48 protein-coding genes and 1 pseudogene (2 of these 49 cut by a window edge) are annotated in these 57,671 nt (G+C 71.1%); 26 read left to right on the top strand and 23 right to left on the bottom strand.

The window, feature by feature from the left end; all coding sequences use genetic code 11:
* Both NMN56_RS05485 and NMN56_RS05490 read right to left on the bottom strand, forming a co-directional pair.
* On the bottom strand, positions 1-557 hold the 5' end (the start) of the coding sequence (locus NMN56_RS05485) for an alpha/beta hydrolase (protein WP_430542479.1). 994 nt of this gene lie to the left of the window's left edge; the window shows 557 of its 1,551 coding nt (coding positions 1-557); the start codon lies at positions 555-557; its stop codon lies off the left edge, out of view.
* A gap of 205 nt (positions 558-762) precedes the next feature.
* Complete coding sequence (locus NMN56_RS05490; protein WP_274039237.1) at positions 763-1,836, bottom strand: NHL repeat-containing protein; 1,074 nt, start codon at positions 1,834-1,836, stop codon at positions 763-765.
* Between the two features lie 376 nt (positions 1,837-2,212).
* Here NMN56_RS05490 and NMN56_RS05495 point away from each other — a divergent pair, with 376 nt between their 5' ends.
* Positions 2,213-3,544 (top strand): MFS transporter, encoded by a 1,332-nt coding sequence (locus tag NMN56_RS05495; RefSeq protein ID WP_274039238.1) that lies wholly within the window; start codon positions 2,213-2,215, stop codon positions 3,542-3,544.
* Between the two features lie 28 nt (positions 3,545-3,572).
* Here the strand turns inward: NMN56_RS05495 and NMN56_RS05500 are convergent, their stop codons facing one another.
* Genes NMN56_RS05500 through NMN56_RS05510 form a run of 3 tightly spaced genes read right to left on the bottom strand, consistent with a single transcriptional unit; the run spans position 3,573 to position 6,115 of the window.
* On the bottom strand, positions 3,573-4,499 hold the full coding sequence (locus tag NMN56_RS05500) for an amino acid ABC transporter permease (protein ID WP_274039239.1): 927 nt from the start codon (positions 4,497-4,499) through the stop codon (positions 3,573-3,575).
* Entirely contained in the window at positions 4,475-5,122 is a 648-nt protein-coding gene (locus NMN56_RS05505; protein WP_274039240.1) for an amino acid ABC transporter permease, read from the bottom strand. Before NMN56_RS05505 ends, NMN56_RS05500 begins: the two co-directional genes overlap by 25 nt.
* A 60-nt stretch (positions 5,123-5,182) precedes the next feature.
* A complete protein-coding gene (locus NMN56_RS05510; protein ID WP_274039241.1) occupies positions 5,183-6,115 on the bottom strand; it encodes a glutamate ABC transporter substrate-binding protein in 933 nt (310 codons plus the stop codon).
* 623 nt (positions 6,116-6,738) lie between these two features.
* Here NMN56_RS05510 and thpD point away from each other — a divergent pair.
* On the top strand, positions 6,739-7,653 hold the full coding sequence (gene thpD / locus NMN56_RS05515; RefSeq protein ID WP_274039242.1) for an ectoine hydroxylase: 915 nt from the start codon (positions 6,739-6,741) through the stop codon (positions 7,651-7,653).
* On the opposite strand, the gene NMN56_RS05520 is transcribed toward thpD, so the two are convergent.
* The 10 genes from NMN56_RS05520 to NMN56_RS05565 form a co-directional block, all read right to left on the bottom strand.
* Entirely contained in the window at positions 7,631-8,728 is a 1,098-nt protein-coding gene (locus NMN56_RS05520) for a hypothetical protein (protein ID WP_280842601.1), read from the bottom strand. The genes thpD and NMN56_RS05520 overlap by 23 nt on opposite strands.
* 138 nt (positions 8,729-8,866) lie before the next feature.
* Positions 8,867-9,805: a methyltransferase domain-containing protein gene (locus tag NMN56_RS05525; RefSeq protein ID WP_274039244.1), complete on the bottom strand. Its 939-nt coding sequence runs from the start codon at positions 9,803-9,805 to the stop codon at positions 8,867-8,869.
* A gap of 158 nt (positions 9,806-9,963) precedes the next feature.
* On the bottom strand, positions 9,964-10,947 hold the full coding sequence (locus NMN56_RS05530; RefSeq protein WP_274039245.1) for an ornithine carbamoyltransferase: 984 nt from the start codon (positions 10,945-10,947) through the stop codon (positions 9,964-9,966).
* Between the two features lie 68 nt (positions 10,948-11,015).
* The gene (locus NMN56_RS05535) at positions 11,016-12,020 is read right to left on the bottom strand and encodes an ornithine cyclodeaminase (RefSeq protein ID WP_274039246.1); all 1,005 of its coding nucleotides are present in this window, start codon (positions 12,018-12,020) and stop codon (positions 11,016-11,018) included.
* Positions 12,017-13,042 (bottom strand): diiron oxygenase, encoded by a 1,026-nt coding sequence (locus tag NMN56_RS05540; RefSeq protein WP_274039247.1) that lies wholly within the window; start codon positions 13,040-13,042, stop codon positions 12,017-12,019. Before NMN56_RS05540 ends, NMN56_RS05535 begins: the two co-directional genes overlap by 4 nt.
* Complete coding sequence (locus NMN56_RS05545) at positions 13,039-14,076, bottom strand: pyridoxal-phosphate dependent enzyme (RefSeq protein ID WP_280842602.1); 1,038 nt, start codon at positions 14,074-14,076, stop codon at positions 13,039-13,041. Before NMN56_RS05545 ends, NMN56_RS05540 begins: the two co-directional genes overlap by 4 nt.
* Before the next feature lie 313 nt (positions 14,077-14,389).
* Positions 14,390-14,917 carry a GNAT family N-acetyltransferase gene (locus NMN56_RS05550; RefSeq protein WP_274039249.1) on the bottom strand — a complete coding sequence of 176 codons (528 nt, stop codon included), beginning with the start codon at positions 14,915-14,917 and terminating at the stop codon, positions 14,390-14,392.
* Entirely contained in the window at positions 14,914-16,293 is a 1,380-nt protein-coding gene (locus tag NMN56_RS05555; protein WP_274039250.1) for a M20 metallopeptidase family protein, read from the bottom strand. The genes NMN56_RS05550 and NMN56_RS05555 overlap by 4 nt, the downstream gene beginning before the upstream one ends.
* Positions 16,294-16,336: 43 nt before the next feature.
* On the bottom strand, positions 16,337-17,356 hold the full coding sequence (locus NMN56_RS05560; protein ID WP_274039251.1) for an HAD-IIA family hydrolase: 1,020 nt from the start codon (positions 17,354-17,356) through the stop codon (positions 16,337-16,339).
* A gap of 31 nt (positions 17,357-17,387) precedes the next feature.
* A complete protein-coding gene (locus NMN56_RS05565; RefSeq protein ID WP_274039252.1) occupies positions 17,388-18,323 on the bottom strand; it encodes a polysaccharide deacetylase family protein in 936 nt (311 codons plus the stop codon).
* A gap of 591 nt (positions 18,324-18,914) precedes the next feature.
* On the opposite strand from NMN56_RS05565, the gene NMN56_RS05570 reads away from it, so the two are divergent.
* The 6 genes from NMN56_RS05570 (at position 18,915) to NMN56_RS05595 (ending at position 24,052) form a co-directional block, all read left to right on the top strand.
* Complete coding sequence (locus NMN56_RS05570; protein WP_274039253.1) at positions 18,915-19,052, top strand: lasso RiPP family leader peptide-containing protein; 138 nt, start codon at positions 18,915-18,917, stop codon at positions 19,050-19,052.
* A 21-nt stretch (positions 19,053-19,073) separates the two neighbouring features.
* Entirely contained in the window at positions 19,074-21,008 is a 1,935-nt protein-coding gene (locus tag NMN56_RS05575) for an asparagine synthase-related protein (RefSeq protein WP_274039254.1), read from the top strand.
* A complete protein-coding gene (locus NMN56_RS05580) occupies positions 20,998-21,459 on the top strand; it encodes a lasso peptide biosynthesis B2 protein (RefSeq protein ID WP_274039255.1) in 462 nt (153 codons plus the stop codon). The genes NMN56_RS05575 and NMN56_RS05580 overlap by 11 nt, the downstream gene beginning before the upstream one ends.
* Positions 21,456-22,568 (top strand): ABC transporter ATP-binding protein, encoded by a 1,113-nt coding sequence (locus NMN56_RS05585; protein ID WP_274039256.1) that lies wholly within the window; start codon positions 21,456-21,458, stop codon positions 22,566-22,568. The genes NMN56_RS05580 and NMN56_RS05585 overlap by 4 nt, the downstream gene beginning before the upstream one ends.
* A gap of 220 nt (positions 22,569-22,788) precedes the next feature.
* Positions 22,789-23,028 carry a DUF397 domain-containing protein gene (locus tag NMN56_RS05590; protein WP_274039257.1) on the top strand — a complete coding sequence of 80 codons (240 nt, stop codon included), beginning with the start codon at positions 22,789-22,791 and terminating at the stop codon, positions 23,026-23,028.
* Between the two features lie 88 nt (positions 23,029-23,116).
* The gene (locus tag NMN56_RS05595; RefSeq protein WP_274039258.1) at positions 23,117-24,052 is read left to right on the top strand and encodes a helix-turn-helix domain-containing protein; all 936 of its coding nucleotides are present in this window, start codon (positions 23,117-23,119) and stop codon (positions 24,050-24,052) included.
* Positions 24,053-24,160: 108 nt separating this feature from the next.
* On the opposite strand, the gene NMN56_RS05600 is transcribed toward NMN56_RS05595, so the two are convergent.
* From NMN56_RS05600 to NMN56_RS05615, 4 genes are all read right to left on the bottom strand, one after another.
* Positions 24,161-24,982, bottom strand: coding sequence for an SAM-dependent methyltransferase (locus NMN56_RS05600; protein ID WP_274039259.1), 822 nt, complete (start codon positions 24,980-24,982; stop codon positions 24,161-24,163).
* A 138-nt stretch (positions 24,983-25,120) separates the two neighbouring features.
* Positions 25,121-25,594: an RNA polymerase sigma factor gene (locus tag NMN56_RS05605; protein WP_274039260.1), complete on the bottom strand. Its 474-nt coding sequence runs from the start codon at positions 25,592-25,594 to the stop codon at positions 25,121-25,123.
* Positions 25,595-26,255: 661 nt separating this feature from the next.
* The gene (locus NMN56_RS05610; RefSeq protein ID WP_274039261.1) at positions 26,256-26,786 is read right to left on the bottom strand and encodes a GNAT family N-acetyltransferase; all 531 of its coding nucleotides are present in this window, start codon (positions 26,784-26,786) and stop codon (positions 26,256-26,258) included.
* Between the two features lie 65 nt (positions 26,787-26,851).
* Positions 26,852-27,967 carry an oxidoreductase gene (locus NMN56_RS05615; RefSeq protein WP_274039262.1) on the bottom strand — a complete coding sequence of 372 codons (1,116 nt, stop codon included), beginning with the start codon at positions 27,965-27,967 and terminating at the stop codon, positions 26,852-26,854.
* 70 nt (positions 27,968-28,037) lie between these two features.
* Between NMN56_RS05615 and NMN56_RS05620 the strand changes: the two genes are divergently transcribed.
* From NMN56_RS05620 to NMN56_RS05630, 3 genes are all read left to right on the top strand, one after another.
* The gene (locus tag NMN56_RS05620; protein ID WP_274039263.1) at positions 28,038-29,000 is read left to right on the top strand and encodes a sigma-70 family RNA polymerase sigma factor; all 963 of its coding nucleotides are present in this window, start codon (positions 28,038-28,040) and stop codon (positions 28,998-29,000) included.
* A 97-nt stretch (positions 29,001-29,097) separates the two neighbouring features.
* A complete protein-coding gene (locus tag NMN56_RS05625; RefSeq protein ID WP_430542474.1) occupies positions 29,098-29,745 on the top strand; it encodes a CatB-related O-acetyltransferase in 648 nt (215 codons plus the stop codon).
* 197 nt (positions 29,746-29,942) lie between these two features.
* Positions 29,943-30,293, top strand: a complete 351-nt coding sequence (locus NMN56_RS05630) for a DoxX family protein (RefSeq protein ID WP_274039265.1) — start codon at positions 29,943-29,945, stop codon at positions 30,291-30,293.
* Between the two features lie 51 nt (positions 30,294-30,344).
* Here NMN56_RS05630 and NMN56_RS05635 read toward each other — a convergent pair whose 3' ends face one another.
* From NMN56_RS05635 to NMN56_RS05645, 3 genes and pseudogenes are all read right to left on the bottom strand, one after another.
* A complete protein-coding gene (locus NMN56_RS05635) occupies positions 30,345-31,073 on the bottom strand; it encodes a spermidine synthase family protein (RefSeq protein ID WP_274039266.1) in 729 nt (242 codons plus the stop codon).
* 178 nt (positions 31,074-31,251) lie between these two features.
* Complete coding sequence (locus NMN56_RS05640) at positions 31,252-32,655, bottom strand: GntP family permease (protein ID WP_274039267.1); 1,404 nt, start codon at positions 32,653-32,655, stop codon at positions 31,252-31,254.
* Between the two features lie 317 nt (positions 32,656-32,972).
* Positions 32,973-33,491: pseudogene (locus NMN56_RS05645) on the bottom strand (gluconokinase); the annotation flags it as partial.
* A gap of 198 nt (positions 33,492-33,689) precedes the next feature.
* Between NMN56_RS05645 and NMN56_RS05650 the strand changes: the two are divergent.
* The 3 genes from NMN56_RS05650 (at position 33,690) to NMN56_RS05660 (ending at position 37,751) form a co-directional block, all read left to right on the top strand.
* Complete coding sequence (locus tag NMN56_RS05650; RefSeq protein ID WP_274039268.1) at positions 33,690-34,421, top strand: FadR/GntR family transcriptional regulator; 732 nt, start codon at positions 33,690-33,692, stop codon at positions 34,419-34,421.
* A 114-nt stretch (positions 34,422-34,535) separates the two neighbouring features.
* The gene (locus NMN56_RS05655; RefSeq protein WP_274039269.1) at positions 34,536-36,755 is read left to right on the top strand and encodes an NADP-dependent isocitrate dehydrogenase; all 2,220 of its coding nucleotides are present in this window, start codon (positions 34,536-34,538) and stop codon (positions 36,753-36,755) included.
* Positions 36,756-37,028: 273 nt separating this feature from the next.
* Entirely contained in the window at positions 37,029-37,751 is a 723-nt protein-coding gene (locus tag NMN56_RS05660; protein WP_274039270.1) for a YqeB family protein, read from the top strand.
* Between the two features lie 10 nt (positions 37,752-37,761).
* Here NMN56_RS05660 and NMN56_RS05665 read toward each other — a convergent pair whose 3' ends face one another.
* On the bottom strand, positions 37,762-38,829 hold the full coding sequence (locus tag NMN56_RS05665; protein WP_274039271.1) for an enoyl-CoA hydratase/isomerase family protein: 1,068 nt from the start codon (positions 38,827-38,829) through the stop codon (positions 37,762-37,764).
* 283 nt (positions 38,830-39,112) lie between these two features.
* Between NMN56_RS05665 and NMN56_RS05670 the strand changes: the two genes are divergently transcribed.
* The 12 genes from NMN56_RS05670 to NMN56_RS05725 all read left to right on the top strand — a co-directional run.
* Complete coding sequence (locus tag NMN56_RS05670; RefSeq protein WP_274039272.1) at positions 39,113-39,790, top strand: peptidoglycan-binding domain-containing protein; 678 nt, start codon at positions 39,113-39,115, stop codon at positions 39,788-39,790.
* Between the two features lie 354 nt (positions 39,791-40,144).
* Positions 40,145-41,335 carry an acyl-CoA dehydrogenase family protein gene (locus NMN56_RS05675; RefSeq protein ID WP_274039273.1) on the top strand — a complete coding sequence of 397 codons (1,191 nt, stop codon included), beginning with the start codon at positions 40,145-40,147 and terminating at the stop codon, positions 41,333-41,335.
* 852 nt (positions 41,336-42,187) lie between these two features.
* Positions 42,188-43,666, top strand: a complete 1,479-nt coding sequence (locus NMN56_RS05680; protein WP_274039274.1) for a sugar transferase — start codon at positions 42,188-42,190, stop codon at positions 43,664-43,666.
* Between the two features lie 82 nt (positions 43,667-43,748).
* Entirely contained in the window at positions 43,749-45,089 is a 1,341-nt protein-coding gene (locus NMN56_RS05685) for a nucleotide sugar dehydrogenase (protein WP_274039275.1), read from the top strand.
* On the top strand, positions 45,079-46,359 hold the full coding sequence (locus NMN56_RS05690) for a glycosyltransferase family 4 protein (protein WP_274039276.1): 1,281 nt from the start codon (positions 45,079-45,081) through the stop codon (positions 46,357-46,359). The genes NMN56_RS05685 and NMN56_RS05690 overlap by 11 nt, the downstream gene beginning before the upstream one ends.
* Entirely contained in the window at positions 46,356-47,753 is a 1,398-nt protein-coding gene (locus NMN56_RS05695) for a Wzz/FepE/Etk N-terminal domain-containing protein (protein ID WP_274039277.1), read from the top strand. Before NMN56_RS05690 ends, NMN56_RS05695 begins: the two co-directional genes overlap by 4 nt.
* Positions 47,750-49,297, top strand: coding sequence for a Wzz/FepE/Etk N-terminal domain-containing protein (locus NMN56_RS05700; protein ID WP_274039278.1), 1,548 nt, complete (start codon positions 47,750-47,752; stop codon positions 49,295-49,297). The genes NMN56_RS05695 and NMN56_RS05700 overlap by 4 nt, the downstream gene beginning before the upstream one ends.
* A 2-nt stretch (positions 49,298-49,299) precedes the next feature.
* Positions 49,300-51,225, top strand: coding sequence for an asparagine synthase (glutamine-hydrolyzing) (asnB, locus tag NMN56_RS05705; RefSeq protein WP_274039279.1), 1,926 nt, complete (start codon positions 49,300-49,302; stop codon positions 51,223-51,225).
* A 25-nt stretch (positions 51,226-51,250) separates the two neighbouring features.
* Positions 51,251-53,446 carry a bi-domain-containing oxidoreductase gene (locus NMN56_RS05710; RefSeq protein WP_274039280.1) on the top strand — a complete coding sequence of 732 codons (2,196 nt, stop codon included), beginning with the start codon at positions 51,251-51,253 and terminating at the stop codon, positions 53,444-53,446.
* Complete coding sequence (locus tag NMN56_RS05715; protein WP_274039281.1) at positions 53,443-55,611, top strand: alginate lyase family protein; 2,169 nt, start codon at positions 53,443-53,445, stop codon at positions 55,609-55,611. Before NMN56_RS05710 ends, NMN56_RS05715 begins: the two co-directional genes overlap by 4 nt.
* Before the next feature lie 9 nt (positions 55,612-55,620).
* Positions 55,621-57,153, top strand: a complete 1,533-nt coding sequence (locus NMN56_RS05720; RefSeq protein ID WP_274039282.1) for a right-handed parallel beta-helix repeat-containing protein — start codon at positions 55,621-55,623, stop codon at positions 57,151-57,153.
* 1 nt (position 57,154) lies between these two features.
* Positions 57,155-57,671: the 5' portion of an O-antigen ligase domain-containing protein gene (locus tag NMN56_RS05725; RefSeq protein WP_274039283.1), read on the top strand. Its footprint extends 866 nt past the window's final position; only the first 517 of its 1,383 coding nucleotides appear in the window; it begins with the start codon at positions 57,155-57,157; its stop codon lies beyond the right edge, outside the window.

Here is a 57,671-nt window from a genome sequence, read left to right on the forward strand (position 1 = left end):
TAGGCACGGGCGCTTTCGTGTGCCCGCTGCCTGTCGGCCTCGGTGCGCGGTACGGGGTCGGGCTTCGGGGCCCGTGCGTGCTGCTGGGGGTCGACGCAGGAGACCGGCGCGGAGTGGCCGACTCCGCGCGGGTCGAAGCCCACCAGGTCGTAGGCCGCGATGACGTTCTTCCACACGGCCCAGTTGCGGCCCACGGTCATGACCGCCGCCATACCGGAACCGCCGGGACCGCCCGGGTTGAGGAACAGGGACCCCTGGCGCTGTTCCTCCGTCCCCTGGCTGGGGAACCTGTTGACCGCGAGGTCGATGGTGTCCCCGCCGGGCTCGGCGTAGTCGACCGGCACGGTGACGGTCCCGCACCGCACGTCCCGGGGCTGGCTCCACTCCTGGGGGCACGCCTTCCAGTCGATCCCCTTCTCGCCCGCCCGCTGGGCCGCCAGCGCGACGCCGCGTTCTTCCGCCGTCGGTCCCGTCGGGGCAGCCAGGGCCGCGGGCGCCGAGGGAGCGTGCCGGTCGGCGCTGGAGTGCGGCGCTGCCCACCCCGCTGTGGCCGTCATGGCGAGTACGACCGCCGCCGTCAGCGGTGCTCTCAGCACAGTTCGTCCCGGCGCAGTTGGTCCCGGCACAGTTCGTCGCACGGCGGAACTCCCCTCCTGGTGGATCGCTCAAGGGGGAAGCTCTAGCCGTTCACCGGGGTCACAACCCTTCGCCCGCACAGGTTCACCTGGTGAGGGGGCGCTGCCGCTCCCGGCGGGTGCCCGGTCAGCGGCGGGTGGCGATCCGGCGTACGCGGTTGCTGTCCGACTCGGCGACGAACAACTCGCCCTCCAGGCCCGCCAGTACGGCTCTGGGCAGCACGAGCGCCGCGCCCAGGGCCGGACCGCCCTCCTCCTCGTGGCCCGGAGGACCACCGGCCACCAGCCGCATCATGCCGTCCGGGTCCAGCACGCAGACACGCCTGTTGAGGGAGTCGGCGATGTACAGCCGCCCTTCGCCGTCCAGGTCGACGCCGCGCGGCTGGTCGACCCGGGTCGAGGTGCCGGGGCCCGGCTCGTCGCAGCCGGCGCTGCCCGTGCCGACGGCGGTGGTGAGGGTGCCGTCCGGCGCGAGCACGCGTACGCGGTGGTTGTGGCAGTCGGCGATGTAGATCCGTCCGTCGGCTCCGGCGGCCAGGTCGATGGGGTGGTGCAGCGCGCAGTGGTGCCCGGGCACCCCGTCCGGGCCGTCGGCGGGCTCGCCGGTGCCCGCGACCGTGCTGATCGTGCCGTCCCCGACGGAGACCCGGCGCACCACGTGGCCGCCCCACTCGGCCACGTACAGGTTCCCGATGGCATCGAAGGCCAGGCCGCGGGGCTCGGTGAACCGTGCCAGAAGTGCGGGGCCGCCGTCCCCCGAGTGTCCCGGCTCGCCGGTCCCCGCGACGGTCGTGATCACGCCGTACCGGTCGACCCGGCGTACGCGGTGATTCCAGTAGTCGGCGATGAACAGGGCGCCCGCAGCGTCGAAGGCGAGGCCACCCGGCTCGTACAGCGGCGCGTCCCGTGCGGGGCCCGCGTCGCCGCCGAAGCCCGGTTCTCCGATGCCCGCCAGGGTGTCGATCGTGCCGTCCTGAGCGTCGACGCGCCGGACGCGGTGGCCTTTCCACTCGGCGACGTACACGTTGCCCGCCGAGTCCTGGGCCAGGGCGCGCGGCTGGTTCAGGGCCGCCGTACGGGCCGGGCCTCCGTCGCCTGTGGAGGCCGGCTCCCCCGAGCCCGCGTAGGTGGTGGCGATACCGGCCGAGCGGGGAGGCGCTGAACTCGCCTTGTCTGTACCGGAGTTGTCAGGCGTCTGCATGAGGACCTCCTGTCCGGGAAGGGCGCGTTCACCGTACGAGCGCCCTGGGGCCGCGGACAGAGGGCGCTCATATGACCACCCGCTTTCAGACACTATGTGCTTACAGCAAGGCCACTTGAGGGGGATTACGGCGACTAGTCCGCATTGGTTAATCTGCGAAGGTGATCCCGCCTTGAAGGGTTGACCATGGTGCGTACCGTCTTACCGCCAACCGCCTTCCCCTTCCTGCGAGACGGCGGGTCCGGGGCAGTCCGGCCGGCCGGGAAGCGGTGACGGCGGGGACGCCTCCGCGTTCGTTCCACCCCGTGCCTGCGCCGCCCGCGCTGTTCACCACCGGGGCGCCCCGGGCGCCTGCTGGTACGACGCGACGGATCCCATGCACACACTCCGCGCTGTCCGCGGCTTTCCCGTTGCCGTGCGCGTGCTGCTCGTCAACCAACTCGGCGTAGACGTCGGCTTCTACCTCCTCGTCCCGTTCCTCGCCACCTACCTCTCCCAGGACCTCGGACTGTCGGCGACGGCCGTCGGCGTGGTGCTGGGGCTGCGCAACCTCAGCCAGCAGGGCCTGTTCGTGCTCGGCGGTTCCGCCGCCGACCGCTTCGGCCCCCGGGGGGTCATCATCACCGGCTGCGGACTGCGCGTCGTCGGCTTCGGACTGTTCGCGCTCGGTACCTCGTTGCCCGTCCTGGCCGCGGCCTCGGTGCTCAGTGGGCTCGCGGGAGCGCTCTTCTACCCGGCCGTACGCTCCTACCTGGCGCACGAGTCGGGGGAGCGCAGGGCGGAGGCGTTCGCCCTGCTCAACGTGTTCGCCATGACCGGCTCGCTGCTCGGCATGCTGCTGGGCAGCGTGCTGCTGCTCCTCGACTTCCGTGCCTGCGCGCTCGTGGCCGCCGGTGTCTTCGCCGCGCTCTCGGCGCTGCAGCTGTGGGCGATGCCCGACCGCCGTCCTGTGCCGGGACGCAGGGCCGTCTGGCGGGAGTGGCGGGAGGCGCTGGGCAGCCGTGGCTTCCTGCTGTTCGCGCTCGCCATGGCCGGTATGACCACCCTGGAGAACCAGCTCTATCTGCTCATCTCCGACGGCGCACGCCAGGTCACGGGCCGCGCCGAGGCGGTGAGCCTCCTGCTGGCCACCGGGGCCGTCAGCCACATGGCCTGCCAACTGCGCCTCACCCGGGCCCTGGAGCACAGAGGCGGCGCCGCCCGCTGGATGACGCCGGGGCTGCTGTCGATGGCCGTCGCGTTTCTGCCTCCCCTGCTGGTGGCCGGCCGTACGCACCCGAACGGGCCCCAGCAGGCCGCGCTGTGGCTGCTCCCGCTGATGGCGGGGACGCTGCTGCTGTACCTGGGCATGATGGTGCTGCATCCGCAGGTCATGGAGCTGATCCCACGGTTCGGCGGTGAGCACCTCACCGGCACCTACTTTGGCTTGTTCTACGTCGTCTCCGGCCTGACGGCCGCAGGAGGCAGCAGCCTCATCGGCTGGACGATGGACCTGGCCGACGCGAGCTGGCCCGGCCTGCCCTGGGTGTGCTGCGCGGGGATCGGCCTCGTCTCCGCCGGGGCGCTCACGGTGCTGGGCCGGGGCAGCCGGCTCCCGTTGCCCGGCCGCGCGCCGCGGGGGAGCGCGGCGGGCCGCCACCCGGGGCGGCTGCCCCGGCAGCCGGCGGCGCCGGCCGAGGACGCGGCGGACCGGCGCCGCCGGGGCTGATCCCCCAGGCGCCGGCCCCGGGGCGGCGTCATGAACGGACCCGGGCCTCCCGCCGGTTCCGCGGCCGGGCGATCTGGCGGGCCAGCAGGGACAGCAGCAGACACATGACGACGTACAGGGACCCGACGACCCACAGCACGGGCAGGTACGGATATCCGTACGGGGTGGAGATGTTCTGGGCCAGGAGCTTCCCCGCGTACAGCAACTCCTCGTACATGATGATGAAGCCCAGCGAGGTGTCCTTCAGCGTGACCACTATCTGGCTCATGATGCCCGGCAGCATGGCCCGTACCGTCTGCGGGAGTACGACGGTCGAGAGCACCTGCCGCTTGCGCATCCCCAGCGCGTAGGCCGCCTCCCACTGGCCGGCGCCCACCGCCCTGGCACCCGAGCGCAGCAGCTCCGCGTGCACGGCGCCGTTGTAGAGGGCGACCCCGAAGGCCAGCGCCCACAGCGTCGGCGTCGCGTAGTGCGTCGCCAGCCAGTCGCCCGGGGCACCGAGCCCGTTCCGCAGCGCGTTCCCGAAGCCTTCGACGGCGTCCCGGAGGCCGGCCATGTTGTACAGCGCGAAGATCAGGATGAGCAGCGGCAGCGCGCGGAACACCTCGACGACGGCCGCGCAGGGCCAGCGGATCCAGCGGTGCGAGGACAGCCGCCCGGTCGCGAGCAGCACCCCCAGCACCAGGGAGAGCACCACCGCGAGTCCGAACGCCTTGAGCGTGTCGAGCACGCCGCGCAGCACGCGTTCCTGCACACCCCGGTAGGTGAACGGCTCCCACATCGCGCCGACGAACTGGCCCGCCTCGCTCAGCCGCAGCAGTACGGCGGCGCCGACGGCCAGCGCTCCGGCGAGCGCCAGCAGACCGTAGACCCGGTGCCTGCGCCTGGCCCGGGGTCCCGGTGCGTCGAAGAGGACCGGTGCCGCGCCCTTCACCGCGGCACCGCCAGCCGCCACTCCAGAAATCTGAAGACGGCGCTGATGCACGCGATGAGGACCAGATACGCCAGGCCGACCCACAAGAAGACCGTGGTGACGGCGTAGCCCTGCTCGATCAGCGTCTTCTCCACGGTGAACATCTCGAAGACGCTGAAGCCGCCGGCCAGCGCCGAGTTCTTGGCCAGCGTGATGATGACGCTGCTCATCGGGGGCAGGACGGCCCGGCCCGCCTGGGGAAGCACCACGAGCAGCGCCGTCTGGGGAAAGGTCAGACCGAGGCTGCGCGCCGCCTCGGCCTGACCGGTGTCCACGGTGTTGACCCCCGAGCGCAGGGCCTCGCACAGGAACGCGGACGAGTAGGCACTCAGCGCGACGACCGCCAGCGTGAAGTAGCTCAGATCCGTCAGCCCCAGCATCGGCAGGCCGAGGGTCACCCCGAAGAACAGCAGGGTCAGCGGCGTGTTGCACAGGAGCGTGACCGCTCCGGCGCCGATGGCGCGCAGCAGCGGTACCGGGCCGATACGGAAGAGCGTCAGGATGCCACCGAGCAGCAGGGCGACGGTGGCGCTCACCACGGTCAGCTGCACGGTCCCCACGAACCCTCTCCGGAACAGTCCGAGGTTGTCCAGAAGTACGTGCACGGGAGCCTCCCCGACGGACGAATGGGCGGACGGGCCTCAAGGCCGCGCGCGTACCGGGCTTCAGCCGCGCTGTACTTCGGGTGGCCGGGGCGGCGGCTCGCCCGAGCGGCCGAGCGTGGCCTTGTAGGCACGCCGCCAGTCGCCGGTACGCATGTGGTGTGTCAGCGCCTCGCTGATCGCGTCGCGCAGGCCGCCGTCACCCCGGGCGAGGCCCACCCCGTAGGGCTCCTTCGAGAAGGTCTTGCCGACGACGCGCAGGCGGCCACGGTTCTGCGCCGCGTACCCCTTCAGGATCGCGTCGTCGCCGGTCACCGCCTCCGCGACCCCTGTGACCAGGTCCTGCACACACTGCGCGTAGCTGTCATGGGAGATGACGTCGGCGCCGTAGCGGGGCCGGCTGATGCGCTCGTACGGGGTGGACCCGGCCACCGTGCACACCCCTTTTCCGGTCAGGTCGTCGGGGCCGCGGATGTCCCTGTTCTCCTTCTTCACCAGAAGATCCTGGCCCGCGACGTAGTAGGGACCCGCGAAGGACACATGTTTCTTGCGTTCCTCGTTGATGGTGTAGGCCGCCACGTAGTAGTCGATGTCGCCCTGCGCGATCGCCGTTTCGCGGCCCTGTGGGGGAACGGTCTGCCAGTCGATGTCGGCACGCTCGAACCCCAGCCTGGCCGCGACCATGGTCGCGATCTCGATGTCGAATCCGCCGCGCCTGCCCGTCATCGGGTCCTCGAACCCGAGGAAGGGGTGGTCGGACTTGACGCCCACACGGATGCTGCCGCGCGCCTTCGCGCGGGCCAGCGCGCCGGAGTCCCCGACCGGGACGCGGGGGGCGACCGAATAGCGAAGACCTGCGGTCCTCTGCTCGGTCAGCAGGGTCACGCTTCCCGGCGGGGAACCTTCCTTGCCGCAGCCCGCCAGAGAACCGGAGATCAAAAGCGCGCACACAGCGGTGACGAGTGCGGAAAAGCGGGGGAATCCACTGGCTGCCACATCGCTCCTCGGACCTGAAGGCGGGAGTAAGAGCGGGCTTCAGAACAGGAAGAAACGCGAAGGAAAGCGGATCGTACCATCTGCACCTGGCCTGATTATGCAAGCAATCGCGTTGTTGTGAGGTGGGGTGGGGTGGGGTGAGGGGTGGCGAGGCGGGATGCGGTGTTGTTGGTGAGGCGGGTTTTCCGTACGTGGCTTCGTATCGGGTGGCTTGGTATCGGGTGGCTTCGCGCCGGGCGGTTCCGTCCGGCGCCGAGTGCGGCGGTACCGGTGAGCAGGGCGGGGCCAGGCCGGCAGCAGCGGCGGCACGGCAGCGTACGCCGGTCCGTGCGCGGCCCGCCACCGGTCTCCCGGACCCCGGCCCCTGTGCGCTGTGAATGCAGGGCGGGAATTGCGGACGGAGGTGGGGCGGGACGTGGGGAACGGGACCAAAAGGCGTTCGCCGTAAGGTGCTTGTGGAATGCGCGTGAGCTGCGTCCGGCATATGCGGAACGAATTGTTGACCATGGCGAAAACCGTTCCACTTCGCGCGCCGGAGCCGACGGTGGAGTTTTTCAAAAACCCTGTAGGGCAGGGTTCCTGGGAACTCGCCTGCCCGCTGAGGAAAGGGAGAACGGACGACCATGACCACCGCAGCAGATTCCGCCAAGGACCTGTACCCCACCCGTTCCGTTCGCGAGTCCGTTGCCTTCGCGCGCCCGCACCCCGTGGTGTGGGGACAGCCGGCCGACGGGCCGCTGGACGCCGGTGATCTGGACGCGTTCGACCGGGACGGCTTCCTCGTCTTCGAGGACCTGCTCGACGCCCGGGAGATCGCCGCCTGCCTGGAGGAGACCGAGCGGCTGGGCCGGGACCCGGAGGTACGGGCCTCGGGGCGGGTGGCACCCGAACCCGATGCCCCCGACGGCATCCGCTCCGTCTTCGAGGTGCATGCGCTGAGCGGGGCCTTCGCCCGGGTCATCAGCGGCTCCCGGCTGGCCGATGTCGCCCGTCAACTGCTGGGCTCCGAGGTGTATGTGCACCAGAGCCGCGTCAACCTCAAGACGGCGTTCGACGGTTCCAAGTTCGGCTGGCACGCCGACTTCGAGACCTGGCACTCCGAGGACGGCATGCCGGCGCCGCGCGCCCTGAGCTTCTCGGTCGCGCTGACCCGGAACGAGCCCTTCAACGGACCGCTCATGATCATCCCGGGTTCGCACCGCACCTTTGTGCCGTCCGTGGGGGAGACTCCGCCCGACTACCACAAACTCTCCCTCCTGGGGAAGGCACTGCCTGCCGGCCCAGCGGACCGGGCCACCGTGACCGACCTCGCGCGCCGGCAGGGCATCCGCCAGTTCACCGGGCCCGCAGGGTCGGCCGTGCTGTTCGACTGCAACTGCCTGCACGCCTCGGCAGGCAACGTCTCGCCCTTCCCGCGCACCAACCTCTTCGTCGTCTTCAACAGCGTCGAGAACGGGCTCGGCGAACCCTTCGCCGCGCCGGCGCCCCGCCCGGGCTACCTGGCGAGCCGGGACATCACGCCCCTGCCCCGCCCCTGAGCCCGTGCCTCTCGCCTCTGAGCCCGTGCTGCTCGATGAGTGCTGCCAACTCCCGTGTCGTATAGCCGCGTTCGAAGTGCCGGGGGTCGGAGAGCATCAGCGTGACCAGTCCGTGCAGCATCCTGGCGTAATCGGAGCCGGGGCCCGGCCAGGCGGTGGTGTCGAGCATCCACGGCTCGGTCCCGGCCGACAGCTGCGCCGTGCCCTCCTGGATCAGCGTCTTGGACAGCTTGGCCCCGGAGGCGGAGAGCACGACGGGGGTGAACACCCGTGGCGGAGGTATGGACTCCGGGTAGTCCAGGAACGCCTCGTCCACCAGGCGGCAGCCGCCCGCCCAGTCGGCACCCTTGACGATGACGGGCAGCGCCTCGTCGCGGGCGGCGACGCGTTCCTTGACGAGGTTGCGGTGCAGCGTCGTCAGTCCGACGAACGTCGCGTTCCCCGGGCGCGCTTCGGCCTCGTACCTGCCGTGGTCGAGGCACCGGGCAACGAACCGTGCGCCCGTGGCGTCCGCCTCCAGCAGCTCGGTGTCCTCGCCGTACTTCTGGAGCCAGCCGCAGCGGGGGCACGGGAAGCTGACCGGTACGTTCCCGTGGGACGGGGCCAGAATCCAGCGCAGCCGCTCCCGGCGGGCCAGCGACTCCAGGAACTCCTCCCTGAAGCGCACCCCGCGCTGCTGGCGGGTGTAGGTCTCCACCTCGTAGGGCACGCCGGTCGCTTCGGACAGTGCGTCGAAGAGCGCGCCGTAGTAGCGCTTGGTCAACTCGGCGATCCTGTCGGGTCCCAGCGCGTGGTGGTACGAACGTTCATAGAGCGTGCCGGTGGTCGCGCAGACCCGCTTGTCGAAGGCGGTGTTGTCCAGCGCGCCGAAGCGCACCACGACCGCCACGCCGAAGCGCTCACGTGCGGCTTGCGCCAGCAGGAACGCCGCCGTCTGCATGACGTTGGTTCCCACGTGCGGGGCCCCGTTGATCTGCACGCCCGCATACAACGCGACCCGCTCCGGGCGGTCGGCGAGGAGGCGCGCGCGAAGGACGTCGACGCTGTGTTCCACGGCGCCGACCGTGACGCTCACCGGAGACACCGGAGTGGCGGGGGGAGGGGGCATCGCGGCCTCATCTCTGCTCGGGTCGTCTGTCAGCCGGTCCGTGCCGGCCTGTGTCGTGTCGGTCCGGGTTGCCTGAGTCATCTCGGGTGCGTGGGGCCATGACGGTCACCAGTGGTGGCGCTCCTCGGGCACCGGAGGGTCGAAGACCCGGACAGAGCCGGGCCACAGGTCGTCAGCCGTGGTGTCCAGGGCCTCCAGCCGGGTCGTCCTGGACGTGGCGGCCACGCGCAGCAGCTCCATGAGGGACTCACCTGAGAGCGTGCTCTTCTCGTCCGGCGGGCCGTTCCCGTGCGGCGAGGCTCTCCTGCGGCAGGCGAGGCCGACGATGAAGTAGCCCGGTGCCACGGGAGCCTCGTCCCACAGCACGGCCTCGCCCCGCGCGACCAACTTCTCCATCTGCTCCGGGTGTTCCCGCGTGAAGTCGCCCAGAGGCAGCGGGCACAGGGTCACGGCGACCACCTCGTACCCGGCGTCCTGGAGCAGGCCCACCGCGTGTGCGGGACTGGAGTAACTGCCGAAGGTGAAGCCGAGATCGGTGCCGAGGGCCTGGGCGTGCCCGACGATCGGCGCTGCCCACTTCAGCCCGTCGGGGCCCCCGCTGATGGATCTGCGCAGTGCCGCGGCCTCCGGTGCGAGGGGCACATAGGGCGGGTTGCTGGTGACGATCAGCGGTTCGGGCAGCGGCCCCTCGGCGGTGGCGAGCAGTTCCTCCGGGCCCAGCAGGGCGAAGTCCCCCAGCGCGAAGGTGACCCGGCAGGTACGCGAGTGCCTGGCGTGGTGCCGCCGCGCCCACTCGACGCTCGCCGTGCTCGCGTCGATGCCGTGTACGCGTGCGGCGCCGGCACGTGCCATGGCGGCGGCGGCTGCACCGCTGCCCGACCCCAGGTCCAGCACGCTTCCGCCGCCGTCGGGCAGCAGATCGCGCACCACCCAGACCCCGATCTCCGTGTCCGCCGGTTCGAAGAAGATCCCGGGCACGCCGGGAGGCACGAGGTCTTCCGTCGTGAGATGGCTGTAGCGGGAGACGTAGGTGTAGTCCGGCATGAAACCTCATTTCGGGACGGGAGGGCCGCCGTGCCACGCCCCGCCGGCGGAGGCCCCGTGACGCGGGGACGGAGGAGGGGGAGAGGAGAGGGAGGAGAGGGGGAGCGGAGGGCAGTAGAGGGGGCAGAGGTACGGGAAGCGGAAGGCAGGCCGCGTTCTCAGCCGGGTGCTGCGCCCGCCCACTCCTCCAGTACGGCCATGGCGCTGGGCAGTTTCATCGCTGCCTGTGTCCAGGCCAGCGATCCGGGCCCGTCGAGCACCTCTCCGGCGACCTCGTCGCCCCGGTGTGCGGGGAGGTCGTGCAGGAAGCGGGCTCCGGGCCGGCTCCGCATCAGCGCGGCGCCCACATGGAACGGGCGGAACGCCTCCCGCCACGCCGGGTCCGGCTTCGAGGTACCCGTGGTCTGCCACCGCGTGGTGTAGACGACGTCGACCTCGGCCGGCGCTTCGGTGAGCGCGTGGACCTCGTCCAGCCGTGCTCCGGTCGCCTTCGCGCGCCGCCGCGCCGCGGCCAACTCCCCGGGCGGCAGCCCGTATCCGGCAGGTACGGCGAAGGTGACCCGTGCGTCAGGTACCGCCGACAGCCCGTGCGCCAGCGCGACGGCGGTGTTGTTCCCCTCGCCGACGTACAGGAGGCGCAGCCCGCCGAGGTCGCCGAAGGCCAGGGTGAGCGTCGCGAGGTCGCACAGGCCCTGGGTCGGGTGCTCCTCGGCCGACATCGCGTTGATCACGGGCTGCCCGCCCGCGTGCGCGAGCTGCCGCAGCTCGGCGACGGGCCCCGCCGTACGGGCCACCAGGGCGTCCAGCATGGCCCCGAGCACCCGCCCGGTGTCGCCCACCGACTCACCGGTGTTGAGCTGCAGATCGTCCGGACCGTAGGTGACGGGGGACCCGCCCAGCCGCAGCGTGCCCACCGTGAAGGCCGTGCGGGTCCTGGTGGAGGTGCGGGTGAACAGGACACCGACGGCCTGGCCCCGCAGCGGGTACTCGTGCGCGCGCCGGTCGTGGAACAGTTCGACGGAGCGCTCCGTCAGTCTTCGCAGAGCTGCGGGCTCCAGCTCGCCGAGGGAGAACAGCCCGGGTTCCGTGGCGTGTTCCTGCCGTCCTGTGGTGGCTTCCTGCTGTGCTGAGGAACGTTCCATCTGCGCCTCTCTCGGGAGGACGGACAGTCGTGGTGCCATGGCGGGGGCGCCGCGCGAAGGCGGCGCCGCTAGAAGAGCGTGAGCGTGCGGCCGAGTTGGCGGCGTGCGGCCACCTCGTGGACGGCGCCCAGCAGGGCCACGTCCAGGATCGCCATCCCGAACGGATTGCTGATGACGTGTCCGGCGCCGGGGCGCACGGCGGGTGCCCGTCCCGTGAGCACTTCGCCGAGCGTGCTGAGGGACGCGCGCGCGATCCGTCCCTGGCCGAGCAGGCCGCCCAGGATCCGGCGCGGATTGTCGGCGACCAGCTCCACGTCGTCGACGTACAGCTTCTCCGCTGTCTCGAACGCGTCCGGCAGCAGATCGGCGAGCGACACGTGCGCGACGAAGCTGCCCGGCGCCAGCCACGCCGCCGGAACGTAGCCCTCCGCCGTGGTGGTGGTCGTCACCAGCACGGGAGCAGACTCCACCGCCGTACGCGCCTCCGGCGCGAGACGCACCGACAGCTCAGGGCGGCTGCGGCGCAGCTCCTCGGCCAACTCCTTGGAGCGCTCGGGGAGTTGATCGTAGAGATGTACCGTCCGCACCTCGGGGAAGGCCGTACGCAGCAGCTCGACATGGATGCGTGCCAGCGTTCCGCAGCCGATCACCGTCAGGGCATCCCAGGCGCGCGGCCCCAGGTGGCGCAGGCTGACCATGGTGTAAGCGGCCGTACGGGCAGCGCTGAGCCAGCCGGCCTCGGCGAGTACGAGCGGCCGTGCGGTGTCGTGGTCGAAGAGCACGCAGAGCCCGGCGGCCCGCTCCCTGCCGAGCTGGGGGTTGCTGGTGGCGGCGTTGATGATCTTCACGCCCCGTACGGTGCCACCGTCGGGTCCTTCGACGGCTCCGAGCATGGCCAGCGAACGGCAGTACGCGCCCGCGTCGTTGGTCCACGGCAGATACCCCTCGGCGGGGAGGACCACGGAGCCGCGGGCGTGCGAGCGCAGGGTGTCCTCGACCACGCCGCAGAGGTCGACCTCCGCCGCGCAGTCCAGCACGGTCGCGCGGTCGAGGAACGTCAGCTGTTCGGTCACCCGTCCTGCTCCTCCCACTCGTGCCCCGTGGCCTCCTGTGCTTCCTGTGCCTCCTGCGGTTCCGGTGCTGGGGACCGGCCTTCCCCGGCCGGTCCCTCGGGCAGCAGCCTGGCGGCCCCGAACGCGTCCCGTCCGCCCGGTACGTCGAGCACCCCCACCTCGTCGAACAGCCGAACCGCGTGCCGCGCCGCTGCCCGGATGCCCGTGTCGACGCCCGCCCTGGGATACGCGTCGTGCACGACTTCCTCGACGAGGTGCGCAGGCACTCCGGCGGCGGCCAGCGCGGCGCGTACGGGGCGCAGGTCGGGCAGCAGACTGGAGCGGACCAGCTCCGGCAGACAGCCGGCGACCCGCACCCGCAGGGAGTCGGGCAGCCCGGTCCACAGCTCGCGGAAGAGGCGGGAGAAGAACACGTGGTGCCAGCCCTCGTCCCGCGCGTGGTCGCGCACGATGTCACGTACGACGGTGAGGACCCTGCCGTCCCGGGGCACGTCGTTGAGGATCGAGGTGACGAGCGTTTCGAACACCACCACCTGGAGCAGCTGCGCGAGCGCGCCGTCCCCGTGCAGCGCCTGGGCGCCGAGGCCGTCAAGGTGTTCCAGGAACGGGGCGAAGTCGTAGTCCAGCGGGGCGAAGCCCGAGGCGCGGGACACCTGTTGGATGACGTCGAAGCTGTAGAGCGAGTGGTAGCCCTCGTCGCAGTAGATGCGGTACGCGTCCAGGCGTACCGCCGGCGGCAGCTGGAGCCCGCTGCGCCCTCCCGCGATGCGTTCGGTCGCCCTGTTGACCACCCGCGTCTCGAACTGCGCGGTGAAGTTGAGGTATTGGAAGAGATGACGTGCGAACAGCTCTTCCCTGCGCCCCTCGGGCAGGGCCAGGACCACCGGGTGCGCGCTGTACGGGATCAGGGCGGGCGGGAAGAAGAGCCGGCCGGTTTCCAGTTCGCCGTGCAGTTGCCTTCTGGGCGTTCCGCGCACTCCGGCCTTGGTGTACCAGTCGCGGGCGTCCTGCGGGGGAGTCACGGCTCGGCCTTACCGGCGGGAGCGCCCACCGTGGCGATCTCGGGGGCCGAGCACACCGGGGAGATGACCCGGACTCCGTCCGCCACCTCGATCTCGGTCACACCGTTGTGCCGCCGCCACTCGGGGGAGTAGATCGTGTCGGTGTAGCGGTCGGCGCCGTCAGGGCAGACGCAGGCGGCGTCGACCCGGTGCGGCACCTCTCTGAAGAGCCGTAACGCGCTGGCCACCAGCGCTCCCGCGCTCGACCCCAGGGCGATTCCCGTCGTGCGCAGGAGCCACAGGCACGTACTGACCGCCTCCTGCGAGGTGACGCGCACCGCCGGGTTGAAACCGTGGGGCAGATAGCGCGAGCGTCTGCTCGCGCCGATGCCGGACAGCACACGGGGACCTGTCGAGCCGCCGAGCGCGGCCGAGCCCACGAGGTCGACACCGACCAGCTCCCAGCCGCAGCCGGAGTCCGCTGTGAAGTTGCGGAAGCCGGTGAGCGTGCCCCCCGTGGAGACGGCGATGAGTACGCACAGCGGGTCGGTGGGCACCTGCGCGTGCAGTTCGGGCGCCGTCCAGCGGGCGTGTACGCCCGGGTTGGCCGGGTTCGCGTACTGGTTCGGCCACACCAGGCGGGCGTCCTCGTCGGTGCGCTGCTCGATGTACGCCAGTCTGTTGAGCAAGTAGCCGCCCGCGCCGTCCGGTTGGTCGACCGTCACCACCCGGGCGCCCAGCGCCTGCACCGAGCGCAGTACGGAGGCGCTGGTGCGCGGGTCCATCACAGCGGTGAACGGGACCCGGTGCGCCGCCGTCAGCGCGGCCAGGGCCAGGCCGAGATTTCCGGAGGTGGATTCGATGATTCCCACGTCCGGATCCACTCGTTCCGCGACATCGCGCCACAGGCCCAGCGCGGTGCGGCCTTTGATCGAGCCATAAGGGCTGTAGGACTCCAGCTTGAGCCATAGTGTGCGCTCGATCCCTTCGACGAACAGCCGCAGGGAAATGACAGGTGTAGGCGGCATATGCGTGACATTGTTTTCCAGCTGCACGGCCTGAGTGTGGGGGGTCTGCAACAAGGAAACTCCACGGATCGGGTGTCCCGCTGTGGCGTTGCGCGTGGGGTTTTCAGCTGGTTCCGTTTCGGGATCTTCATGGCGCGTCACGCTGTCCGGGCCTGTTTCCGGTAAACCGCACAGCCGTCGGGTCACTTTACGAACGTTAGATTTTCGTTCCAGGGCCCACAAGGGCAAGTTCTGGCCACACGCAAGCAAATTCTGTCGTTATCTCCTTGTCCTGTGAGGGTGGCAGGCATGAGTGGCGTGGTATTTCCGTGGTGAATGTGACGGCTGAGGAGTCGGGTATTCACACAGAGGTGTCGTCGGGCCTCAGGAGTGGCGCGGAGCGCCGCTGGAAGAGGGCGCCGGAATTGCGGTGCGGCAGGTCGACGATCCGCAGCAGCGCGAAGCCCTGGTCGAGGTAGTAGCGGTGCAGCGCGCGGTTGTTCTTCCACGCCTCAAGCCGCAGCCAGGGCTTGCCCTGCCCTCCCGCCACCTCGCCCGACCAGTCCAGCAGCCGGCCGCCGAGCCGCTGCCCGGCGAAGTCCCTGCGGACCATCAGATCGTGCACGTACAGCGCCGAGGCGGGCTCGTCCGCCGCCCACCACTCGGGGTCGCCCTTCTCCTGGAGTGTGACGGACCCGGCCAACCTGCCGCCCACGAAGGCGAGATGACACTCACCCTCCTGGACGGCCGCGGCCATCCGCTCCCGCCGCGGCGGGTACTGCCACTGCTCGCTGCCGCGCGAGGCCAGCCACTGCCGCGCCTCCAGCCACAGCTCGACCACCCGGTCCAGTTCCTCGGGCCCGGCCTGCCGGATGCGTACGCCGTTCACGGTGCGGCCTCCGCGCGGCCGGAGAGATGGCCCAGGGCAACGGCGGCGTGGCAGGCGATACCGGCCGCGAGGGCTCCCTCGTCGATGTCGCAGCGGCTGGAGTGCAGGGCCGGAGCCCGCTCGGGGGCCAGCCCTGGCGGACAGGCTCCGAGGAAGGCCAGCGCGCCGGGGACCTCGGCGAGCACGTACGAGAAGTCCTCGGCGGTCATTCCCGGTTCGGGCAGCACCTGGACGCTGCCGGGACCGAGCGCCTCGGCCGCCGCGCGGAGCACGAACCCGGTGAACCCGGCGTCGTTGACCGTCGGAGGATATCCGGGCCCGATGGAGACCTCGGCCCGTACGCCGTGCGCCGAGGCGACGCCGTGGGCCACTTGGGAGAGCAGCGCGTGCAGCACCTCGCGGGTGCCCGCGGAGAGCGTCCGCATGGTGCCGGTGAGGTCCACCGTCTCCGGGATGACACCGGGCAGCGAACCGGCGCTCAGGCCGCTGACCGTGAGCACCGCCGGCTCGGTCGCCGGGATCCTCCTGGTCACAGCGGACTGGAGGGCCAGCACGAGTTCACAGGCAGCCGGCACGGGATCGGCCGCGCCGTGCGGCGCCGAGGCGTGCCCGCCCCGCCCCCTGACCACGATGCGGAACTTGTCGGAGGCCGCCATCTGCGGGCCGGGCCGCAGATGGAGCGTGCCGCTGGGCAGGCCCGGCATCACATGCAGTGCGAAAGCGGCATCGACCGGCCGCCCCTCGCCGCCGTCCGGGCCGCTTCCCGCGAGCACGCCCTCGTCGATCATGTAACGGGCTCCGTGGCAGCCCTCCTCGCCGGGCTGGAACATGAAGACCACCTGTCCCGCGATCTCCTCCCTGCGTGCCGCGAGCAGCCGCGCGGCTCCCACCAGCATGGCCATGTGCGCGTCATGGCCGCAGGCGTGCATCACGCCGGGGAAGCGCGAGGCGAACTCCCGCTCCGTCGCCTCGTGCACGGGCAGCGCGTCCATGTCCGCACGCAGCAGCAGAGTGGGCCCTTCCCGTGCCCCGCGCAGGACGCCGGTCACCGAAGTGAGCCGTTCCCCCGTACGGATGTCCAGGCCCAGGCCGTCCAGGGCGTGCAGGACGCGCCGCTGTGTCTCCGGCACCTGGAGGCCGACCTCCGGCCCTGCGTGCAGGACCCGGCGCAGCGCGACGGCGTCGGCCGCGTACCGCCCGGCCTCCTCCAGGAGCGCGCCGGCCCCTTGCGCCGCCGGGGGCGCGCCGGGCGCGGAAGCACCGGATGGGGAAGCACTGGAAAGGGGAGCAGCGGAAGGAGGAGCAGCGAGCGGGGGAGCGGCGGCCCGGGACGGAGTGGAGGCGGGCTCAGCGCTCGCGCGGTCCGTGGAGTGCATGGTGCGGGCTCCTTTCAGCGCGTAAGGCTCGGGTCCTGGCGGCTCACGACCGTGCGGCGGACGCGAGGCCGGCCAGCGCCCGCAGCGTTCCCGGCGGGGTGGCGGCCGACCAGGTGGCGGCGCAGGCGGCCCACAGCGCGTCGCACGCGTCGCCCCGCCCGTCCAGCGCCAGTTCGCCCTGCTGGACCCGGGCGACCCAGCCGCCGCACGCGTACCCGCCCGTACGCCGGGCCACCTCACGGGCGGGCGCCAGCAACCCCCGCAGGTCGGCGGCCAGATGGGTGGGGCGGCACGGTGCGGGCGCGCACAGCAGGTCCTGCGGCGTGGTCGTCCCGGTGAGGACCAGCAGGCTGTCGTAACCGGCGTGGTGTGCCGCCCGGATGTCGGTGTCCAGCCGGTCACCGACCATCAGCGGACGCCGGGCGCCAGTACGCGCCGCACCCTCGCGCGGAAGCGCGGCCGACGGCTTGCCCGCCACCGTGGGTACCACCCCCGTGGCGGCGCCGACCACATCGGCGAGGGTGCCGTTGCCCGGTGCCGTGCCCCTGGCGGTGGGGGCCGTACGGTCCGCGTTGGTGACGATCCAGGAAGCCCCGCGCGCGACGGCGTACGCCGCTTCGGCGAGGTCGCGCCAGGCGACCGTCGGCGCGAAGCCCTGGATCACACAGACGGGTCCGTCGTCGACGGAACCGACCGGTTCGAGCCCCCGGGCCCGGACGGCGGCCATGAGGGCTTCGCCGCCGATGACCAGCACGGGGGCTCCGGGGCCACAGCGCTCGGCGGCGAGCCGCGCCGCGGTCTGCGCCGAGGTCACGACGTCCTTCTCCTCGGCCGGCACGCCGAGCTTCCGCAACCGCGCGGCAACGGTGCCGGGGGCGCCGAAAGCGTTGTTCGTGACGTAGACCAGGCGCATTCCGCGGCGGCGTGCCCCGGCCAGTGAGTCCACCGCGTGATCCACGGCATGCGGCCCCACGTAGACGACACCGTCGAGGTCCACGAGAGCGGCGTCGTACCGCTGCGCCAGCGGAAGGCCGCCTTCCGGCGCGGGGGAGCCGCGCGTCATGTCCGCCGCCGTCCCGGCACGGCTCCGCCCCTCAACCTCCCAGCCCCGCCTGCTCCTTGACGTACGCCGCCACCTGCGCGTGCGTCGCGTACCAGACGCCTTCGTGGCGCCCGATGTGTTCCAGGAGGTCTTCCAGAACGACCATCCGTGAGCGGTGGCCGATCACATGTGGATGCATCGTCATCTGGAACAGCCCGCCCTCCACGTACGCCGCGTCGAACTCGTCGCGCCAGATGCTCGCCACCTGCCGGGGAACGGCGTAGGGGCGCACATCGGTGTACCGGTCCATCGTGAAGTAGACCGCGTCGTCGCGTATCCACTCGGGCGGCAACTCGACGAGCCCCGTCCGCACCCCGTCGGCCAGCACCTCGTACGGGTCGTCGTCCGCCATCAGCGAGGAGTCGTACAGGAGCCCCAACTCCTGGATGATCTCCAGGGTGTGGTCGCTGAAGTCCCACGAAGGAGTACGGATGCCCTGCGGGCGCTGCCCCGAGAGGCGTTCGAGCGTGTCGGCGCAGCGGAACGTCAACTCCCGCTCGTCCTTGGCCTCCAGCAGCATGTTCCGCTCATGGATCCAGCCGTGTATGCCCACCTCGTGTCCCCGGTCGGTGTAGCCGCGCGCCTCCTCGGGGCGCAGCAGCGCGCAGACGGCGGGCATGAAGAAGGTCGCCGGGACGGAGTGCCGCTCCAGCAGCGCGAGGATGCGCGGCACGCCCACCCGGGCTCCGTACTCGCCCTGTGAGAGCTTGCCCGGCCTCGTCTCGGCGTCACGCAGCGGGATCGTCTCGTGGTCCGGGTCGAACGAGAGCGCCACGGCGGCCCTGGCGCCGTGCGGCCACCCGGCCGGCTTGAGGCTGCGCCCGGCACGTGCGCGCTCCACGTGCCGGCGCCACTCGTGTTCCTCCCACTGCCAAGGGAGCCGCTCCTGCGAGGCGTTCGAGTAGCGCTGTGCTCCGGGAGGCTCCATCTCCACTCCTCACGACGACTGTCCCGCGCCGACTGTCCTGTGCCTACTGGCCCGTTCCGACTGCCCTGTGCCTACTGCCTTGAGCCGGCCTTCCAGCGACGACTGCCTGCCCCGGTCATGGTGACAGCGCCGCACCGGCCCGGGCAGGAGCGCGAACTGGACAGAATGCGGGGAAACCCAAGGGCCTCGCTCACAAGGGGCGTACGCCGTCTCGGAGACAGCTTCGGACGGTAAGAGGCAGCTTCGGGCGGTAACGGGTCATGCCGGGGACCGCGGTGGAGGGCCGGCACCGTGTTGCCCGGTGCTGGCAACTCCCTTCCGTTGCCGACTGGATTCCGTGCATTCCCTTGCCGAATGGGTACGGAATGCGGCCGGAGCACCCCTGTGTATGGCCCCCAATGCCCTCGCACACACAGCCCCTTGGCCCCGGCCGCCCATGGTGCGGTCGCATTCCCTCAGTGCTTCGTGAGAGTTCCTTGGGGTGGTTTGAGATATGTACTCCCGAACGGATCCAGAAGCTCGGTCATTCTGTAGTCAGCCCGGTGGGGGCAGCACATTGTTCCCACGTACTCCGGACAAAGGAGAGTTCCCATGGAGAAGCACGAGACGGTCGAGGTAGAGGTGTACGAGCCGCCGGCGATGCTGGAGGCGGGAGAGTTCGCGGAGGTGACTCTGGGTCCGCCGGTCGGCCCCATGAGGGACCGCTACTTCCGCTCCTGGCACCACTGAGCTGTCAGCGAGGTAGCGGGCGTGGAGTGGTTCGCCGTTCTCCCGGACGGTGAGGCGTCTTCCGCGGCGGCCGGCGCGCTGCGCCCGCTCGCCTCACGGATGATCGAGCACGCCTCAGGACGGCCGTGGATCGTGGGCGACTGGCCGGATGAGGCGGTCGGGACCGTGAGCGCGGGCGGGGCCCGCCTGGTGGTGGTCGGCGAGTGGTCGGCCGCCACCTCCGTGCTGCGGCGGCGCCTGGCCGAGGTGGAGTCGGTGGAGCAGGCAGGCGCTCTGGGGGAGCAGGTGCCGGGCTGTTTCCACCTGGTGGCCTCCGTGGGGGGACAGGTGAGGGTGCAGGGCACCCTGGCAGCCGTGCGCCGGGTGTTCTCCGCGCGGGTGGCGGGCGTGCACGTGGCGTGCGACCGCGCGGACGTACTGGCGCGGCTGACGGGGGCTTCCTGGGACCCGGAGTGGCTGGCGCTGCGGCTCACAGGACTGGCGATGCCGTTCCCCTTCCACGAGACCTCGCCGTGGCGGGGCGTACGCGCTGTGCCGTCGGACTGCTGGCTCCGGCTGGGGAGCGAAGGGCGGGCGGAGGAGAAGCGAAGGTGGCACGCGCCCGAGCCGGAACTGCCGCTCGCCGAGGGGGCTTTGCGGGTGCGGGAGGCGCTGACGGCGGCGGTCGCGGTCCGTACGACGGGCGGGGGCACGGTCAGCACGGACCTGTCGGGTGGCATGGACTCCACCAGCCTGGCCTTTCTGGCCGCTCGCGGATCGGCCGATGTGGTGACGTACCGCATGGCGGAGGCCGACGCGGGAAACGACGACGCTGACTTCGCCGAGCTGGCAGCTTCCCGGCTGCCACGGTGCCGGCACCTCGTCGTGCCGGCGGACGAGAGCCCGGGAGTGTTCGGCGGGCTGGGCCCTGCGGAGGCCCGGAACGGCGCGTACGGGGAAGAGCCGTTCGGCTGGGTGCTCAATCAGGCACGGCTGGAATACGAGGTCCGCAACCTGGCCCGGACCGGTACGCGGGTGCATCTGGGCGGTCATGGCGGGGACGAGGTGTTCCGGCCCGGCGGCCACGCCCATCTGCACGATCTCGTCCGCAGGCGGCCGGGTGCGGGGCTGCGTGCCGTGCGGGACCACAGGATCATGTCCGGCTGTTCATGGCCGGCGGTATGGCGGGCGCTGGGGGACCGGCGTAGTCCGGCGCGGGAACTGGCCGTACGCGCAGCCGAGTTGACGTCTGCGCCGGCGCGGCGCGGTTTCGATGTGGGATGGAGCTGGCCGCTGGAGATGCCTCCGTGGGCGAGCCCCGAGGCGGTCCAGGCAGCCAGGACGCTGCTCAGGCGAAGCGCCGCCGAGGCGCCGGAACCGCTCGCTCCGTGGCGGGAGCAGCACAGTGTGCTGGTGATGGCCCGGTGCTCAGGCGGCGTGCTCGGGCAGGCCGGGCGGCTGTCGGCCCGGACGGCAGGCGTGCGCCTGGCCGCGCCGTTCCTCGACGACCAGGTCCTGGAGGCGGCCCTTGCGGTACGGCCGGAGGAGCGGAACCACCCCGGCCGGTACAAACCCCTGCTGGCCGAGGCGATGGACGGCATCCTTCCCCGGCGGATCGCGCGCCGTACGACCAAGGGCGAATTCAGCGCGGACTTCCATCACGGCCTGTGCCGGTACCGCGCCGACCTGCTCGACCTGTTCGCGGACTCGCGCCTGGCCCGGCACGGCCTGGTCGACGCCGAGGCGCTGCGGCAGACCCTGCTGACCCCGCACCCCGATGTGGCCGCCTCAGCACCGCTGGACGGCACGCTCGCCTGCGAAATGTGGCTGCACGCCGTGGAGGCTGCGGCCCCGGACGGCGAACCCGACGAGCCCGCCGAATCCCGACGCCCAAGGAAGAGCAAGGACAAGCAAGGACGAACAAGAAGAACGAACAAGAAGGACGAACAAGAAGGAGGTGAGGGCAGTGAGTTTTGACACGACGCTGGCCGACCGCCGGCCACTACCCCTACGTCAACGGCCCTCGGCGGCGCTCGCCGCAGTGGCGGCACGGCTGCTCGCCACCCGTTCCCCGCACCGCATCACCCGCGTACTGACGGCCGTACGCACCGGCGCACGGCCGGCCACCGCCGATGAGGCCCTGGCGGCCCGCGATGCCGTGGTCCGTATCAGCCGGCGCTGTGCCACCGATTCCGGATGTCTGCCGCGTTCCCTGGCCACCGTGCTGTTGTGCCGGCTGCGCGGCACATGGCCCACCTGGTGCACGGGTGTGCGCACCCAGCCCTTCAGCGCACACGCGTGGGTCGTCGCCGGCGGACAACCGGTCGGCGAACCCCGGTCCGCGGGGACCTACACCCCCGTTGTCACTGTCCCTCCGGCAGGCGAGGAGCCCGCGGTGGGCGATGTTCCCCCGGCAGGTGAGCGATGACCAGCGAACACACAGCTTCCGCGCCCCTGGACCGCACGGCTCCCGCCACCCGGCGACCGGCCCCTCGCGCCGACGGCGAAGCGCCGCCGGCACCCGGCGACAGCACCCGGCCGACAGCCGGGGACGACGCACCGGCACCCGGCAGCATCGAGGCCACCCCACCGGCCGCCGCCATCACCGTCCGTGGCCTGGCCAAGACCTACGGCACGCACAAGGCGGTCGACGGCATCGACCTGACCATCAGCCCCGGCGAGATCTTCGGCTTTCTTGGGCCCAACGGGGCGGGCAAGACCACCACCATCGCCATGCTGTGTGCCCTGACCCGGCCCAGCGCCGGCCGGGCCACGGTGGCGGGTGCCGATGTCGTCACCCAGCCCCAACAGGTCCGCCGCCACGTCGGACTGCTGCTGCAACACACCGCCGTCGACGGCGAACTGACGCTCCAGCAGAACCTCTACCTCCACGCACGGTTGCACCAGCTCTCCCGCGTACAGGCCCGCAGCCGCACCACCGACGTCCTCACCCTCACCGGACTCGCCGCCCGCCGCGGCGACAGAGTCCGCACCCTCTCCGGTGGGATGCGCCGCCGCCTGGAGATCGCCCGCTCCCTGCTGCACCAGCCGCGTGTGCTCTTCCTGGACGAGCCCTCCACGGGCCTGGACCCGAACGCGCGGGCAGCCATCTGGCGCCATCTGGTCCAACTCCGCAGGCAGACCGGCACCACCTTGTACATCACCACGCACTACCTCGACGAGGCCGAGCACTGCGACCGCGCTGCCATCATCGACCACGGCCGCATCGTCGCCGTCGGCACACCGGCCGACCTGAAGGCCGAGATCGGGGACGACCGTATCCACCTGCGCACCGCCGACAACGCCGCCGCTGTCTCCGTGCTGGCTCAGGAGTGCGGACTCCCGGCGACCGGCGGGCGCGACGGCCTCACCCTGCGCGTCGCCGACGGCGCCAGGACCGTTCCTCTCGTCTGCGCGGCGCTGGTGGCCCGCGACATCACCGTGCACGAGCTGTCCGTCACCCCGCCCAGCCTGGACGACGTGTTCTTCCACCACACCGGCCGCAGCATCGACACCGCCGCCCCGGAACAGCCATGACCCCCACCGTACGAGGCGGGTCAGGAACTCCCGGACAGGGAACACCCTTTCGGGGGACTTCATTTTCTCCTGGCGGCGTCAGTAGTCTCGCAATTCGCGGAGCCATGCAATTGCATGTGGGTCGCGGTTCCCCACACCCCTTCACGGGAACGGACGTTCATGCCATCGAACACCGCGTGTGCTCCGGAGGGACTGTCAGGGCGAGGAGAAGGAGCGGAAGATGGAGCGATTCGCGAACGGCGTGCGGGGAGACTCGATTCCGGACGTGGAATGGATGAAGTCCAGCCTGAGCAGCCCTACGGGGAACTGTGTGGAGCTGGCACGGCTGCCGGAGGAAGGTCTGGTGGCGATGCGGAACTCACGCCATCCCGACGGCCCCGCACTCGTGTACACGCGCGAGGAGATGGTGGCATTCGTCGGTGCCGCCAAGCGGGGTGAGTTCGACTGCGTGATTGACTGAAAGGGCACCCGCATTCCCCTTGTCCCGGCGGAAATCACTGCCCATCCTTGAGGGTTGATATTTCTTGTCATCCCGATGAGGAGGGCGTATGTCCGCCGCGGACGAGGGGTCTGCACGCGCGTCGGAGCGAGGCTCGGTGGTACTCGACCTCCAGGGCCGTACGGAGAACCCGGTGGCCGCGCAGCGGGTGCTCGGCAGCTACCTGCGTGACCTGCGGCAGCGGCACGGACTGACGATCCGCGAGGTCAAGGAGAGGGGCGCCCTCGCCGCCTCCGTCTCGAAGATCAGCAGGCTGGAGTGCGGCATCGTGCCCGCCAGCGAGCGCGATGTCTACGACCTGCTCCACTTCTACGGCGTGCGGGATCAGGAGACCCTGGCCGGCATCCACGACCTGCTGCGGCAGGCACGGGGCAGCGCGTGGTGGCAGCCGTACAAGGACGTCATGCCCGACTGGCTGGTGCGCCTGATCAGCATGGAGGCCCAGGCGCAGGTCATCCGCACCTACGAGACCCACGCCGTGCCCGGCCTGCTGCAAACCCCCGGATATGCCGCCGCGTTGGTGCGCGCCGGTCTGCCCGAGGCGAACGAGGACGAGCTGCGCCAGCGTGTGGAGCTGCGGATGCGCCGCCAGGAACTGCTCTGCGCTGCGGACGCTCCCCGCGTCCTGGCCGTACTGGACCAGAGCGTGCTGATGCGCAGGTTCGGGAGCCCGGACGTGATGCGCGAACAGATGCGGCACCTGCGTGACCTGGCCGACAGGGACGGCGTGAACATCCGTGTGGTGCGCCTGGACTCGGGCGTCGTCGCACCGCCCTCCGCCTTCACCTACATGACGTTCTCGGCACGCGGGGTCAGCGAGGAGATGGTCTATCTGGAGACGGTCGGCGGCGCCGAATACCGCACCAAGTCCGGTGAGGTGCGGCACTTCCGCAGAAGCATGGAGCACTTGCAGGGGTACGCCGAGCCCCGCCGCGCGAGCCTGGACCTGCTGGCAACGGCCGAGAAGCGCTTCTCCGTCTCCTGACACGAGAAGCGCCTCTCCACCTCCTGACAGACAGCCGGCGCACGTGTCCCCGCCCGAGCCAACTCGCCCCCTGCATAAGGGAGTTGGCGCGACCGCCTCCGACGGGAGTCACCGCACGCGGCCGATTCCCCCGTACTCGATCCACTCATCCGTACGCTGGCTCCGCGACAGCTCGCTGTCGGGCCGCCAGGTGGACACCTCCACCAGGTGGCCGGGGTCCAGGATGTCCAGCCCCTCGAAGTACCGCTCCACCTCACGTGGTTCGCGCACCCGGCCCCAGTTGCCTCCCGTGTTCCGGAGCATCAGCCGGGTCGTCTCCTCCCGGATGTCGGCCCTTTCGCTGACCAGATGGCAGATGACGACGAAGCTGCCCGGCGCCAGCCGGGACGCGACGCGCCGCACCAGAGCGCCGGGGTCGTCCTTGTCGGGGATGCAGTGCAGCACCGAGACGAACAGTGCGGCCGTCGGCTGCTCCGGGTCCAGCAGGCGCCGGGTCTCGGGGTGCTCGAAGATCGCATCGGTCGCGCGCATGTCCGCCTGGATGACGGCGGTCTCGTCGTTCTCCTCCAGCAGCGTGCGCCCGTGTGCCAGCACGATCGGGTCGTTGTCGACGTAGACCACCCGGGAGGAGCGGTCCACGCGCTGCGCCACCTGGTGCACGTTGTCCTGGGTCGGCAGGCCCGAACCGTGGTCCAGGAACTGCCGCACGCCCTCTTCCTCAGCCAGCACCCGCACCGCGCGCTGGAGGAAGCGCCGGTTGTTGACCGCGAGTGCCTGGGTGCTCGGGGCGACGCGGGAGAGCTGTAAGCACGCCTCGGCGTCGACCGGATAGTGGTCCGTACCGCCCAGGTAGTAGTCGTACATGCGCGCCACACTGGGCGTGGTGACGTCGATGTCCGCCTGGGAAGTGGGTAATTGCCCGCTGTCCATCAGGCCCCCCTTGGCTCACTCGGTGACCGGTTCTCCGATGCGGCCACCATGCTAGGGAGGGGCAACCCCGGGCTGCCAGCCCACGATTGAGCGCAGCGGGCCCCCTGGGGCGCGTGGGCTCAGCCGTGCACCGTCGGCTCAGCCGAACAGCGGGTTGGCCCGTACGCGCTCCTCGGCGCCCGTCGCCGAGAGGGTGCGCCGGGCCATGCCGAGCCGTGAGGTGACGGACGAGGCGTCGATGCCCATCACGTCGGCGGCCTCCTCGACGTCCATGCCGCACAGCCGGCACAGCACCACCGCGTCCGCCGTCCCGTCAGGAAGCCGCGCGCGCAGGAGACCGGTGGCGCCGTCTCCGCCCGCGGCGCTCAGCTTCGAGGTGAGCAGGTCCCATGCGAGCGCGGCCGGGCTCGGGCTGCGCAGTGCCTCGGGCCAGCGCACGGCCAGGTCGTCGAAGACGTCCTGCACCAGCGCGGCGACTTCGCTGTCCCGTCCCAGACGTGCGAAGGCATAGCGCAGGTAACGCTCCCGGTACAGCGCCCGGAAGGCCGTGTACTCGGGACGCGCGCCGTCGTCGCCGGTCGCGATACGGCTCGCTTCGGACGGGCTGCGCATGGATCCTCCCCTGCGGCGAGGGTTGCCTGTGGTGTCAGGGCCGGTGTCACGGCTCCGATGGGGGCACGGTCGAGGCGCAGAAGGAGCGGGCCCGACCACCTGCCCGCTTGCGGTTGTCACCGGCGTGTTCCCGCGCGGAAAGCGCCGCGGAACCTCGCCGTTGTACGGCGCCTGAGCCCTTCTGGGGCCCCTGGGAATGCGAAGGGCTCTCCGTCCTCCTCTTCGGCAGGAGTTCCCGGGACCGGTGGCGCCGACCCGGTTCTGTTCCTGCCCTCGGAAGCTATCGCCCCAAACGGCTGCGCGCTACGGCGGATGACGCCCGTGCAAATCCACTCGCATGCCGGAATCAGCCACGGGTCCCTACGTACCCCTCCGTGCGACCGGCCCCTTACTGGAGTAGTTGAAAGAGAATGCTCAAACCTCATCAACAACCGGCTGAATTCCGGGCGTTCGGCGAACGATGAGGCTACGTTGCGAACGGCAGCCAGGATGCTTTTCGGGGCGGAAAAGGGCGGTCACCGTCAACTACGGGCGAGGTGGCGCCACTCGTGTGGGTGCCCTTGGAGTGAGGCGTTCCGTTTGCCTGTAAGTGCATATGCAAAAACGGGTCCCCTACGCCGAGGGCATGCCCCGCCGGATGCTCCCGGCACGGTCGCCGGAGTCAGTCCGTGCGGCGGGGGTTGAGGGTGCGTTCCCATCTGGTTTCTCCGTCGTGGTGCCGCTGCGTGGGGGTGAGCCCTGCCGCGGTGGCAACGGCGGCGGAGGCGTGGTGTCGCGGGTGGATGTGGGCGACCACGCGGTGGATGGGGGCGTGCTCCAGCCAGGTGACCAGGGCGCGTGCTGCCTCTGTGGCGATGCCGCGTGCTTGCCAGGGGGTGCCGACCACCCAGGCGACCTCGGCCTCGTACCCCTCGAAGGTCTCGGTGACGGTGGCCTGGACCGTGCCGGTGAGCTGGGCGGAAGCGCGGAGCCGGATGACCCAGTTGCACCACCTGACGGACGGGTGGGGCGAGCCGGCGACCAGGCGGACGTAGCGGGTACGGAGGGCCTCGGGGGAAGCCGGGGTGCCGCCGGTGAAGGTGTGCAGGTCCGGGTCGTCCAGCACCTCGGCCATGGCGGAGGCGTGCTCGACGAGCAGGGGGAGGAGGGTCAGCCGGTCGGTGTGCAGGGTTTCGGCCCCGATGGGGATCACGCGGTCTCCCGTTCAACAGCCGCCTGGGCCAAGGGACTTCGACTGTATACCCCGCACCGGTACCGCTATGTCCCCGGCCAGACCGGGTAGTCGGTGTAGCCGTGAGCCCCTCCCGTGTAGTGCGTGCCGCGGTCGTCGCTCGCCAGCGGGTGACCGAGCGCGAAGCGGCTGACGAGGTCCGGGTTGGCGATGAAGTGCCGGGCGAAGGAGACGGCGTCGGCCAGGCCGTCACCGATGGCGGCGTTGCCGGTCTCGCGGCCGAAGCCGTTGTTCGCGATCAGCGGGCCGTCGTAGAGCCCGCGGTAGCGCGCGAAGGCGTCCGGATCGGGATCCGCGCCGGGCGCGGCAGGTGCGGGGCCGCGCAGATGGAGATAGGCCAGCGGGCGTGCGTTCAACTCGGCGACGAGCGCGTCGTGGACCGCGAGGGTCCGTTCGTCGCCCGTACAAGGGAACGCGCCGCGCGGGCGGTGGGAGCGGGGCTGGTCACGGAGGGTCCAGTACGGGGACAGCCGTACGCCGACGCGGCGTCCCTCCCAGACGTCCTGCACCGCGTCGGTGATCTCCAGGAGCAGCCGCTCGCGCCGTGTGCCATAGCCGTCGGTGCGCCGGTTCAGGCGGGGATGGAGGAACTGGGCGATCAGATAGGTGCCGTTGGCGGCGATCTCCACCCCGTCGAACCCGGCGCGGCGGGCGTGGTCGGCGGCCTTCGCGTACTCCTCGACCGTGCGCGCGATGTCCGCGGCCGACAGCTCACGGGGCGCGACCGTGTCCCGGTGCGCGGCGGAGCGCGCGTGCGCCCCGGTGTGCCACAGCTGGGCGACGATACGGCCGCCCAGGGCGTGCACGACATCGGTGACATGGCTCCAGGCGGCGAGCTGCCGCTCGCTGTAGAGGCCGGGGACTTGGCCTGAGCCGATCGCCGTTCCGCTCACCCGTAGCCCTTCGGCGACGGTCAGACCCTCCGTGACGATCAGCCCCGCCGTGGCCCGCTGCCCGTAGTAGGCGGCGTGCAGCGCCGTCGGCCGGTGGTCGCCGGCGGTGGCGCGTGCCCTGGTCAGCGGGGCCATCACCACGCGGTTGGGCAGGCGGAGGTCCCCGAGGTCCACCGGGCCCACCAGCGGCTGGTGCCCGCCGTACTCGCTACTCTGTTCCTGTGGGAAACCCTGTTCGTGCCGGAACATCGGTCTTCTTCCTGTCACTTCCTGTGTCGGTGCCACGAGACAGACGGAGCACGACGAGAAAAGGTGACCGATGGACGCGCACGACATGCTGGCCGACCGGTTCGAGACACATCGCGGGCAGCTGCGCGCCGTGGCCTACCGGATGCTGGGCTCGGCGGGTGAGGCGGACGACGCCGTACAGGAAGCGTGGCTGCGACTGAGCCGCACCCGGTCGGACGGCATCGACAACCTGGAGGCGTGGCTGCGCACGGTCGTCTCCAGGATCTGCCTCGACATGCTGCGCACGCGCAGGTCACGCGGTGAGGAGCCGCTTGAGTGGCATGCGCGGGAGAGGGCCGGCGTCGGCGACCCGCAAGAGGAGGCCGAACTGGTCGACTCGGTAGGCCGCGCGCTGCTCGTCGTGCTGGACAGGCTGGCGCCGGCCGAGCGGGTCGCCTTCGTGCTGCATGACCTGTTCGCCGTGCCGTTCGACCGGATCGCGCCCATCGTCGAGCGCACCCCGGTCACCACCAAGAAGCTCGCCAGCCGTGCGCGGCACCGGGTGCGCGGTGTCACCGCCGTACCGGCCGCCGAACTCGCCCAGCAGCGCCGGGTCGTCGAAGCGTTCCTGGCCGCCTCGCGCGGCGGCGATCTCGAAGCGCTGCTCGCCGTGCTGGCCCCTGACGCCGTACGGCACGCCGACAGCGCGGCACTGCCGCGGGGCCGCGAGACGGTGGTACGCGGCGCCGACGCCGTCGCGCGCGAGATGCAGGTGCTCGGCGGGCGTGCCAAGGCGGCGGAACCTGCCCTGGTGAACGGCGCGGTCGGCGCCGTCGTCGCCCCGCACGGCCGCCTGCGGCTCGTTCTCGCCGTCACGGTGGCGGACGGACGGGTCGCCGCTTACGACGTGATCGCCGACCCGGCACGCCTGCGGCAGCTCGACCTGGCGGTCCTCGACGCGCCGGTCCGCGATGCCCCCGTCCTCCTCGATGACGCGGCCCCGGACGCGGCGGCTCCTGGCGGTGCGGGAGGAGAGCGGGCCTCGGAGGGATGATGCCGGGCGGGACGGGCAGCGGGGCGCCGGCCGGGCGGTGGAGCATGATCGAAAACGCCGGTGCGGTGGCGCGCGCTGAGCGTGCAGAATGCCCGTCATGAATCTGATTCCCGCCGATCCGACGGTGCTGCACCCCGTACCGGAGCAGCCGCGCGTGGTGCTCCTGAAGCCGCTGGTGACCTCGGGGCTGATCGAGGTGGGGGAGTTCTCGTACTACGACGACCCCGATGACCCGACCGCGTTCGAGACCCGCAACGTCCTCTACCACTACGGTCCTGAGAAGCTGGTCATCGGGAAGTTCTGCGCGCTGGGCACCGGGACGCGGTTCGTCATGAACGGCGCCAACCACCGTATGGACGGCCCCTCCACCTTCCCGTTCCCCATCATGGGCGGCTCGTGGGCCGAGCACTTCGACCTGCTGGGCGACCTGCCCTCGCGCGGTGACACGGTCGTGGGCAACGACGTGTGGTTCGGGCACGGTGCGACGGTGATGCCCGGCGTGCGTGTCGGGCACGGGGCGATCGTCGCGTCCGGCGCCGTCGTCGTGGACGACGTACCCGACTACGGCATCGTCGGCGGCAACCCGGCCAGGCTCATCCGCACCCGTTACGACGAGCGGGACGTCGCCCGCCTCCTGGCGCTCGCGTGGTGGGACTGGCCCCTGGACCACCTCACGGCCCATGTCAGCACCCTCATGTCCGGCAGCGTCGACGATCTGGAACTGGCCGCGCCGCACGGCGGCTGAGCCGGGCCGCTGGTCGCGCCGGTGATCGAGGAGTCAGTCACCGCGGGCCCATGTCACCTTCCGGGCGGCGCGGACGTCTGTGGGGAGGCGTCCGTGAAGACACGCGTTCGGGGACGCCGGTTTCCACGGAAGCGGGGAGGGCGGAGGTGTGGTCGGCCGCCTACCCCGCGCCCCTCATGAGAGCCCGGAGGTTCCCCATGTTCACCGCCTACATGGCCGTCACGATCGCGGCGATCCTCGCGAACGCCGCGAGCGCCGCCGCCGATCAGGCGCGAGTACGGTACGTCCTCAACAACTCGGCCGAGGTGGGGGTGCCGCACTCGTGGCTGACACCCCTGGCCGCGCTGAAGGCGCTGGCGGCCGTCGGGCTGCTCCTCGGGCTGCTCGGGGTTCCGCTGGTCGGAACCGCGGCAGCCGCCGGCCTCGTCGCCCTCTTCGTGGGCGCGCTCACCGTGCACACGAGGGCCCGGGTCTTCTACAACATCGCCTTCCCCGCCGGCTACTTCGCGCTGGCGGTCGCCACGCTGGTACTCGCTCTCACGCGGTGAGGCCCCGCTCTCACGCGGTGGGCCACGCGCGCACGCCCGTCCTCCTCGCCCTCACGCGGTGCCGGCGCGGGCACGTGCCACGTAGACGGTGTTGGCCGAGGTGCCGCCCTTGAGCGGGTTGTCGAAGGTGACCTCGTGCGCCTCCGCCTCGGCGAACACGTCGGCGAGCACCGCTTGGAACGGCGCGCTCGGCGGGTTGTTGGACCACAGCGCGAACACCCCGCCAGGACGCAGCTGTCCGGCCAGCGCGCGCAGCCCAGCGGGCTCGTAGAAGGGCGCGTGGTCGGGGTGCAGCACGTGCTCGGGTGCGTGGTCGATGTCCAGCAGTACGGCGTCGAAGCGGCGCCCGGGGGAGTCGGGGTCGAAGCCGTCGGCGCTCGTGGCCTTCGCGAAGAAGTCCCCCTGGACGAGGCGGCACCGGGGGTCGGAGGCCAGGCGGTCGCCCAGCGGCACCAGCCCACGCCGGTGCCATGTGACCACTTCGCCGAGCGCCTCGACCACGCACAGGGAGCGCACGCGCGGGTCGGCCAGGGCGGCGTCAGCGGTGTGCCCGAGGCCCAACCCGCCGACCACGACGTCCAGTTCACCGCCCTGGGCGGCGGCCAGGCCCAGTTCGGAGAGTGCGACCTCGCCCGCCGTGAAAAGGCTGGACATCAGGAACTCGTCGCCGAGCTTGACCTCGTACACCTCGGTGCCCGTCGACGGTTCCCTTCGCCGCCGCAGGCTGATGTCGCCCATCGGCGTCGGGCTCCAGTCGATCTCTTCGAAACGCGCGCTCATGCCACTCCGTCTTCCGGCCGGTGATTCCGGCCCGTTCTGGACGTTGCTGTTGTTCCTTGTTCCTGTTCGTACTCTCGCCGCTCGCCCCGCACACCTCGTTCACTCGCGGGGCGCCCCATGATCCACGCCGCCGCTTCACCTGTCGCATCACGGCGCGTCAGGTGGGAGGCTCAGGGCGCTAGACGACCAGGGACAGCAACAGGATGAACAGCAGTGAGACGACGGAGATGATGGTCTCCATGACCGACCAGGTCTTGATGGTCTGACCGACGTCCATCCCGAAGTACTCCTTCACCATCCAGAAGCCCGCGTCGTTGACGTGGCTGAAGAAGAGGGAGCCGGCGCCGACGGCGAGCACCAGCAGTGCGATGTGCGTCGTACTCATGTCTCCCGCGAGCGGTGCCACGAGCCCGGCGGCCGAGATGGTGGCCACGGTCGCCGAGCCCGTCGCGAGCCGGATGCCGACGGCGATCAGCCAGCCGAGCAGCAGCGCCGAGATGTTCCAGTGCTTGGAGAAGTCGAGGATCATGTCGCCCACGCCGACGTCGATCAGCGTCTGCTTGAACCCGCCTCCCGCGCCGACGATCAGCAGGATGCCCGCGATCGGCAGCAGCGACTTCTCGATGGTGGTGGCCAGCCGGTCCTTGCGGAAGCCGGCGGCCCGGCCCAGCGTGAACATGGCGACGAGCACGGCGGCGAGCAGCGCGATCAGCGGCGAGCCGACGACGTCCATGACCCGCTGGAGAGCGGAGTCCGGGTTGTCGACGAGGATGTCCGTGAGCGCCTTGGCGAGCATCAGTACGACGGGCAGCAGCACGGTCGCGATGGTGGCCGCGAACCGGGGGCGCCGCTCCAGCTCCTCCGAGGGCCGCTGCGGTACGAGGCCCTCGGGCGGCTGCACATCCACCCAGCGCCCCGCGAAACGGGCGAAGAGCGGCCCGGCGATGATGGCGACGGGGATGCCGATCAGCACACCGAAGGCGAGCGTGACACCCAGATTGGCGTCCAGCGCGTCGATGGCGGCGAGCGGCCCCGGGTGCGGGGGCACCAGCCCGTGCATCACGGAGAGTCCGGCGAGCGCGGGCACGCCGATGCGCATGAGCGAGTAGTTGCCGCGCTTGGCGACCAGCAGCACCACGGGGATCAGCAGCACGATGCCGACTTCGAAGAAGAGCGGCAGGCCGATGATGCCCGCGATCAGCACCATGGCCCAGGGCATCGCGCGCTTGCTGGTCCTGGCCAGGATCGTGTCGACGATCTGGTCGGCGCCGCCGGAGTCGGCCAGCAGCTTGCCGAGGATCGCGCCGAGCGCGATGAGGACACCGACGCCCGAGACCGTGTCGCCCAGGCCCTTGGTGAAGCTGGCGATCGTCTCGTCGGGCGCCGCCGCGGCGACGGAGCCGAGGACGAGGGAGCCGATGGTCAGCGCGAGGAAGGCATGCAGCTTCCACTTGGTGATCAGCAGGACGATGACGGCGATACCGACGAGGACGGCGAGGCCCAGTTGGGCGCTCCCGGCCGACGTGATGACGTCGGTCGGCTCCGGGCCTGCTGCCAGCATCTCGGCACTGAGATGTCGCACGGGATTCCTTCTTACTTGTGCTGGTGCTTACCGCTATGGGGACTTGGGACTTCAGACTTGGGGTCCGGGCTGGGGGCCGCCCTGACCGGGTGCCGGGACCGGGCCCCGGTCGGGGGCCTGGGACGGGTCTACGTGACGTGCGGTGCTTACGGCTGCGCGCCGTGCCCGCCCGTGAGCGAGTGCGCCGCGAGGGGAGCACCGACGGTGCGGGACGTATCGGAGGTGCCGATCGTGCCGGTGGTATCAGCCGTGTCGGCGGTGGCGGCGCTGCCCAGGGTGGCGGCGGTGCCGAAGCTGTCGGCGGTGCCTGCCTTGCGCGCTGTGGCGCGGGCCGCCAGTGCGCCGAGTGCCTCCTTGACGAGGTCTTCGGGCCGGGCCGTGACGGGGACGGCGGTTCCGCACTCGTCCGGCTGGAGCGGCTCCAGGGAGGCGAACTGCGAGTCGAGCAGCGCGGGCGGCATGAAGTGCCCCTGGCGCAGCTCCATCCGGTGCGCGATGAGCGCCCGGTCGCCGACGAGGTGGAGGAAGAAGAGCCCGGGGGCCTCGGCGCGCAGCCGGTCGCGGTAGGACCGCTTGAGCGCCGAGCAGCTGACGACGCCGCCCGATCCGGAGCTGCCGTGCGCCCAGGCGCCGATGGCATCGAGCCAGGGCGCGCGGTCGGCGTCGTCGAGCGGGACACCGGCGGACATCTTGGCGATGTTGGCCGGCGGATGGAAGGCGTCGGCCTCCGCGTACGGCACTCCGAGCGCTTCGGCGAGCAGCTCGCCCACCGTCGTCTTGCCTGTGCCCGCGACACCCATCACGACCACCACGGGCGCTGCGCCTACCGCACTCATCTCTCGGAAACCTCGCTGTCCACATCGACCTCGGTGCTCCCACACTCAATCTCATAGATGACACGTATTCAATGGTTGGACCATCAAAAGTCATACGTAATGAGCGTGACGGTCACCACGTAGGCTGGCCGCACCGGAGGTCGGGCCCGGGTACCCAGGACCGGGAGCGGAAAGAGCGGAATCGGGAGACCAGCGAAGATGGCCAGCCAGGCGGAGAGCCCTACGCGCAGCAGCCGCCAGGGAGAGGGACTGCACGCGCGGCTGCTCGCCTCCCTCGGCCCCGCCATCACCGGGGGTGAACACCCGCCGGGCACGGTGCTGCGCACCGACGAGCTGGCCGAGAAGCACGAGGTCTCGCGCACCGTCGTACGCGAGGCCGTGCGCGTCCTGGAGTCCATGCACCTGGTGGAGTCGCGGCGCCGGGTCGGCGTGACCGTACTGCCCGCCGAGGAGTGGAACGTCTACGACCCGCAGGTGATCACCTGGCGCCTCGCGGGTGCCGACAGGCCGCGGCAGCTGCGCTCGCTGACCGTGCTGCGCTCCGCCGTCGAACCCGTGGCGGCGCGCCTCGCCGCCGGGCTGGCGACGCCGGAGCAGTGCGCCGAGGTGACGGGGCAGGCCCTCGGTATGGTCGCCACCTCGCGGGGCGGGCAGCTGGAGAAGTACCTCGTGCACGATGTCGCCTTCCACCGCGCGATCCTGCGCGCCTCGGGCAACGAGATGTTCGCGCGGCTCGGCGACGTGGTCGCGGCGGTGCTCACCGGGCGCACCGAGCACGAGGTCATGTTCAGCGACCCGCGCCAGGAGGCGGTCACGCTGCACGTCCAGGTCGCGGAGGCCATACGCGAGCGGGACGCCGAGCGGGCCGAGGCGGCGATGCGGACGATCACCCTCGACGCCATGGCCGAGCTGGACGTCCTGGTCCCGTAGGAGGCGCGGGACCGACCGGGGAAGGTGTGGTGACGAGCCGGGGCCGGTGTCCCCGTAGCGGCACCGGCGAGATATCTTGATATCGAGACGATGTAGACGTGAAGCGGAGTATCGGTGACTGACTCGACCATCATCTATACGCAGACCGACGAGGCCCCGGCCTTGGCGACGTATTCGTTCCTTCCCGTTGTCAGGGCGTATGCCTCGACGGCCGGAGTTACCGTGGAGAGCCGCGACATCTCTCTGGCGGGGAGGATCATCTCCAGCTTCCCCGAGAAGCTGGAAGAGGGGCAGCGCATCGACGACGCCCTGGCCGAGCTGGGTGACCTGGCGAAGACGCCCGAGGCGAACATCATCAAGCTGCCGAACATCTCGGCATCCATCCCGCAGCTCAAGGCGGCCATCGCGGAGCTTCAGGAGCAGGGTTACGCCCTTCCTGACTACCCGGACGAGCCGAAGACCGACGAGGAGCGCGAAGCGCGCGCCCGCTACGACAAGGTCAAGGGCAGCGCCGTGAACCCGGTGCTGCGCGAGGGCAACTCCGACCGCAGGGCGCCGGCCTCGGTCAAGAACTACGCCAAGGCGCACCCGCACCGCATGGGCGCCTGGTCCTCCGACTCCAAGACCAACGTCGCGCACATGGACACCGACGACTTCCGCTCGACGGAGAAGTCCGCCGTCCTCACCGAGGACGGCTCGCTCCGTATCGAGCTGGTGGGCGACAACGGCAGCGTCACCGTGCTGCGCGAGTCCGTACCTGTCCTCGCGGGCGAGGTCGTGGACGCGGCCGTGATGCGCGTGGCCGCGCTGCGTGAGTTCCTCACCGCGCAGGTCGCGCGCGCCAAGGCGGAGGGTGTGCTCTTCTCGGTGCACCTGAAGGCCACGATGATGAAGGTCTCCGACCCGATCATCTTCGGCCACGCGGTACGCGCGTTCTTCCCGAAGACCTTCGCGCGGTACGGCGAGGCGCTCGCCTCCGCCGGGCTGAGCCCCAACGACGGGCTGGGCGGGATCTACAAGGGACTGGAGGCGCTGCCCGACGGCGCCGAGATCAAGGCGTCCTTCGACGCCGAGCTGGCCCAGGGCCCCGACCTGGCCATGGTCGACTCGCACAAGGGCATCAGCAACCTGCACGTGCCCAGCGACGTCATCGTCGACGCCTCCATGCCGGCGATGATCCGCACCTCGGGCCACATGTGGAACAAGGACGACCAGGAGGACGACACCCTCGCGGTCATCCCCGACAGCAGCTACGCGGGCATCTACCAGGTCGTCATCGACGACTGCCGCGCCAACGGCGCCTTCGACCCGGCCACCATGGGCTCGGTCTCCAACGTCGGCCTGATGGCGCAGAAGGCCGAGGAGTACGGCAGCCACGACAAGACCTTCGAGATCCCCACCACCGGCACGGTGCGGGTCGTCGACGGTCAGGGCGAAGCGGTGCTCGAACAGGCCGTCGGCGAGGGCGACATCTTCCGGATGTGCCAGACCAAGGACATCCCGATCCAGGACTGGGTCAAGCTCGCAGTCAGCCGCGCCCGCGCGACCGGCGACCCGGCCGTCTTCTGGCTGGACGAGGGCCGCGCGCACGACGCGAACCTCATCGCCAAGGTGAAGCAGTACCTGCCGCTGCACGACACCGAGGGTCTCCGGATCGAGATCATGTCGCCCGAGGACGCCATCGCGTTCTCGCTGGAGCGCACCCGCAGGGGCGAGAACACCATCTCGGTCACCGGCAACGTGCTGCGCGACTACCTGACCGACCTGTTCCCCATCCTGGAGCTGGGCACCAGCGCCAAGATGCTCTCGGTCGTCCCGCTCATCAACGGCGGCGGTCTGTTCGAGACCGGTGCGGGCGGCTCGGCGCCGAAGCATGTGCAGCAGCTCGTCAAGGAGAACTACCTGCGCTGGGACAGCCTGGGCGAGTTCCTCGCGCTGGCCGTCAGCTTCGAGCACCTCGCGCAGAAGACGGACAACGCGCGCGCCCAGATCCTGGCCGACACCCTCGACCGGGCGACCGGCACGTTCCTCAACGAGAACAAGTCGCCGAGCCGCAAGCTGGGCGGCATCGACAACCGCGGCAGCCACTTCTACCTGGCGCTCTACTGGGCCCAGGAGCTGGCGAAGCAGACCGAGGACACCAAGCTCGCCGAGGCGTTCTCCGCGCTGGCCGAGAGGCTGGCCGAGCAGGAGCAGGCCATCGTCGGTGAACTGCTCGCCGTCCAGGGCCACCCGGCCGACATCGGCGGCTACTACCAGCCGTCGCAGGAGAAGGCAGCGGTCGTGATGCGCCCGTCGCACCTGTTCAACGAGGCGCTCGCCACGCTGGGCTGAGGCGGCGCCCCCCGTACGAGCACGCGCGTACGGGCGGCGCACATACGCAAGGGAGAGGTCCCCCGGGGCCCGCGGTGTCACGGCCGCGCGGCGCAGGCCCGGGGGACCTCTCCTGTTCTGTGCGCCGGTGCCGGTGCCGGGGCCAGCGGGGGCCAGCGGGGGCCGGGGGGCTACTTTCGGACGACCCGGGAGCCGCGGTGTCGAGACTTTGGTCGCGGCGGTACATCCCTTGCGCGTCTGCCCAGTTGACCTGTGTGTTCCTAGCCTTGAGGCATGAGGAACGAGGGGAATCCGAACGAGGGGAACGTGTACGTGGACAAGTCCAGCGCGAGCGAGCCGGCGGAGACGAGGATCGGCCCGTCCGTGTGGCTGGTGCCCGCCTTCGCCGCCGTGGGGGCCGCGCTCGGCTGGGGGGCCGAGCTGCTGGCCGGTTGGCTCGTGACCCTGCCGTGGGCGCCGCTGCAGAAACCGGCCGAGCTGGTGAACTCGGTCCCCGATCCCTGGCGCACCCTGGGCCTGGTCGTCATCGGGCTGGCCGCCGGTGTGGTCGTCGGGCTCCTGGCGCTGCACGAGGAGCTGTCCCTGCGGCTCACGGACGACCGCCTGACGCTCACGGCCGAGGGCGAGGAGCGCGAGTTCGCCGGCAGCCGGGTCGCCCTGGCCTTCCAGGACGGCAAACGGCTGGTGCTGCTCGACGCAGAGGGACGCGAACTCGCGCGTGAGCGCTGCGACGTGAGCGCGGCACGCCTCGCCGAAGCGTTCACCCGGCACGGCTACTCCTGGGCCGAACAGGACCCGCACAAGGACGAGTTCAGGCGCTGGGTCCCGGAGACTCCCGGGCTGCCGGAGGGCGCGAACGCGCTGCTCAAGGCGCGCGCCCACGCCCTCAAGCAGTCCGGCGGCGCCAAGGACCGCCGTGAGCTGCGGGAGGAACTGGCGAGGATCGGCGTCTACGTACGCGACGAGGACAAGCGCCAGTTCGTACGCACCCGCTGACCGTAGACGCTCACGTCTGACCCGACAGCTCGGCCGGGGCAGGGGCGAAGTGCCGTTCGACGTCGGTTGCCGACACCTCCGGCAGCGAGGCCGGTGACCAGCGGGGTGTGCGGTCCTTGTCGATGATCTGTGCTCTGACGCCCTCGGCGAAGTCGGGCGAGGAGAGCGTGGCGGCCGAGACCCGGAACTCCTGCTCCAGCGTGCTCTCCAGCGAGTCCAGCCGCCGGGCCCTGCGCAGCGACTCCAGGGTGACCTTGAGCGCCGTCGGCGACCTGGTCTCGATGGTCACCGCCGCCTCCTTGGCCTCGCGGCTGCCGTGGTCCCGCAGCCGCCGCAGGATCTCCTCGACGGAGTCGGCCGCGTAACAGGCGTCGATCCACCCGCGCTGCCCTTCCAGTTTGCCGCCGGGTGCGGGTTCCGCGTACCGGCGTACGGCCTCCTCGGCTTCCCGCTCCGCCAGGGAGCCGACGAAGGAGTCCAGCAGGTCCGCCGGTACGAAGTGGTCGGCGAGGCCGCACAGCAGCGCGTCACCCGCGCCGACGGGCGAGGCCGTCAGCGCGAGGTGGGTGCCCAGTTCGCCGGGCGCGCGGGAGAGCAGCCAGGTGCCGCCCACGTCGGGAACGAAGCCGATGCCCGTCTCCGGCATGGCCACACGGGAGCGTTCGGTGACGACACGGACGTCGCCGTGCGCCGAGACGCCGACGCCGCCGCCCATGACGACGCCGTCCATGACGGCCACGTACGGCTTGGGGAAGCGGGCGATGCGCGCGTTGAGCCGGTACTCGTCGCGCCAGAAGGCGGCCGAGGCCGCGCCCCCGCCGCCGGTCACGTCCTCATGGATGCCCCGTATGTCGCCACCGGCGCACAGCCCGCGCTCACCCGCGCCGGTGAGGACGACGGTGGCCACCTCGTCGTCCTGCTCCCAGGAGGCCAGAGCGGTGGCGAGGGCGCGCACCATGGCGTGGTTGAGGGCGTTGAGCGCGCGGGGCCTGTTCAGACGCAGATGGCCCGCGCGGCCTTCCCTGCGCACGAGTACGGGCTCGTCCGGGCCCGCCGGTGCGGGGGAGTGGCCGGTCATCGGGCGGCCCCGTGCGGGGCGGGGGTGGTGAGGTGAGACATGCCCGCAGGCTAGGCGAACGGCGTCAGCGGGCCGAAGGAGCCCTGCTGTGATCTTGCACTCTTCACCCCCGGCGGACCGACGCACCCGCCCGGGTGGACCGAGGCACCCGCTCTCATGGGCTGACGCACCCCCCGGCGGGCTGCCGCGTCCGGAGGAAAGGCCGGTGTGTTCCCCGTGAAAGGGAATTCTCCACGCGGCGCTGGTTCCTTGACTGGGGGATAGGGGCCGGTCACGGTGCAGCATGCCAAGAACCAGATCCACGCGCCGCTCTGCCGTCGCGTTCTTCATCGCCTGGCCCTTTCTTCTCATCCCTGCCGCAGGAGCCGTCACGGGGAATTCCGGCGGCGTCGGGCACGCGCCGGGAGACGCCGAAGGACTCAAGGCGTTCCAGGCGGAACACGGGCTGCGCGCCACCGGTTCGGTGGACCCTGCCACGGCGAACGCCCTGCGTACGGCGTCCGACGCCGAACTGCGCCGGGTGTTCGCCGGCGCCGCCGACCTCGGCCGCGAACAGCTCGCGAACGCGCGTACCGTCATCGGCGTCGGAAAGGGAGCCGGCATTCCGCAGCGGGGTCAGGTCATCGCCTTGATGGCGGCCATGCAGGAATCCAAGTTCGTCAACTACACCGAGCCGGTCAACGGCGATTCGCTGGGCATTTTCCAGCAGCGCCCCAGCGCCGGCTGGGGTACCCGGGAACAGATCACCGACGTGGCCACGTCGGCGAAATCCTTTTACGGCGTCGAGCCGTCCGTGCGCAATCCGGGCCTGCTCGCGGTCGCCAACTGGCAGACGATGCCGCTGGGCGACGCGTGCCAGGCCGTGCAGCGTTCGGCGCACCCCGACAGGTACGCGCAGTGGGAGCGGTTCGCACGGGAGCTGCTTGCGCGGGAGGGGCCGTCGGCCGGGCCGATCCGCTGAGGGCCCCTTCGCCGCCGGCCGGGGCGTTGTGACCTGGGGCACGAGGGGGGAGCCTTTGCTGCGCCCCAGGTCATGAGCCAGCCGTCGGCACAGTCGCATGGACGGCGGCCGGCCGCTCTCCGGGAACGCGTGGTCGGACCGTGCGGCTTCCCGAAGCCCACTCCACTATCCACCAGTCAATGGATATATGCAGTAGGCGAGTTGGGTGATTTTCTCCGCGCGTGCGTGCCCGGAACGCACCCTCTGGACCCGGTTGACGCGCGGCCCCCGGGACCCTGGTGCGGCCCTCACCATTCCCTTGTGGTGGAACACGTTCTACTGTGTGCGCCGCCACCGAGAGCCGTGGAGGGACCCGTGTACCTCGCATACACCACCGAACAGGAGCAGCTGCGCGCGGAGTTGAGGTCGTACTTCGCCGAACTCGTCCCCCCGGACGCGCACGCGCGCTACGCCGAACCGCAGGCGCAGAAGCGGTTCTACCGCGAGACCATCCGCCGCCTCGGCGGCGACGGCTGGCTGGGTGTGGGCTGGCCCAAGGAGTACGGCGGGCGCGGCATGTCGGCCGTAGAACAGTTCGTCTTCTTCGACGAGGCGGCCCAGGCGGGTGTACCACTGCCGTTGATGGCGCTCAACACCGTCGGCCCGACGATCATGCGGTTCGGCACCGACGAGCAGAAGGAGTACTTCCTTCCGCGCATCCTCGCCGGTGAGCTGGACTTCGCCATCGGGTACAGCGAACCCGACGCGGGCACCGATCTCGCCGCGCTGCGCACCCGCGCGGTCCGCGAGGGCGACACCGAGACCGGGCACTACGTCGTCAACGGGCAGAAGATCTGGACCACCAACGGCGACACGGCCGACTGGGTCTGGCTCGCCGTGCGCACCGACCCCGAGGCCAAGCCGCACAAGGGCATCACGCTGCTCCTGGTCCCCACCGACGACCCGGGCTACTCGTGCACGGTCATCAACACCCTCGCCTCGCACGACACCACGGCCAGCTACTACGAGAACGTCCGCGTCCCCGCGAGCCGCCGCATCGGTGCGGAGAACAGCGGCTGGCGCCTGATCACCACCCAGCTCAACCACGAGCGCGTCACCCTCGCGGCGCACGGCACCATGGCCCTGCGCGCGCTGAACGACGTACGCAGGTGGGCGGCCGAGGCCAAGCTCTCCGACGGCCGCCGCGTTCTCGACCTCGGATGGGTGCGTACGCGGCTTGCCCGCACCCATACGCGTCTGGACGCGATGAAGTTGCTCAACTGGCAGATGGTCGACGCACTCGACAAGGGCACCCTCACCCCGCACGACGCCTCCGCCGTCAAGGTCTACGGCAGCGAGGCACGCCGCGACGCGTACGCCTGGCTGATGGAGATCGTCGGCGCCGCGGGACCGCTCAAGGAGGGCTCGGCCGGCGCCGTGCTCCACGGCGAACTGGAGCGGGGTTACCGCAGCGCCGTCATCTTCACCTTCGGCGGGGGCAACAACGAGATCCAGCGCGAGATCATCTCCTGGATCGGCCTGGGCATGCCCCGCGTACGCCGCTGAGGCGGTATGACCGGACCGGCGAAGAGCGATCTGGTGGAGAACAGGCCAAGTACGCAGTTCATTTGCCCGCCATCAGCCTGCAACCGCCGTCGGCATTACGCGCGTTGGCGCTGCTGAGCCGCGTACGGCGGGACGATCACCGCGGCCCCTCCGGCGACGCCGGCCCGGCGTCGCGGCATGTGTCGGGAGCGTGCCGCGGTTCGTTCCTGCCCCCTGGACAAGACGCCGCTTCGCCACGATGCTCGCGCCGGGTGCGTCAACAGGGTCCGGGCGGGGCTCGGTTGGCCGTGCGGTGGCGCCTCGGGTTTCCGGTGCCGGCGGCCAGGAGGGCTTCCTTCGCCACAGGTCACACGGCGTGTCGCCGCGGTGAACGCAGCGTGGACGGTGGCCGGTTGGTGGTTCAAGTTTGAAAGCTTGACCACAAATTGCACACGCCCTCTCTTCATATCGTCGCCGATGGTCTAGATTACCCATGCTTCGGAAGTTCGGACACGGGGCGACAAATAACGATCTATTGCTCCGGCGTTATGGGCGTACAACAGTCGCGTGCCCGGCGCCGGATGTGGGGTTGATCAATTCCGGGCCCGCGAGGGGGCCTTGGGTGCGGGGGAGCACCCGAGGTTCGACGGGTTCCCGCGCATCTTGAGCAGCTGGTATGGCATGCGAGTCCGCTGCCGCCAGGGTGGGTTGCTTGAGCTGCGCTGAAACAACCGGGTGTCATGAACAACCGGGTGTCATGCGTGGGAGGCGGGGGTCTCCCAAGGGGAGGAACAGCGCGGCGCGAGGGGCGGGGGCCGCTCGCGGAACAGTGTGAGGCGAGCACGTCGAGCCACTGGCGACCTGGGGGGTCCCGTGCAACAGGGGGAATTAGTCAGCCCGTTTCCATCGGCGCGGGGGCGTTTGGCGAACGGGACGATCAGCAGACCCGAGATCGATTGGGAGCAGCGGTACCGCCGTGCCGTGATCATCAGCGATACCTTGGCAACCGCCTTTGTGGTGGCGTCGATCGGCATTTTCTTCGGAGCCCGGGACGCGGCCAACTGGCACGAGAAGTGGGGAATTCTCGCCTGCGGCACCGAACTGCTGGTGCTGGGAGCGCTGGCGGTGAGCCGGGCGTGGGTTCCGGCGGTGCTCGGCCAGGGCGCCGAGGAATTCCGCCGGCTCGGACGCGCGGTGTTCACGGCGGCCGTCGTACTCGCGCTCGGCGGGGTCGCCCTCACCTCGCGCAACATCAAGCTCTGGATCTTCGTCGCGATCCCCGCGATCGCGCTCGTCACCATGACGGCGCGCTATCTGCTGCGCCTCTGGCTGCACAAACAGCGGAAGGAAGGAAGGTGTCTGCGACCGGTGCTCGCCGCCGGGAGCCTGGACACCGTGCGCGACCTGATCAGCCGGGCCCGCAAGTTCCCGCACCTGGGCTGGCGGGTGGAGGCGGTCTGCACGACGGACGGCCTCGGGCCCGACGGTGACCAGCTGGACGGAGTGCCGGTGGTCGGCCAACTGGCGGACGTCGCCAACCACGTCAGACGCGACGGCTACCGTGTCGTCGCGGTCACACCTGACCCGCACTGGTCACCGGACCGGTTGCAGCGGCTGGCCTGGAACCTCGAAGGCAGCGACGCCGAGATGGTCGTGGCTCCCGTGCTGATGGAGGTGGCAGGACCGCGGCTGCACGTCGACGCGGTGCTCGGGATCCCGCTGCTGCGGGTCAGCATGCCGACCTTCTCCGGGGGCCGCCGGGCCGTCAAAGAGGTCGTCGACCGGTTGGGTGCGGCGATCCTGCTGCTGCTGTTCGCCGCGCTGATGGTGTGCGTCGGGCTGCTCGTGCTGATGGACAGCAGGGGCGGGGTGTTCTACCGCCAGCGCAGGGTCGGCAAGGACGGCCGTGAGTTCACCATTTTCAAGTTCCGCACCATGGTCGCCGGGGCCGACGGGGCACGTGCCGGGCTGGCCGACCGCAACGAGGGCGCCGGGCTGCTGTTCAAGCTCCACCGGGACCCGCGCGTGACCCGGGTGGGCGCGGTGCTGCGCCGGTACTCGGTCGACGAGCTGCCGCAGCTTCTCAACGTGCTCACCGGCTCGATGTCGCTCGTCGGACCGCGGCCCCCGCTGCCGGAGGAGTCCGCCGCCTACGGTCCGGACATCCGGCGGCGGCTGCTGGTCAAGCCGGGACTCACCGGCCTGTGGCAGATCAGCGGACGCAGCGACCTGTCGTGGGAGGAGGCGGTGCGCCTTGACCTGCGGTACGTGGAGGACTGGTCGCTCGCCCTGGACTCGGTGATCTTGTGGAAGACGCTGCGCGCTGTGCTCCAGGGGCAGGGGGCCTACTGATGTGCGGGGAGCTGCGCCTCAACTGTCCGGTCGGCGCACGGACCGCAGGCCCGAAGGGTCTGCCTAGGGGGAGGAACCGGTCATGAGAGTCAGCGTCCTGGGACTCGGCTACGTGGGCTGTGTGTCGGCCGCCTGCCTGGCCAGCATGGGTCACGAGGTCATCGGGGTGGACGTCAACCCGGCGAAGGTCGACCTGGTCAACGACGGCAAGGCACCGGTGGTCGAGGAGCGGATCGGCGAGCTGATCGCCGAGGTCGTAAGGACCGGAGCGTTACGCGCCACCGGCGATGTCCGCGAGGCGGTCATGGGCAGCGAGGTCACGCTGGTCTGCGTGGGCACGCCGTCAGAGCCCAACGGCAGCCTGTGCACCACGTATCTGGAGCGGGTCACCGAGCAGATCGGGTCCGTACTGGCGGAGCGCAACGGGCAGGGCGGGGACGGGCACGACGCGCGGCAGACCGTCGTGTTCCGCAGCACCATGCTCCCGGGCACCTGCCTGAACCTGCTGGTTCCGATCCTGGAGAAGCATGTGGGCGGCACGGCAGGAGTGGACTTCGGGGTCGCGGTCAACCCGGAGTTCCTGCGCGAGGGCACGAGCGTGCGGGACTTCTTCGACCCGCCCAAGACCGTCATCGGCACGCTCGACCCGGTGAGCGCCGAAGCGGTGGCGGCGCTGTACGACGGCTTGCCAGGCGAGGTGTTCCGGGTGCCGGTCCCCACGGCCGAGGCGATCAAGTACGCGGACAACGCGTTCCACGGGCTCAAGATCGGCTTCGCGAACGAGCTGGGCGCCGTGTGCCAGGCGCTCGGGGTGGACTCGCACCAGGTGATGGATGTGTTCCTGGCCGACAGCAAGCTGAACATCAGCCCCGCCTACCTGCGGCCCGGCTTCGCCTTCGGCGGCTCCTGCCTGCCCAAGGACCTGCGCAGCCTCGTGCACGCCGCGCAGCGTGCCGACGTCTCGGTGCCGATCCTCGCCCATGTGCTGCCCTCCAACTCCGCACATCTGCAGCGCGCTGTGGAGATGGTCGAGCGCACCGGCAAGCGCCGGGTCGGCCTGTTCGGGCTGTCCTTCAAACCCGGGACCGACGACCTCCGCGAGAGCCCGCTGGTCGAGCTGGCGGAGACGCTCTTCGGCAAGGGCTACGACCTGCGGATCCACGACGCCAACGTGAGCCTCTCCCGGCTGCTCGGCGCGAACCGCGAGTACATCGAGACCCGGCTGCCGCACCTCGCGGATCTGCTCGCCGACTCCGTCAGCGAGGTGCTCGAACACGCCGAGGTGTGCCTGGTCGGGACGAAAGACCCGGCCGTGCTGTCGGCGCTGCCCCACGGTGAGGGGCCCCTGCTCATCGATCTCGTCCGCCTACCCGACGCCGAGAAGCGCCGGACCGAACCGGGGTACATGGGCCTTGCTTGGTGACACATCGTTCGACGACACAGCCGGCGGCGACCGGCACGGGCGGCGCGCACTGGTCCTGGTGGAGAACCTGTCGGTGCCGTTCGACCGGCGCGTGTGGCAGGAGTGCACGACGCTGCGCGACGCGGGCTGGACGGTGCACGTCATCTGCCCCCGTGGCAGCAAGCGGGACACCGAACCTGAGGCGGAGATCGACGGGGTGCGGATACACCGCTACCCGTTGCGCGCTGCCACCGGAGGACCCGCCGGCTACCTGCGGGAGTACGGCTCCGCGCTGTGGCACACGGCCCGGCTGGCCCGCAAGGTGGGCCCGGTCGACGTCGTCCACGCCTGCAACCCGCCAGACCTGCTGTTCCTGCCGGCACTGTGGCTCAAGCGGCGCGGCGCGCGGTTCGTCTTCGACCAGCACGACCTGGTGCCCGAGTTGTACCTCTCCCGGTTCGACCGCGGCGAAGACCTGCTCTACCGCGCCGTGTGCGCGCTGGAAAGGCTGACCTACCGGGCGGCGGACATCGTGCTCGCCACGAACGAGAGCTACCGGGACGTCGCGGTACGCCGTGGCGGCCGGCGCCCCGCCGACGTCTTCGTGGTGCGCAGCGCGCCAGCGGTCGACCGGTTCCAACCCGTGGCGCCCGAGCCGGAGTTGAAGCGCGGCAAGCCCCATCTGCTGTGCTACCTCGGCGTCATGGGGCCCCAGGACGGCGTCGACTACGCCTTGCGTGCCCTCGCGAAGATGCGCGACGAGCTGGGAAGGACCGACTGGCACGCGGTGTTCGTCGGCGCGGGCGACGCCTTCGACGCGATGGTGGAGCTGTCCAGGCGGCTCGGGCTCTCCGAACAGGTGCAGTTCACCGGGCGCATCCCGGACGCCGACCTGGTGCGCTACCTGTCCACGGCTGACGTGTGCCTTTCGCCCGACCCGCACAACCCGCTCAACGACGTGTCGACCATGAACAAGGTCCTGGAGTACATGGCGATGGGCCGGCCGATCGTCTCGTTCGACCTCAGAGAGGCACGCGTCTCGGCCGGTGAAGCCGCCGTCTACGCGCCCGCCAACGACGAGGCCGAATTCGCCAAGCTCATCACGCTGTTGCTGGACGATCCGGAGAAGCGGGCCCGGATGGGCGAGATCGGCCAGGAGCGGATCAGTGGGCAGCTCTCCTGGCGGAACTCCCAGCGCGCGCTGCTCGCCGCCTACGCCGCTGCCTGCCGTGACCACACCCCGGTGCCCGCGGGCGACCACGACCGAACAGGGAAGAGGCGGCACCGTTGAGCGATGACACCATACGGCTGGTCACGATCGGGCGGATCCTCCGTCGGCGCTGGCGGCTTCTCGTCGTCCTGACCGTGGTGGGCGCGCTGGCCGGCTACGGCACCTCGGTGCTGTTCCCGCCGCGGTACACGGCGTCCGCTTCGGTACTGCTGCCGGGGCAGTGGGAGGAGCGCGAGCTGCTGACCCAGGCGGAGATCGCGACCAGTTCCGCGGTGGTCGACCGGGCTGCCGACACGCTCCGCTGGAGCGGCGTCAGCGGCGCCGACCTGCGGGACCGGGTGAGCGCCAAGGCAGCCGACGGGAACATCGTCAAGATCTCGGGTACGGCCGAGACCCCGAAGCGCGCGCAGCAGCTCTCCGACCGGGTGGCCCAGCAATTCGTCACGTTCGCCGCCCGGATCGCGGACGACAGCACCGACTCCGAGACCGACGGGGGGCCCGAGGTGCTGCGGCAGCAGGTGGAGGAGGCCAACCGCCGCATCACCGACCTGGCCAACGCCGCCGATCCAGGGCAGACCGTGGAGAGCGTGCAGGTCCGCACCTTGCTGGAGAAGCTGCGTACCTCGCTGGAGGAGGCCATGAAGAAGCTGGACGAGGCCGACCCGGCGAGCAACAAGGCCGGCATGGTCGTCATGGGCCCCGCGGCCCGGCCGACCGGGGAGGCGCCGCCCACGCGGGTCCAACTCGTCGCCGCCGGGGCGCTGTTGTTCTTCCTGCTCACGGTCGTCGGACATCTCGCTGCCGCGCGGGCGAACCGCCGGCTGCGCACCGAACCTGAGATCGCGGCGGCGCTGGGCTCCGCGGTGCTGGGCACCGTCGATGTGCCCGCCGAACGGCATGCGCCCAGGCCCCACGGCCGCGGGCCCCGGGCCCGGACCCGCCGGCTGCTGGGCATCGACACCCGGTGGGACGTACCGGCACCGCAGTCCTCGGGCGACGAGGCCAGCAGACGCACCCGCTACCGGCGGGTGTACGCGCGCCTGCGGGACCAACTCCCGGCCTCCCGGCGGCTGCTGGTCGTCGTACCGGAGGGCGACGAAACCGCACGCCGGGCCGCGGGGCAGCTCGCCGCCGAGGCGGGGAGCGATCCTTCCCCCAGCTCTTCGAACGGGGGCCACCCCCTGCTGCGGGTGGTCGAAGTCCCCGTGTCCCCGCCGATGGTGCCCGACCGCGACACCGAGTCCGGTGCCCTGGTCGTGCTCAGCGCGGGCAGCTGGACAGCGGGTGAGCTGGCCGGTATCGCCGAGGCGTGTGCGGACGGCGGGCACGAGGTCGTCGGCGCCGTGGTCGCCGGCATGGTCAGGGCCCGTCCGACGCCGTCTGCCGGACCTTCTGCGGACGACGCCGCTCCGGCGCTCGCGGGCCGCGGCCAGGCGACGGGAGGTTCGGTATGACGACGAGCACGACGTCGGAGCCGCCGGCAGCCGCTCCGCTGCTGGACCTGCAGTCGCTGGTGGTTGCTGTGCGCAGACGCCGCCGCCTCTGGTGCTCCATGGCACTGCTGGGACTGCTGCTCGGCGTGGCGCTGGCCGTACTGATGCCACCACCGCCGAGCGCCGTGACCAAGGTGCTGGTCGCGCACGAGGAGGACCAGCCGAGCGACACCGGCACGCTGATCCGCACCGACGTCGAGGTGCTGGGGACCACGCGGATCGCGGGTAAGGCCCTGCGGTCCCTCCGGTCCCGGGACCACGCGCGGCGTACGGAAAAGCCCGAGGACTTCCTGCAGGACTACCGGGGCACCGGCGTGACCAACAACCTGCTGCGGATCGATGTGACGGCCGACAGCGACGCGGCAGCGGTGGCCCGGGCCAAGGCGCTGGCCGACGCGTTCGTCGCCGACCACGTACGGCGGATGCGGGAATCGGCGAAGGCCGAGTCCAAGGCCCTGCTCGACCAGCGTGACCGTATGCGGAACGAGCTGTCCAAGGTCAACAAGGCGATCGGAGACCGGTCGCCGGAGAGCGGCCCCAAGTCGTCGGCGAGCATCGAATCGCTCTTCGCCCGCCGGGCCGAACTCAACTCGCGGATCGCCGATTTCGACCTGCGCGCGGCCGAGGCGCGCACCGGCACGCCTCAGCTCGTCGCCGGTACGCAGATCGTGGACGCCCCACGCGCCGTGCGGCACTCCCTGCCGAGGACCGCCGCCACCAACGCCGCGATCGGGCTCGTCCTGGGGCTCGTGATCGGGCTCGCGCTGGCCGCTGTCGGCGCGGTGGTGGCGGGCCGGCCCGTGCTGCGCAGGGAGATCGCGGCGAACCTGGGCGCCTCCGTCATCGCGGAGCTGCGCCGCGTGCCCCGCCGGCCGGTCTGGCCGTGGCAGCGCCGGCAGACCCGGGCGGCACGCGAACGGCTCACCGCGACACTGGCCCGCACCGTGCGCGGCTCGGCGGAACCGGTGTCGCTGCTGGAACTTGGCTGTGCGCACAGCACGAGCGTGATCGCACTGAACGTCGCCAGGGCGCTGGCGGCCGAGGGACAGGTGGTCGTCATCGACGGTCTGCCAGGACCGCAGCTCGCCAACGCCGGCCGGAAGCCCGAAGACCCGACCGTGGTCAGCGGCGAGCGTGCCGCTTCCGTGCCGCGTCAGGTGCGCCGGCTCGGCGTCGGCTCCGTCGCGCCCGGCACGGCGTGGACCGACCTGCAGTACCTCGGCAGCCAGACCGTGCTCGTCGTACGTGCCGGGCACGGCACCGCCGCATGGCTGCACACCGTGGCGCGGCAGCTCGCGGACCAGCGCATTCCGGTGATCGGTGTGGTGCTGGTCGACCCCGACCCGCGTGACCGTACCGACGGCACGCTGTGGGACGGACCGCACACCGCGCTGCGCGGCCATCACGAGCGGCTGGCCCGGCAGAACCCGCCGGGCAGGCCGCGGCCGGAGCGGCCGTCGGTGCCGGTCGCACGGATACCGGACAGCGACCAGGAGGCGCGGTAGACATGTGTGGAATCGCAGGCACTTATCGCTGGCCGGACGGCAAAGCCGTGACCGACCGGCTCACCGATGTCCTCGCCCATCGCGGCCCTGACGGCGCCGGCCGGTACGGCCACCCCCTCGGCGACGGCGAAGTGCAGCTCGGGCACCGCCGGTTGGCCATCATCGACCTGACAGGGACAGGCGCCCAGCCGATGGTCTCGGACGGCCTCGCCCTGACGTACAACGGCGAGCTGTACAACGCGCCCGCACTGCGTGCCGAACTGGCAGCGGCCGGGGTGCGCTTCCGCGGCACCTCGGACACCGAGGTGGTGCTGGAGTCCTGGCGGCGCTGGGGCACCGACTGCCTGCCCCGGCTGCGCGGCATGTTCGCCTTCGGGATCTTCGACGAGCGGACCGGTGACCTGGTGCTCGCCCGCGACCAGCTCGGCATCAAGCCGCTGTTCCTGCTCCGGCGCGGTACGGGCCTGATGTTCGCCTCCGAACTCAAGGCGCTCGCCGCCGTGACCGGCGGGTCGCTGGAAGTGGACCACGCGGCGCTGGTGGCCTCGCTGCTGTACTACTGGGTGCCGGACTCGCGCTGCGCGTTCCGCGAGGCGGAGAAGCTGCCGCCGGGGAGCTGGCTGCGGTGCCGGCCCGACGGCCGGGTGGAGCGCGGCCAGTACTGGAACCTCAGGGACATCGCCGACGAGGGCCAGGAGCTGGCCCGCAGTGGCGAGCAGCCGGACCTGGCCGCCGTCGTCGAGGAGTCGACCCGGCAGCACATGCTCTCCGACGTACCCGTGGCGACCTTCCTGTCCGGCGGCCTCGACTCCAGCTATCTGACCGCGCTGGCGGCCCGCCACCAGCCCGGGATCTCCGCCTACACGATCGGATTCCGCGCCGAGGACGCCAAGTTCGAGGCGATGCCGGACGACCTGCGCCATGCCCGGCGGGTGGCCGAGCAGTTCGGCGTGGATCTGCACGAGATCGAGATCGCTCCCAACGTGCTCGACCTGCTGCCGCGGATGACGTACCACCTGGACGAGCCGATCGGTGACCCCGCCGCGATCAACACGTTCCTGATCTGCTCGGCTGCCCGGGAGGCCGGGGTCAAGGTGATGCTCTCGGGCATGGGCGCCGACGAGCTGTTCGCCGGGTACCGCAAGCACCTGGCCAACGTGCTGGCGCTGCGCTATCAGCGCATCCCGCGGCCCCTGCGGCGCGGCCTGTCGGCGACCGTGGACCGGCTGCCGGTCGCCACGTCACGCCGGGGATTCAGGTCGGTGCGCTTCGCCAAGCGGTTCCTCTCCTTCGCCGATCTGCCGGAGGAGACCGCGTTCCGGCGCAGCTACACCATGTACGACAGGGACGAGCTGCTCGCGCTGGTCGATCCGGACCTGGCGGGGACGGTCGACGACGTGCTGACCGAGCATGCGGACGTCTACGAGGACAACGGTCTCGACGACTTCGTCAACCGCATGTGCCTGGGCGACGCCCGGATGTTCCTGCCGGGCCTGAACCTCGCCTACACGGACCGGTCGAGCATGGCCGCCTCGACCGAGGTGCGGGTGCCGTACGTGGATGTCGAGGTGGTCAAGGCGGCGTTCGCCGTGCCGGGCGACCGCAAGATCGTCGGGCGGCAGGGCAAGGCCGTCCTCAAGAAGGCGGCCACCTCGGTCCTGCCCGACGAGATCGTGTACCGGCCCAAGGGCCTGTTCAGCGCTCCGCTGCGTGCCTGGATGAGCCGGGATCTGGCGCCGCTGGTGCGCGAGGTGGTGCACGACGGCCTGCTCGTCAACTCCGGGATCCTCAACCGCGAAGCGCTCTCGCGCATGGTCGCCCAGGACGCCGCGGGGCAGCGGGACTTCTCCAAACATCTGTGGCACGTGCTGACCCTTGAGCACTGGTACCGCAGCGCGACTTCTGGCTCCCGGAGCCAGGCGGCTTGACGGCGTAGAAACAAGAGGAGCTCGGGTGAAACAGGTTGTACAGAACTACAAGAGCGGCGAGTTGGCGCTGCTCGACGTGCCGGTGCCGGGGTGCAAGCCGGACGGTGTGCTGGTCCGGAGCGCCTACTCCCTGATCTCCACCGGGACCGAGCTCATGAAGGTGTCGGAGGCCGGCCTGTCGATGGTGGGCAAGGCACGCTCCCGCCCCGACCAGGTGGCCAAGGTCATGCAGAGCGTGGCCACCAACGGGGTGGCCGCCACCTACCGCAAGGTGAACAACAAGCTGGACTCCTACACGCCGCTGGGCTACTCGCTGTGCGGGGTGGTCGAGCAGGTCGGCGCCGGGATCGACGAGGTGGCGGTCGGCGACCTCGTGGCCTGCGCCGGCAACGAGCACGCGCTGCACGCCGAGCTGAACTGGGTGCCGAAGAACCTCTACGCCCGGGTGCCGGACGGCCTCGCGCCGCAGCACGCTGCCTTCGGCACCGTCGGCTCGATCGCGCTGCAGGGCGTCCGCCGCGGCGAGTCACAGCTCGGCGAGGTGGCGCTGGTCATCGGCCTCGGGCTGATAGGGCAGTTGGTGGTGCAGCTGCTGGCCGCCTCGGGAGTCCGCGTCGTCGGGGTCGACCCCGACCCGGCGCGCTGCGAGCTGGCCGAGCGCATGGGCGCCGCGGCCTGCGGCGATCCCGCGTCAGCAGCGGTGGAGGCTTCCGTCGCCGAGCTGACCGGCGGCCACGGCGTCGACCAGGTGTATCTGGCCGCCGGCGGCGGCAGCAACCAGCCCGTCGAGCTGGCGGCGCGGCTGAGCCGGGACCGCGGCAGGGTCGTCGACATCGGCAAGTGCCGCCTGGACCTGCCGTGGAACGCGTACTACGAGAAGGAGCTGGACGTCAGGTTCTCCCGCTCCTACGGCCCCGGGCGCTACGACCCGAGCTACGAGCTGGAGGGGCGGGACTACCCGATCGGCTATGTGCGCTGGACCGAGCGCCGCAATCTCGCGTGCTTCCTCGATCTCCTCGCCGCCGGGCGCGTCGACGTGGAGCCCCTGGTCTCCCACGTCGCCGACTTCGACGCCGCGGTCGAGACGTACCAGAGCCTGAAGGACGGCGATCTGAAGGCCGTGGCCGTGCTGTTCCGCTACCCGGGAACCGCCGCACACCCGGCCGAAGCGGTGGCCCCGTCGGTGGCCGTACCCGCGGTGCGGCGCGGCGGCGGCGCGCCGGCCCCGTCCAGGACGGCGAAGGCGCCGGTGCGGCTGGCGTTCGCCGGCGCGGGAAACTACACGACGTCGATGCTGCTGCCGCACCTGGCACAGCGCGACGGCGTCGAGTTGTCCACGGTCGTCACCACGACGGCGCTGTCAGCGGCCAACGCGAAGCGGAAGTTCGGCTTCGCCGAGGCGACGACCGACCTCGACGCCGTGCTCGGCGACCCGTCCATCGACGCGGTGTTCGTGGTCACCCGGCACAGCTCGCACGCCGAACTGACCCGAAGGGCACTGCTGGCAGGCAAGAGCGTGTTCGTGGAGAAGCCGCTGGCGCTCACCGAGGACGAGCTGGCCGGTGTGCTCGCGGCGGTGGAGGAGTCGGGCAACGACCGGCTGCAAGTGGGCTTCAACCGCCGGTTCGCGCCGCTGCTGCAGGAGGCCAGGAAGCGGTTCGGCGCCAGGACGGGACCTGCGAGCGTGCGCTACCTGGTCAACGCGGGACGCCTGGAGCACGGCAGCTGGTACCTCCAACACGGCACCGAGGGCTCGCGGTTCGCCGGCGAGGGCGGACACTTCATCGACACCGTGAGCTGGCTGCTCGCGGCCGACCCGGTCTCGGTGTACGCGGTCGCCCCCTCAGGCAACGAGGACCTGCAGGTCGTACTGCGCTATCCGGACGGATCGACCGCCACCATCAGCTACGTCACCACAGGGCCGCCCGGCTTTCCCAAGGAGACCCTGGACCTCATCGCGGACGGCAAGGTGCTGCGGCTCGACGACTTCGTCCGTACCTCGGTGTACGACGGCCACCGCAAGCGCTGGGTCAGTTCGCGGCTGCCCAAGGCCAGGGACAAGGGCCAGGCCGCCGAACTCGCCGCGTTCATCAGGGCCGTGCGGACCGGCGGGCCGATGCCGGTGCCGCTGGAGTCACTGGTCGCCACCACGGCGGCCACCCTTGCCGTACCGGCAGGGCTGGCGAGCGGCGTGCCGGTGACGCTGGCGGGGGCGCGATGACCATGGACCCGAGCTGGTATCTGCGGCGGCTGTCCCGGATGGAACCGCGGGAGGTCGGCGGCCGGGTGGGCGACGCGGTGCGCAGGCGGCTGTGGCGCTCGGCACGCCCCGGCTGCCCGCGCGTGACCGGCGCCCGGTTCACCGCGGTACTGCCGGCGGGTGCGGTCGCCGCCGTGCCACCGGACGCCGCGGAACGCCTCATCGCCGAGGCGGACCGGCTGATGGCGGGGCACGCCGAGTTCTTCGGGGTGGTCCGCGACGACCTGGCAGACCCCGACTGGTGGTACGACCCGAAGACCGGGCGCCGGGCCCCGTGGGGCTACGCCTTCGATGTGCCGTACCGGGACGAGGACACGGTCGGGGACATCAAGCAGATCTGGGAGCTGTCCCGGCACCAGTACCTCACCGTGCTCGCCGCCGCCTACGCGGTCAGCGGGGACGAGCGGTACGCCGAGCGCGTGGCCGAGCACCTGCGGTCGTGGTGGGCGGCCAACGCGCCGCTGCGCGGCGTGCATTGGATCAGCGGCATCGAGCTGGGCATCCGGCTGCTGTCGTGGGTGTGGATCCGCCGGCTCCTCGACGGCTGGCCGGGCGCGGCCGGGCTGTTCGAGGAAAACCCGGTGGCGCTGAACCAGATCTGGCACCACCAGCGCTGGCTGGCCGCCTTCCCCAGCCGGGGGTCTTCGGCGAACAACCACGTCATCGCCGAGGCCGCCGGGCAGTCAGCCGCGGCCTGCGCCTTCGGGTGGTTCCCCGACTCGGCACGCTGGCGGACCGACGCGCTGCGGTCGCTGGAGCGGCAGCTGCGCGGCAACACCTTCGTCTCCGGGCTCAACCGCGAGTTGGCCACCGAATACCACGGACTGGTGCTGGAGCTGGGCCTGGCCGCTGTGGCAGAGGCGGACGCGGCAGGTGTGCCGGTCCCCGCCCCGGTCCGGCTGGTGCTGCTGCGGATGACCGACGCGCTCGCCGCCGTCGTGGACAACCGGCTGAGGCCGCCGCGCCAGGGCGACGCCGACGACGGGCACGGTCTGATCGTGGACGGCGCCGGCACCGACCGCTGGGCCTCGCTGCTGGCCACAGGGGACGCCGTGTTCGGCCGCCTCGCCTGGTGGCCCGCCGTGACCGGCACCGATGTACGCACCCCACTGCTGGCCGCGCTCATCCGCCCGTACGCGGCGAACGGAGCCGCGCCGGGGCCCGCGAACCGGGCCGCGCCGGGGCCGACGAGCGGAGCCGCGCCGGAGTCGGCAAGCGGAACCGCATCCGGGCCGACGGTCGGAACCGCGCCGGGGCCGGCAGCGGGCGCCGCACGGGACGCGGGAAGCGGAATCACATCGTCCGTGTCACGCCCGGCAAGCCGGCCGGACCATTTCGCCGACGCGGGCATGACCATCCTGCGTGGCCCCGGGGAGATCTGGTGCCGCTGCGACGCAGGTCCGCACGGGTTCCTGGCCATCGCGGCGCATGCCCACGCGGACGCGCTGTCCGTGGAGGTGCGGCACGACGGGGTCGATGTGCTCGCCGACCCGGGGACGTTCTGCTACCACGGGCAGCCCGAGTGGCGGCGGTACTTCCGGTCGACCCTCGGCCACAACACCCTGGAGCTGAACGGCGCTGACCAGTCCGTCTCCGGCGGCCCGTTCCTGTGGACCCGGCATGCTCGCAGCCGCGTCCTGGCCGCGGAGACAGCCGGCGCCTCCGACGGGGCAACGGCGCGCTGGTGCGCCGAGCACGACGGTTACCTGCGCACCGAGGGCGCGGTGCACCGCCGCCGGGTGGAGCTGACGGCCGCGAGCCAGGAGCTGAGGGTGGTGGACGAGGTCCGCGGCCGGCACGGCCAACCCGGGGCCGTGCGCCTGGCGTTCCACCTCGGCCCGGCGATCGCCGCCGACCTGGAGGGGGAGCGGGCCGTGCTCACCTGGACCCGGGACGGCGAGGACCGCTCAGCCGTCCTCGACCTGCCCGGGCAACTGCGCTGGCGGGCGCACCGCGGCGAGACCGGCCCCTCCCCAGGCTCTTCGAGCGGAGACAACCCCACCCTGGGCTGGTACTCCGCCGGCTTCGGGCGCAAGGAACCCAGCACCACGCTGGTCGGCACCGGTGCAGCCGACAGCGCCGTGCCGTGGGGAGAACTCATCACCGTACTCAGGTTCTGCGGCTAAGGGGGACGTGTGGGGATCAAGTGGCGGCACTGGGTGTGGCCGGCGGCACCGTTGGCGCTGGCCATGCTGGCGGCGACCGGCTGTGACAGCACGCCGGACACGCGGCCGGAGCCGGCCGCTGAGCCACCCACGTCCGTGAACCGGTCCGTGGCCCGGGTGTGCGCCAAGCCGGCGGCCGGGCCGGCGAAGGCGCCGGCGGGCGCGGTGACCGTCGACCCCGCGGTGGTCGGTGACCTGGCAGCGAAGACCAAGAGCAGCCCGCCGAAGACCACGTTCTGGCTTCGACCTGGCAGGCACAGGCTCGATCCGGACCGCTACGCCCAGATCATTCCCAAGAGGGGGAACCGCTATCTCGGGGCGCCGGGCGCGGTGTTCGACGGCAGGAAGACCAACAGGTACGCGTTCGGCGGTGCGGCCGACGACGTCACCATCCGCCACCTGACCGTGCAAGGTTTCGTGGCGCCGCCGGACGAGGGCGTGGTCAACCACGACTCGGCCGACGGGTGGGTGATCGAGCACGCGAAGATCCAGAAGAACTCCGGTGCGGGACTGATGGCCGGTGCCCGCCAGAAGGTACGCGCCAACTGCCTGCGCGCCAACGGCCAGTACGGCATGAACGCCTACAAGGGCGACGGCCGTATCAGCGGTCTGGTGGTCGAGGGCAACGAGATCGTGGGCAACAACACCGGCGACTGGGAGCGGCGGCGCAAGGGCTGCGGCTGCACCGGAGGCATCAAGTTCTGGGCCGTCAACGGCGCCGATGTGCGCGGCAATTGGGTGCACGACAACCGGGGAACCGGGCTGTGGGCCGACACCAACAACAACGACTTCCGCATCGAGGGCAATGTGCTGGAGGCCAACGACGGTGCCGCGCTGATCTACGAGACCAGCTACAACGCGGTCATCCGGAAGAACCTGATCCGGCGGAACAACTGGGTCGAGGGCCGCAAGTACGCCGACCGCGACGACAACTTCCCGCTCGCGACCGTCTACCTGTCCGAGTCCGGCGGCGAACCACGGGTCAGGGCCCGTACGGACAAGATCGAGGTCTACCGGAACGTGCTGGAGAACAACTGGAACGGGATCACCCTGTGGGAGAACGCCGACAGGTTCTGCAACAGCCCGGCCAACACCTCGTCCGGCGACTGCACGTTGCTCGTGAAGAAGACCGGCAGCTGCAAGCGGCCCGCGATCACCACCGCACCGCTCTACGGCGACTGCCGGTGGAAGACCCAGCGGGTGGACATCCACGACAACCGCTTCGTGCTGGACAAGTCCGTCCTCAAGTGCTCGGTGAAGTGCGACCGCATGGCGGTGCTGGCCAACTACGGCACCTATCCGGACTGGTCGCCCTACAAGGGTGAGCGGGTGGCCGAGGCGATCACGCGCAAGCAGCGCAACCGCTGGCACGGCAACGTCTACGTCGGACCGTGGAAGTTCGTCGCGCACGACCCCAGCCGGGTGCTCGACTCCGGGCAGTGGCAGGGCCCGCCGTACGAGCAGGACAAGGGCAGCACCTTCGGCCCCCAGGCAGGTGGTTGAGATGGGCGGCGACCTGCGGCGCGGCCGGCTGCCGCGCGTACCGGGCACGGCGGATGCGGCGGGTACGGCAGACACGGCGGGAACGGCGGGAACGGCGGGAACGGCGGGAACGGCGGGAACGGCGGGAACACAGCGTGGTGCCGAACCGCGCCCCGCCGGCACACCGAAGAGCGTCGGGATCGTCTGGGGGCTGCTGATCCTCAACACGCTCGGCTCCGCCGGGGCCGAGACCCTCATCCCGCTGCCCCGCTCCCTCATCCAGCTGGTCACCATGGGCGCGCTGGTCGCCGCCTTCGCGCTGGCGCTCGTGCTCAATCTCCGGCTGCGCATCCGGGCCAGCGCCTTCGTGCTGCTGCTCACCCTGCTGCTCGTGCCGAGCGTGATCTCCAGCGTGCAACTGGAGTCCGGGCTGGGCGCGCTGTTCCGCTGCGCCCGGCTGGCTCTCTTCGTCGGCACGCTGTGGCTGCTCAGCCGCTGGTGGGACGGCAGCCTGACGTTCGTGCGGCACCACATCAGGG

The sequence above is a fragment of the Streptomyces iconiensis genome (assembly GCF_028657195.3).
GTDB classification, from domain to species: domain Bacteria; phylum Actinomycetota; class Actinomycetes; order Streptomycetales; family Streptomycetaceae; genus Streptomyces; species Streptomyces iconiensis.

Coding starts and splice junctions, on each gene's coding strand:
- NMN56_RS05490 (WP_274039237.1), bottom strand. CDS start 1,836: ATGCAGACGCCTGACAACTCCGGTACAGACAAGGCGAGTTCAGCGCCT.
- NMN56_RS05495 (WP_274039238.1), top strand. CDS start 2,213: ATGCACACACTCCGCGCTGTCCGCGGCTTTCCCGTTGCCGTGCGCGTG.
- thpD (WP_274039242.1), top strand. CDS start 6,739: ATGACCACCGCAGCAGATTCCGCCAAGGACCTGTACCCCACCCGTTCC.
- NMN56_RS05525 (WP_274039244.1), bottom strand. CDS start 9,805: ATGCCGGACTACACCTACGTCTCCCGCTACAGCCATCTCACGACGGAA.
- NMN56_RS05530 (WP_274039245.1), bottom strand. CDS start 10,947: ATGGAACGTTCCTCAGCACAGCAGGAAGCCACCACAGGACGGCAGGAA.
- NMN56_RS05555 (WP_274039250.1), bottom strand. CDS start 16,293: ATGCACTCCACGGACCGCGCGAGCGCTGAGCCCGCCTCCACTCCGTCC.
- NMN56_RS05560 (WP_274039251.1), bottom strand. CDS start 17,356: ATGACGCGCGGCTCCCCCGCGCCGGAAGGCGGCCTTCCGCTGGCGCAG.
- NMN56_RS05565 (WP_274039252.1), bottom strand. CDS start 18,323: ATGGAGCCTCCCGGAGCACAGCGCTACTCGAACGCCTCGCAGGAGCGG.
- NMN56_RS05570 (WP_274039253.1), top strand. CDS start 18,915: ATGGAGAAGCACGAGACGGTCGAGGTAGAGGTGTACGAGCCGCCGGCG.
- NMN56_RS05585 (WP_274039256.1), top strand. CDS start 21,456: ATGACCAGCGAACACACAGCTTCCGCGCCCCTGGACCGCACGGCTCCC.
- NMN56_RS05590 (WP_274039257.1), top strand. CDS start 22,789: ATGGAGCGATTCGCGAACGGCGTGCGGGGAGACTCGATTCCGGACGTG.
- NMN56_RS05595 (WP_274039258.1), top strand. CDS start 23,117: ATGTCCGCCGCGGACGAGGGGTCTGCACGCGCGTCGGAGCGAGGCTCG.
- NMN56_RS05600 (WP_274039259.1), bottom strand. CDS start 24,982: ATGGACAGCGGGCAATTACCCACTTCCCAGGCGGACATCGACGTCACC.
- NMN56_RS05605 (WP_274039260.1), bottom strand. CDS start 25,594: ATGCGCAGCCCGTCCGAAGCGAGCCGTATCGCGACCGGCGACGACGGC.
- NMN56_RS05615 (WP_274039262.1), bottom strand. CDS start 27,967: ATGTTCCGGCACGAACAGGGTTTCCCACAGGAACAGAGTAGCGAGTAC.
- NMN56_RS05620 (WP_274039263.1), top strand. CDS start 28,038: ATGGACGCGCACGACATGCTGGCCGACCGGTTCGAGACACATCGCGGG.
- NMN56_RS05625 (WP_430542474.1), top strand. CDS start 29,098: ATGAATCTGATTCCCGCCGATCCGACGGTGCTGCACCCCGTACCGGAG.
- NMN56_RS05630 (WP_274039265.1), top strand. CDS start 29,943: ATGTTCACCGCCTACATGGCCGTCACGATCGCGGCGATCCTCGCGAAC.
- NMN56_RS05635 (WP_274039266.1), bottom strand. CDS start 31,073: ATGAGCGCGCGTTTCGAAGAGATCGACTGGAGCCCGACGCCGATGGGC.
- NMN56_RS05650 (WP_274039268.1), top strand. CDS start 33,690: ATGGCCAGCCAGGCGGAGAGCCCTACGCGCAGCAGCCGCCAGGGAGAG.
- NMN56_RS05660 (WP_274039270.1), top strand. CDS start 37,029: ATGAGGAACGAGGGGAATCCGAACGAGGGGAACGTGTACGTGGACAAG.
- NMN56_RS05665 (WP_274039271.1), bottom strand. CDS start 38,829: ATGACCGGCCACTCCCCCGCACCGGCGGGCCCGGACGAGCCCGTACTC.
- NMN56_RS05670 (WP_274039272.1), top strand. CDS start 39,113: ATGCCAAGAACCAGATCCACGCGCCGCTCTGCCGTCGCGTTCTTCATC.
- NMN56_RS05685 (WP_274039275.1), top strand. CDS start 43,749: ATGAGAGTCAGCGTCCTGGGACTCGGCTACGTGGGCTGTGTGTCGGCC.
- NMN56_RS05700 (WP_274039278.1), top strand. CDS start 47,750: ATGACGACGAGCACGACGTCGGAGCCGCCGGCAGCCGCTCCGCTGCTG.
- asnB (WP_274039279.1), top strand. CDS start 49,300: ATGTGTGGAATCGCAGGCACTTATCGCTGGCCGGACGGCAAAGCCGTG.
- NMN56_RS05715 (WP_274039281.1), top strand. CDS start 53,443: ATGACCATGGACCCGAGCTGGTATCTGCGGCGGCTGTCCCGGATGGAA.